The sequence below is a fragment of the Streptomyces sp. NPDC107550 genome, assembly GCF_055639095.1.
In genome coordinates this window covers 168900-226570 of sequence record NZ_JBVKBC010000003.1, presented here as the reverse complement: position 1 = coordinate 226570, position 57671 = coordinate 168900, and the positions used below count along the sequence as shown (strand labels likewise).

The 57671-nt window shown below is 72.8% G+C and carries 48 protein-coding genes (2 of these 48 cut by a window edge); 19 read left to right on the top strand and 29 right to left on the bottom strand.

Annotation, left to right across the window (positions count from 1 at the left end; translation table 11 throughout):
* From ACZ7LY_RS06075 to ACZ7LY_RS06065, 3 genes are all read right to left on the bottom strand, one after another.
* A protein-coding gene (locus ACZ7LY_RS06075; protein ID WP_471623313.1) for a WhiB family transcriptional regulator crosses the window boundary here: on the bottom strand, positions 1-33 show its 5' portion. The gene continues 336 nt to the left of window position 1, outside the view; the window shows 33 of its 369 coding nt (coding positions 1-33); the start codon lies at positions 31-33; its stop codon lies beyond the left edge, outside the window.
* A gap of 187 nt (positions 34-220) precedes the next feature.
* Entirely contained in the window at positions 221-544 is a 324-nt protein-coding gene (locus ACZ7LY_RS06070) for a hypothetical protein (protein ID WP_471623312.1), read from the bottom strand.
* 163 nt (positions 545-707) lie between these two features.
* Entirely contained in the window at positions 708-2924 is a 2217-nt protein-coding gene (locus ACZ7LY_RS06065) for an ATP-dependent DNA helicase UvrD2 (protein WP_471623311.1), read from the bottom strand.
* Positions 2925-3161: 237 nt separating this feature from the next.
* On the opposite strand from ACZ7LY_RS06065, the gene ACZ7LY_RS06060 reads away from it, so the two are divergent.
* Entirely contained in the window at positions 3162-3404 is a 243-nt protein-coding gene (locus tag ACZ7LY_RS06060) for a mycoredoxin (protein WP_471623310.1), read from the top strand.
* Positions 3405-3488: 84 nt separating this feature from the next.
* Here ACZ7LY_RS06060 and nudC read toward each other — a convergent pair whose 3' ends face one another.
* The 5 genes from nudC to ACZ7LY_RS06035 all read right to left on the bottom strand — a co-directional run bounded on the left by nudC (position 3489) and on the right by ACZ7LY_RS06035 (position 13570).
* The gene (nudC, locus tag ACZ7LY_RS06055) at positions 3489-4448 is read right to left on the bottom strand and encodes an NAD(+) diphosphatase (RefSeq protein WP_471623309.1); all 960 of its coding nucleotides are present in this window, start codon (positions 4446-4448) and stop codon (positions 3489-3491) included.
* Positions 4449-4534: 86 nt separating this feature from the next.
* Positions 4535-5947: a dipeptidase gene (locus tag ACZ7LY_RS06050; protein WP_471623308.1), complete on the bottom strand. Its 1413-nt coding sequence runs from the start codon at positions 5945-5947 to the stop codon at positions 4535-4537.
* A gap of 10 nt (positions 5948-5957) precedes the next feature.
* Positions 5958-9557 (bottom strand): ATP-dependent DNA helicase, encoded by a 3600-nt coding sequence (locus tag ACZ7LY_RS06045; protein WP_471623307.1) that lies wholly within the window; start codon positions 9555-9557, stop codon positions 5958-5960.
* 81 nt (positions 9558-9638) lie between these two features.
* Positions 9639-12926 carry an ATP-dependent helicase gene (locus tag ACZ7LY_RS06040; protein ID WP_471623306.1) on the bottom strand — a complete coding sequence of 1096 codons (3288 nt, stop codon included), beginning with the start codon at positions 12924-12926 and terminating at the stop codon, positions 9639-9641.
* A 278-nt stretch (positions 12927-13204) separates the two neighbouring features.
* Positions 13205-13570, bottom strand: coding sequence for an MGMT family protein (locus ACZ7LY_RS06035; protein WP_471623305.1), 366 nt, complete (start codon positions 13568-13570; stop codon positions 13205-13207).
* Between the two features lie 164 nt (positions 13571-13734).
* Here ACZ7LY_RS06035 and ACZ7LY_RS06030 point away from each other — a divergent pair, with 164 nt between their 5' ends.
* The 3 genes from ACZ7LY_RS06030 to ACZ7LY_RS06020 all read left to right on the top strand — a co-directional run bounded on the left by ACZ7LY_RS06030 (position 13735) and on the right by ACZ7LY_RS06020 (position 18572).
* Positions 13735-16536, top strand: a complete 2802-nt coding sequence (locus ACZ7LY_RS06030) for a lysylphosphatidylglycerol synthase transmembrane domain-containing protein (RefSeq protein ID WP_471623304.1) — start codon at positions 13735-13737, stop codon at positions 16534-16536.
* A gap of 116 nt (positions 16537-16652) precedes the next feature.
* A complete protein-coding gene (locus ACZ7LY_RS06025; RefSeq protein WP_471623303.1) occupies positions 16653-18194 on the top strand; it encodes an alpha/beta hydrolase in 1542 nt (513 codons plus the stop codon).
* A 159-nt stretch (positions 18195-18353) separates the two neighbouring features.
* Positions 18354-18572, top strand: a complete 219-nt coding sequence (locus ACZ7LY_RS06020) for a hypothetical protein (RefSeq protein WP_471623302.1) — start codon at positions 18354-18356, stop codon at positions 18570-18572.
* A gap of 160 nt (positions 18573-18732) precedes the next feature.
* On the opposite strand, the gene moeZ is transcribed toward ACZ7LY_RS06020, so the two are convergent.
* The 8 genes from moeZ to ACZ7LY_RS05980 form a co-directional block, all read right to left on the bottom strand.
* The gene (gene moeZ / locus ACZ7LY_RS06015) at positions 18733-19911 is read right to left on the bottom strand and encodes an adenylyltransferase/sulfurtransferase MoeZ (protein ID WP_471623301.1); all 1179 of its coding nucleotides are present in this window, start codon (positions 19909-19911) and stop codon (positions 18733-18735) included.
* A 72-nt stretch (positions 19912-19983) separates the two neighbouring features.
* The gene (locus ACZ7LY_RS06010) at positions 19984-20733 is read right to left on the bottom strand and encodes a spherulation-specific family 4 protein (protein WP_471623300.1); all 750 of its coding nucleotides are present in this window, start codon (positions 20731-20733) and stop codon (positions 19984-19986) included.
* Positions 20721-21689 (bottom strand): NAD-dependent epimerase/dehydratase family protein, encoded by a 969-nt coding sequence (locus tag ACZ7LY_RS06005; protein ID WP_471623299.1) that lies wholly within the window; start codon positions 21687-21689, stop codon positions 20721-20723. Before ACZ7LY_RS06005 ends, ACZ7LY_RS06010 begins: the two co-directional genes overlap by 13 nt.
* Before the next feature lie 206 nt (positions 21690-21895).
* Positions 21896-22414, bottom strand: a complete 519-nt coding sequence (locus tag ACZ7LY_RS06000; protein ID WP_471623298.1) for a hypothetical protein — start codon at positions 22412-22414, stop codon at positions 21896-21898.
* Complete coding sequence (locus ACZ7LY_RS05995; RefSeq protein WP_471623297.1) at positions 22411-24378, bottom strand: hypothetical protein; 1968 nt, start codon at positions 24376-24378, stop codon at positions 22411-22413. The genes ACZ7LY_RS06000 and ACZ7LY_RS05995 overlap by 4 nt, the downstream gene beginning before the upstream one ends.
* Positions 24375-26816: a DUF3492 domain-containing protein gene (locus ACZ7LY_RS05990; RefSeq protein WP_471623503.1), complete on the bottom strand. Its 2442-nt coding sequence runs from the start codon at positions 26814-26816 to the stop codon at positions 24375-24377. Before ACZ7LY_RS05990 ends, ACZ7LY_RS05995 begins: the two co-directional genes overlap by 4 nt.
* Positions 26817-27016: 200 nt before the next feature.
* A complete protein-coding gene (locus tag ACZ7LY_RS05985; RefSeq protein WP_471623296.1) occupies positions 27017-28405 on the bottom strand; it encodes a DUF3152 domain-containing protein in 1389 nt (462 codons plus the stop codon).
* Positions 28406-28539: 134 nt separating this feature from the next.
* Entirely contained in the window at positions 28540-29667 is a 1128-nt protein-coding gene (locus tag ACZ7LY_RS05980) for an alpha/beta fold hydrolase (protein WP_471623295.1), read from the bottom strand.
* Between the two features lie 288 nt (positions 29668-29955).
* On the opposite strand from ACZ7LY_RS05980, the gene ACZ7LY_RS05975 reads away from it, so the two are divergent.
* The 4 genes from ACZ7LY_RS05975 (at position 29956) to ACZ7LY_RS05960 (ending at position 31998) form a co-directional block, all read left to right on the top strand.
* Entirely contained in the window at positions 29956-30180 is a 225-nt protein-coding gene (locus tag ACZ7LY_RS05975; RefSeq protein ID WP_471623294.1) for a hypothetical protein, read from the top strand.
* A gap of 223 nt (positions 30181-30403) precedes the next feature.
* Positions 30404-31045, top strand: a complete 642-nt coding sequence (locus ACZ7LY_RS05970) for a TetR/AcrR family transcriptional regulator (protein ID WP_471623293.1) — start codon at positions 30404-30406, stop codon at positions 31043-31045.
* A 214-nt stretch (positions 31046-31259) separates the two neighbouring features.
* Complete coding sequence (locus ACZ7LY_RS05965; protein WP_471623292.1) at positions 31260-31487, top strand: DUF3107 domain-containing protein; 228 nt, start codon at positions 31260-31262, stop codon at positions 31485-31487.
* 238 nt (positions 31488-31725) lie between these two features.
* The gene (locus ACZ7LY_RS05960; protein ID WP_471623291.1) at positions 31726-31998 is read left to right on the top strand and encodes a hypothetical protein; all 273 of its coding nucleotides are present in this window, start codon (positions 31726-31728) and stop codon (positions 31996-31998) included.
* Between the two features lie 196 nt (positions 31999-32194).
* Here the strand turns inward: ACZ7LY_RS05960 and ACZ7LY_RS05955 are convergent, their stop codons facing one another.
* Entirely contained in the window at positions 32195-32941 is a 747-nt protein-coding gene (locus ACZ7LY_RS05955) for a ferritin-like fold-containing protein (protein ID WP_471623290.1), read from the bottom strand.
* Positions 32942-33470: 529 nt separating this feature from the next.
* On the opposite strand from ACZ7LY_RS05955, the gene ACZ7LY_RS05950 reads away from it, so the two are divergent.
* A complete protein-coding gene (locus tag ACZ7LY_RS05950; RefSeq protein ID WP_471623502.1) occupies positions 33471-35954 on the top strand; it encodes a DEAD/DEAH box helicase in 2484 nt (827 codons plus the stop codon).
* A gap of 120 nt (positions 35955-36074) precedes the next feature.
* On the top strand, positions 36075-36971 hold the full coding sequence (locus ACZ7LY_RS05945; protein ID WP_471623289.1) for an alpha/beta fold hydrolase: 897 nt from the start codon (positions 36075-36077) through the stop codon (positions 36969-36971).
* Here ACZ7LY_RS05945 and ACZ7LY_RS05940 read toward each other — a convergent pair.
* Complete coding sequence (locus ACZ7LY_RS05940; RefSeq protein WP_471623288.1) at positions 36968-37882, bottom strand: NYN domain-containing protein; 915 nt, start codon at positions 37880-37882, stop codon at positions 36968-36970. The genes ACZ7LY_RS05945 and ACZ7LY_RS05940 overlap by 4 nt on opposite strands.
* A gap of 283 nt (positions 37883-38165) precedes the next feature.
* Between ACZ7LY_RS05940 and ACZ7LY_RS05935 the strand changes: the two genes are divergently transcribed.
* Positions 38166-38318, top strand: a complete 153-nt coding sequence (locus ACZ7LY_RS05935) for a hypothetical protein (RefSeq protein ID WP_255978309.1) — start codon at positions 38166-38168, stop codon at positions 38316-38318.
* Between the two features lie 122 nt (positions 38319-38440).
* On the opposite strand, the gene ACZ7LY_RS05930 is transcribed toward ACZ7LY_RS05935, so the two are convergent.
* From ACZ7LY_RS05930 to ACZ7LY_RS05920, 3 genes are all read right to left on the bottom strand, one after another.
* Entirely contained in the window at positions 38441-39046 is a 606-nt protein-coding gene (locus tag ACZ7LY_RS05930) for a MarC family protein (RefSeq protein WP_471623287.1), read from the bottom strand.
* 807 nt (positions 39047-39853) lie between these two features.
* The gene (locus tag ACZ7LY_RS05925) at positions 39854-40723 is read right to left on the bottom strand and encodes a PHP domain-containing protein (protein WP_471623286.1); all 870 of its coding nucleotides are present in this window, start codon (positions 40721-40723) and stop codon (positions 39854-39856) included.
* A gap of 194 nt (positions 40724-40917) precedes the next feature.
* A complete protein-coding gene (locus tag ACZ7LY_RS05920) occupies positions 40918-41556 on the bottom strand; it encodes a DUF6758 family protein (RefSeq protein ID WP_471623285.1) in 639 nt (212 codons plus the stop codon).
* 171 nt (positions 41557-41727) lie between these two features.
* Here ACZ7LY_RS05920 and ACZ7LY_RS05915 point away from each other — a divergent pair, with 171 nt between their 5' ends.
* Complete coding sequence (locus ACZ7LY_RS05915; protein ID WP_471623284.1) at positions 41728-42984, top strand: MFS transporter; 1257 nt, start codon at positions 41728-41730, stop codon at positions 42982-42984.
* 77 nt (positions 42985-43061) lie between these two features.
* Here ACZ7LY_RS05915 and ACZ7LY_RS05910 read toward each other — a convergent pair whose 3' ends face one another.
* A complete protein-coding gene (locus tag ACZ7LY_RS05910) occupies positions 43062-43652 on the bottom strand; it encodes a suppressor of fused domain protein (protein WP_471623283.1) in 591 nt (196 codons plus the stop codon).
* Between the two features lie 491 nt (positions 43653-44143).
* On the opposite strand from ACZ7LY_RS05910, the gene ACZ7LY_RS05905 reads away from it, so the two are divergent.
* A complete protein-coding gene (locus tag ACZ7LY_RS05905) occupies positions 44144-45274 on the top strand; it encodes a magnesium and cobalt transport protein CorA (RefSeq protein WP_471623282.1) in 1131 nt (376 codons plus the stop codon).
* Positions 45275-45342: 68 nt separating this feature from the next.
* Complete coding sequence (locus ACZ7LY_RS05900; RefSeq protein ID WP_471623281.1) at positions 45343-45861, top strand: hypothetical protein; 519 nt, start codon at positions 45343-45345, stop codon at positions 45859-45861.
* An 80-nt stretch (positions 45862-45941) separates the two neighbouring features.
* On the opposite strand, the gene ACZ7LY_RS05895 is transcribed toward ACZ7LY_RS05900, so the two are convergent.
* Positions 45942-46694, bottom strand: a complete 753-nt coding sequence (locus tag ACZ7LY_RS05895; RefSeq protein ID WP_471623280.1) for a hypothetical protein — start codon at positions 46692-46694, stop codon at positions 45942-45944.
* Between the two features lie 185 nt (positions 46695-46879).
* On the opposite strand from ACZ7LY_RS05895, the gene ACZ7LY_RS05890 reads away from it, so the two are divergent.
* The 3 genes from ACZ7LY_RS05890 to ACZ7LY_RS05880 are packed head-to-tail and all read left to right on the top strand — an operon-like array spanning position 46880 to position 49924.
* The gene (locus ACZ7LY_RS05890; protein ID WP_471623279.1) at positions 46880-48184 is read left to right on the top strand and encodes a magnesium transporter MgtE N-terminal domain-containing protein; all 1305 of its coding nucleotides are present in this window, start codon (positions 46880-46882) and stop codon (positions 48182-48184) included.
* Positions 48174-48746 carry a DUF1003 domain-containing protein gene (locus ACZ7LY_RS05885; RefSeq protein ID WP_471623278.1) on the top strand — a complete coding sequence of 191 codons (573 nt, stop codon included), beginning with the start codon at positions 48174-48176 and terminating at the stop codon, positions 48744-48746. Before ACZ7LY_RS05890 ends, ACZ7LY_RS05885 begins: the two co-directional genes overlap by 11 nt.
* 44 nt (positions 48747-48790) lie before the next feature.
* Positions 48791-49924, top strand: a complete 1134-nt coding sequence (locus tag ACZ7LY_RS05880) for an Mrp/NBP35 family ATP-binding protein (RefSeq protein ID WP_471623277.1) — start codon at positions 48791-48793, stop codon at positions 49922-49924.
* A gap of 333 nt (positions 49925-50257) precedes the next feature.
* Here ACZ7LY_RS05880 and ACZ7LY_RS05875 read toward each other — a convergent pair whose 3' ends face one another.
* The 5 genes from ACZ7LY_RS05875 to sigE form a co-directional block, all read right to left on the bottom strand.
* On the bottom strand, positions 50258-50923 hold the full coding sequence (locus tag ACZ7LY_RS05875; protein ID WP_471623276.1) for a hypothetical protein: 666 nt from the start codon (positions 50921-50923) through the stop codon (positions 50258-50260).
* Positions 50924-51077: 154 nt separating this feature from the next.
* Positions 51078-51548, bottom strand: coding sequence for a sec-independent translocase (locus tag ACZ7LY_RS05870; protein ID WP_471623275.1), 471 nt, complete (start codon positions 51546-51548; stop codon positions 51078-51080).
* Between the two features lie 166 nt (positions 51549-51714).
* A complete protein-coding gene (locus ACZ7LY_RS05865) occupies positions 51715-53466 on the bottom strand; it encodes a S1C family serine protease (protein WP_471623274.1) in 1752 nt (583 codons plus the stop codon).
* A gap of 125 nt (positions 53467-53591) precedes the next feature.
* The gene (locus tag ACZ7LY_RS05860; protein WP_471623273.1) at positions 53592-54551 is read right to left on the bottom strand and encodes an anti-sigma factor; all 960 of its coding nucleotides are present in this window, start codon (positions 54549-54551) and stop codon (positions 53592-53594) included.
* The gene (sigE, locus tag ACZ7LY_RS05855; RefSeq protein WP_471623272.1) at positions 54548-55327 is read right to left on the bottom strand and encodes an RNA polymerase sigma factor SigE; all 780 of its coding nucleotides are present in this window, start codon (positions 55325-55327) and stop codon (positions 54548-54550) included. Before sigE ends, ACZ7LY_RS05860 begins: the two co-directional genes overlap by 4 nt.
* A gap of 93 nt (positions 55328-55420) precedes the next feature.
* Here sigE and ACZ7LY_RS05850 point away from each other — a divergent pair, with 93 nt between their 5' ends.
* Positions 55421-56119 carry an O-methyltransferase gene (locus ACZ7LY_RS05850; RefSeq protein WP_471623501.1) on the top strand — a complete coding sequence of 233 codons (699 nt, stop codon included), beginning with the start codon at positions 55421-55423 and terminating at the stop codon, positions 56117-56119.
* A gap of 320 nt (positions 56120-56439) precedes the next feature.
* Here the strand turns inward: ACZ7LY_RS05850 and ACZ7LY_RS05845 are convergent, their stop codons facing one another.
* Positions 56440-56607: a DUF3117 domain-containing protein gene (locus tag ACZ7LY_RS05845; protein WP_003966491.1), complete on the bottom strand. Its 168-nt coding sequence runs from the start codon at positions 56605-56607 to the stop codon at positions 56440-56442.
* A 346-nt stretch (positions 56608-56953) separates the two neighbouring features.
* On the opposite strand from ACZ7LY_RS05845, the gene chcB reads away from it, so the two are divergent.
* Positions 56954-57671 carry the 5' portion of a 2-cyclohexenylcarbonyl CoA isomerase gene (gene chcB, locus ACZ7LY_RS05840; RefSeq protein WP_471623271.1) on the top strand. The gene runs 86 nt beyond the window's last position, so only the first 718 of its 804 coding nucleotides appear in the window; it begins with the start codon at positions 56954-56956; its stop codon lies off the right edge, out of view.

Sequence of the window (57671 nt, the reverse complement as noted above, 5' to 3'; positions counted from 1 at the left end):
CGGTACGGACGGGGCGTGCGCTTCGAGTTGCACGGTGTGTTCTTCCTCGTCTGGTCGTTCCGGCCGGTGGGCCGGGTGGCGGTGGTACCGGGTTCTTTTCTTGTCCCGAGGCCCCTTCGGTCTGGTTCCTCGGAAGACGGCTCGGTCTTCCGGGAAAACAGAAGGGCCGCGGATCCCGGGTGGGGTTCCGCGGCCCTGAAGGCGCCGGTCTGATCATGGATCAGACTGGATCGCTCCAGGGTTCGAGCCCACGGAAGGCCCACATCGTGTGGTGCTGCGTCGTCTGCTTCCGGATTCCGGCACCGGCCGCCGCGGAGGCATAGGCCGTGGCCTGTGCCGTCGCTACTGCTTCCAGTGCCTTGGTCGGTCGCTCATTGCCCTCACGCACGGGAAGCGCGTCGAAGGACAGGAGGGCAGCCGGACGGATGGCGCTGACGCCAGACAGACCGGTGCCCGGGTTCGAGAAGCCGAGCAGGCAGGTGGAGACGACCGAGCGATCGGTCATTTTCACGGTGCTGACGGAGCTGGTGTTGATGCTGATCACTGGAATCGCCTCCTCTCGGCGTCTAAGGGACCGGCGCGGGCCGGTCCGACGGCTTTCAAGTACAACACGGAACCAGGACCTTCGAGAAGGCCGCTGCTTTCGTGCTTTAGAACCTATGGGGATTGCCGGGCCCGGCGCAAACTATTTTTTCGACGAGTTCGTGTCAGTGCCCGCCATCGTCGTCCGTGCTCTCCTCGCCCACCATCTGACCTGCGCAAATGGCGAGCACATCGGAGCCGAAGGCGCGAAATTTCCGTCGTCCGACACCCGGGACACGGGACAGCTCCACCTCGTCGTCGGGCGCGGACTCGGCGATGGCGATCAAGGTCTTGTCGGTGAAGACGCAGAACGCGGGCTGGCCGAGCGCGGCCGCGGTGCGGGCCCGCCATGCGAGGAGCCGCTCGTACAGTCCCTCGTCCATGTCGGAGGGGCAGTCCTCGCAGCGCATCAGCTTCATCTCGCCCGCTTCGAGGGTGTGCCCGCACACGCGGCAGCGGGCGACCTTGCGGTCGACTCTGCGCCGGGCGCCCTCCAGCGGCTCTCTGCGCGCCGCGCGGGTCCCGTGCTCGACGCCGGCGGCGCCGCCGCGCGCTCCCCGCCCCGCGACCCCGGTGGAGCCGGGCCGCAGTCCGTCGAGGAAGCGGCTCGGCCGACGCGTGGGACGGCCGCCCGGTGAGCGGGACAGCGCCCAGGACACCGACAGGTGCAGGCGGGCGCGGGTCACGCCGACGTACAGCAGCCGGCGCTCCTCCTCGATCTGCTCGTCGGTCTTGGCGTAGGTGATCGGCATCATGCCCTCGGCGACGCCGACCAGGAACACGGCGTCCCACTCCAGGCCCTTGGCGGCGTGCAGCGAGGCGAGGGTGACGCCCTGGACGGTCGGGGCGTGCTGGGCGGCGGCCCGCTCGTCCAGCTCCGTCATGAAGTCGGTGAGGGTGGCGTCCGCGTGGACCCGCGCGAAGTCCTCCGCGAGCCGGGCCAGCGCGGCGAGCGACTCCCAGCGCTCGCGGACGGCGCCCGAGCCCGCGGGCGGTTCGCTGGACCAGCCCTCGCCGGAGAGCACGGCTCTGACCTGTGAAGGAAGGTCCACGGCCTCGTCGAGTCCCGCGTCGTTGCCCCCGAAGCGGGCGGCGGCGCGCAGGGCGTGGCCCGCCTTGCGGACCTCGGGCCGCTCGAAGAACCGCTCGGCTCCGCGCAACTGGTAGGGCACTCCCGCGTCGGCGAGGGCCTGCTCGTAGATCTCGGACTGGCTGTTGGTGCGGAACAGGACGGCGATCTCGCCGGCGGCGACCCCGGAGTCGATCAGCTCCCGGATGCGGCGGGCGGCGCCCTCGGCCTCGGCGGGCTCGTCGGGGTACTCGCAGTACAGCGGCTCGGGGCCGGCCTCACGCTGCGAGATCAGCTCCAGGCGGTGCTCGGCGGCCCGCCCGCTGGCGCGCGCGAGGACGCCGTTGGCGAGGTGGACGACCTGGGGCGTGGAGCGGTAGTCGCGGACGAGCTTGACGACGGTGGCGCCGGGGTGGCGGGTGCGGAAGTTGAGCAGGTGGTCGGGGGTGGCTCCGGTGAAGGAGTAGATGGTCTGGCTGGCGTCGCCGACCACGCACAGGCTGTCCCGGTCGCCGAGCCAGAGGTCGAGCAGGCGCTGCTGGAGGGGGCTGACGTCCTGGTACTCGTCGACGACGAAGTGCTGGTACTGCGCGCGGATCTGCTCGGCGATGTCGGCGCGGTCCTGGAGGATGCCGACCGTCAGCAGCAGCACGTCCTCGAAGTCGATGACGGAGCGGTCCCGCTTGAGCGTCTCGTAGTCGGCGTAGATCTGGGCGATCTCGCCGGGGTGACGCGGGGTCTCGCGGCCCGCCTTGTGGGCCGCCGCCGCGTAGTCGCCGGGGACGGTCTGGGTGACCTTGGACCACTCGATCTCGGCGGTGACGTCACGCAGCTCGCCGCGGTCGAGACGGATCCGGGAGGCCGCTGCGGCGTCCGCGACGAGCTGGAGCTTGCGGTCGACGAGCCTCGGCAGCTCGCCACCGACCGCCTTGGGCCAGAAGAACTGGAGCTGGCGCAGGGCCGCTGAGTGGAAGGTACGGGCCTGCACTCCCCCGGCGCCGAGCTGGCGCAGCCGGCCCCGCATCTCGCCCGCGGCGCGGTTGGTGAAGGTGACGGCGAGCACCGTGTTCGGCTGGAGTATCCCGGCGCGGACGCCGTACGCGATGCGATGGGTGATCGCGCGCGTCTTGCCGGTGCCTGCGCCCGCGAGCACACACACCGGACCGTGCAGGGCCGTCGCCACAGCGCGCTGCTCGGGGTCGAGGCCCTCGAGCACCGCGTCCGGCGAGTCCGGGACCTGTGGGAACAGGGTGGAGTGCGTTGCTGCTGTCACCCCGCCATGCTGCCAGGTCGCCGGGGGCGGGTGCGCCGGGTTGTCCACAGGGTGCGGGTGCCAGTCGTATTTATCCGCGTGACGTGCGGGAAAGCGCGTGACGTACGGGGGCCGTCGCCGTCCCGGGTACGTGCGGGAACGGTCGCCCTCCCGCCTGCGTGCGGGAATGGCCGCCGTCTCGCGTACGTTCGTCTGAATGCGAACACGCATCCCCAGCCATGAAGGAGCGCGAGGAACATGCCGGGCACTGTGACGATGTACAGCACCACGTGGTGCGGCTACTGCCAGCGGCTGAAGAAGCAGATGGACCGCGAGGGCATCGCGTACACGGAGATCAACATCGAGCACGACCCGGAGTCCGCCGCGTTCGTGGAGAAGGCGAACGACGGCAACCAGACGGTCCCCACGGTCCTCTTCGACGACGGTTCGACGCTGACCAACCCCTCGCTGGCGCAGGTCAAGCAGAAGATCGGCGCCTGACCCGCCCCGCCCCCTCGTTCAGAAGCCCGCTGCCGTGCGCATACGCGCGTGGCAGCGGGCTTCTGTGCGTCTACCGGCGGGCACTCACAGCGCGTCGCTGGGCTTCGGCAGCGGCTTGCCGTACCAGAGTTCGATCAGCCGGGCCGCGATCGAGATCCCGTAAGGAGGCATGACCTCGCCGGAGTCGAACGCGGCCCGCAGGTCGTCGCGGGAGAACCAGCGGGCCTCGTGGATCTCGTCGCCGTCCACGTTGATCTCGGTGGAGGTGGCCTGGGCCATGAAGCCGAGCATGAGGCTGGAGGGGAACGGCCAGGGCTGGCTGGCGACGTACTGGACGTCCCCGACGATCACGCCGGCCTCCTCCCGGACCTCGCGCCGCACGGACTGCTCGATGGACTCGCCGGGCTCGACGAAGCCGGCGAGCGTCGAGAAGCGGCCCTCGGGCCAGTGCACCTGGCGGCCGAGCAGGATGCGGTCCTGGTCGTCCGTGACGGCCATGATGACGGCCGGGTCGGTGCGCGGGTAGTGCTCGGCCCCGCAGGCCGGGCAGCGGCGGATGTGACCCGCGGCGGCGATGACGGTGCGTTCGCCGCAGCGGGAGCAGAAGCGGTGCAGTCGCTGCCAGTTCTCCAGGGCGACGGCGTGCACCATGAGGCCGGCGTCCCGGGGCGAGAGCAGGAGGCCCGCCTCGCGCAGTCCGGCCGGGCGCGCGGACTGGTCCATGCGCCCGGGCAGGGTGTCCTTCTGGAGCGCGAAGTAGCTCACGCCGTCGTCGTCGGTGCCCAGGAAGTAGCGGTGGGCCTCGGTGAGGGGCGCCTCGAAGGACGGCGTCATCACGAGTTCCGTCGCGCCGTCCGGTGTCTCGTCGACGAGCACCTGACCGCCGGAGACCACGAAGACCCGGGTCGTGGGGTGGCTCCACGCGGCGGCGAGCCATGCCTCGTCGAGGCGGTGGTGCGCGGCGCGGTCGATGCCGCTCGGCGCGGCGAGCGACAGGGGCCGGTCGGCGGCCAGTTCGGCGGTGCGGTCGGTCCAGGTGGTCACGGGTGCTTCCAACTCCCCCGGTGGAATGGGTGGTTCGGCAGGCGGTTCGGCGGGACGCGCGACAGGACGCGTGCGGGGTGGCTCGTTCAGGCGTCGTCCGCCCAGTTGTCCGCGAGATCGCCCCACAGGTGTGCGGCCGTCTCGACGCCCTTCATCAGCAGGTCGAGCTCCACCTTCTCGTTGGGGGCGTGCCAGCCGTCGGAGGGCACCGAGATGCCGAGGAACAGGACGGGCGCCTCCAGGACGTCCTGGAGGTCGGCGGCGGGCCCGGAGCCTCCCTCGCGCGTGAAGCGGATCTTCTGCTCGAAGGCGCGCCCCATGGCTCGTACGACGGACTGCAGCGCGGGGTGGTCCAGCGGGGTCAGACAGGGGCGGGTCGCGGCGCCGAAGGTGATCGTGTGGCTGATGCCGGCCGGCAGTTGTTCGGCGACCCAGGCGGTGACGGCCTTCTCCACGTGGTCGGGGTCCTGCCCTGCGACCAGGCGGAAGGAGAGCTTCAGCATGGCGGAGGACGGGACGATCGTCTTGCCGCCGGGGCCCTGGTAGCCGCCGCCGATGCCGTTGACCTCGGCGGTGGGGCGGGCCCAGATGCGCTCCAGGGTGGTGTGACCGGACTCACCGTAGGTGGCGTGCGACTTGGCGGTGCGCAGCCACTGCTCCTCGTCGAAGGGAAGCTCCGCGAAGAGTTCGCGCTCGCGGTCGGTCAGCTCGACGATGCCGTCGTAGAAGCCGGGGACGGCCACGCGCGCGTGCTCGTCGTGGAGCGCGGCGACGAGGCGGGCGGCGGCGGTCGCCGGGTTGGGCACGGCGCCGCCGAACGAGCCGGAGTGGATGTCCTGGTCCGGCCCGCGCAGCTCGATCTCGCAGTCGGCGAGGCCGCGCATGCCGGTGCAGACGGTCGGGGTGTCCTCGGACCACATGCCGGTGTCGGAGACGATCACCGCGTCGGCGGCGAGCCGGTCCTTGCGCTCCTCGATGAGCGCCCGGAAGTGCGGGGAGCCGGACTCCTCCTCGCCCTCGACGAGCAGCTTGAGGTGGACCGCGGGGGCGGTGCGGCCGGTCGCGGCGAGGTGGGCGCGCACGCCGAGTGTGTGGAAGAACACCTGCCCCTTGTCGTCGGCGGCCCCGCGCGCGTGGAGGCGGTTGCCGATGACGACGGGCTCGAAGGGCTCGGTGTCCCAGCCGTCCTCGCGGGCGGCGGGCTGGACGTCGTGGTGGCCGTAGACGAGCACGGTGGGCGCCTGCGGGTCGTCCGAGGGCCACTCGGCGAACACGGCGGGGGCGCCGGGCGTCTCCCACACCTCCGTGGTCACGAAGCCCGTCTCGGCCAGTTTCGCGGCGAGCCAGTCGGCGCTGCGGCGCACGTCCGGTGCGTGGTCGGGCTGGGCGGAGACGGAGGGGATCCGCAGCCACGCGGCGAGGTCGTCGAGGAACGCTTCTCGGTGGTCCTCGATGTACGCACGGACGGTGCTGACGGCGCTGTCAACGGGCTTGCTCATGTCCACGAGCCTAGTCCCCCGCAGGAGTGCGCTCGTCCGTCGGCTCCGCCGCCGCCTCGTCCGCCTCCCGCGGCTCCCCGCTCAGCAGCCGCTCCAGCTCGGCCCGCCCGGGCAGCCGCCGCGGCCGCGCCGTCTCACCAGTGCGTACGTACAGGAAGGCGGCGCTCACCTTCTCCAGCGGCACGCCCTGCTGCTCGGCCCAGGCCAGCCGGTAGACGGCGAGCTGGAGCGGGTCCGCGGTCTTCAGATGCCCGGTCTTCCAGTCGACGATCTCGTACGTGGCGTCGTCGCCGTCGCCCTCCTTGTAGACGGCGTCGATCCGGCCGCGTACGACACGGCCCGCGATGGCCAGCTGGAACGGCAGCTCCACGCGGTGGGGTGTGCGGTGGGCGTAAGGAGTGCGCTCGAAGGCTTCCTTGAGGACTTCCAGGTCGCGGGCGTCGGCGATCTCCGCGTCGCTGCCGGGCAGGTCCTCGGGGTCGTGCAGGGGCAGGCGCAGTTCTTCGAAGCGGGACTCGACCCAGGCGTGGAAACGGGTGCCCTGGCGGGCCGCCGGCTGGGGCGGGCGGGGCATGGGCCGGGCGAGGTCCTGGGCGAAGCCGTCCGGGTCGGCGGCCATGCGCAGCAGTTGCGACGCGGTCAGCGAGTGCGGCACGGGGACCTCGCGGACGGCGGCGCGGGCGCGCAGCAGTTCACCGGCGAGGGCGTCGAGGTCGCGGTCCCAGGAGTCGATCGTGCGGGACTCCTCCGGAGTGAGGAACATCTCGGGGGCGGGCGCGGGGTGCGGGACGGCCGGGGCGTGCGGCGCGGACTCGGGCACGCGCGCGTGGGCGTGCGTTTCCGCCGGGTGCGGGGTGGCCTCCGGCACGCGCGCGTGGGGGGCCGGGGTCGGGTGAGGGACCGTCGGGCGCTCGGTGGGGAGGCTCTCCCAGTCGGCGGCGCCGGCCTCCTCGTACGGGGGCTCGTCGTCGTAGGGCGGCTCGTCCAGGAGGTCGTCGGCGGGCGGGGGCGGCCAGTCCGGGTCCTCGAAGGGCGGTTCGTCGGGGGTCGCGGGGTGGCTCTCGGTGTGGGCGCGGCTCTCGGTGTGCGCGGAGCCGCCCGCGTGCTCCCTGATGCGGTCCAGGTGGGCGAGGACGGTGTCGGCTGCGGCGCGGCGGCGGGCGAGGGAGGTCTCGTCGAGCGGCAGCGGCCACGCCTGCTCGGCGGCGGACTCCTGGAGGGCGGGGTTCTCGGCGTCCTCCGCCGGCTCGTCGGCCCATGCCTCGATCTCGCCGTGGCCCGCGACGCAGTGGTCGTACAGCGCCTGGAGGAAGTCGGAGGGGCCGCGCTTCTTCTTCTGCGAGGGGCCCCACCAGTGCCCGGAGCCGAGCAGCAGGGAGCGCGGGCGTGTGAACGTCACGTATCCGAGGCGCAGTTCCTCGGTGTGCTGGTGGTCCTTCATGTCGGCGTGGAACGCCTTGATGCCCTTGGCGTCCCAGGTCTCGACGTCGGGCAGGGTGGCGGCGTCGCCGCGCAGCGCGTGCGGCAGCACCTTGCCCTGGGCGGTCCACTTCTCGCGGCCCTGGGTGCTCGGGAACGTGCCGGCGACGAGGCCGGGGACGGCGACGACGTCCCACTCCAGTCCCTTGGACTTGTGCGCGGTGAGCACCTTCACGGTGTTCTCGCCGCCGGGCAGCGCGTTGTCGAGGCCCTTCTCGTACTGGGCGGCGGTGCGCAGGAAGCCGAGGAAGGCGAGCAGGGTGGCGGAGCCGTCGTCGGCGGCGAAGGAGGCCGCTGTGTCGAGGAAGTTGGACAGGGTCTCGCGGCGCCGGGCGGCCAGGGCGTGCGGCGACGCGGACAGTTCGACCTCCAGGCCGGTGACGGCGAGGACGCGGTGCAGGACGTCCATGAGGGGGTCGGACAGGGAGCGGCGCAGTTCGCGCAGTTCGGTGGCGAGGCGGGCGAAGCGCACGCGCGCGTCCGGCGAGAACGGCAGCCCGTCGTCGTCCCCGTCGGCCTGCGCGGAGGTCTCCAGGAACGTGTCGAGCGCGTCGGCGAGCGATATCACCTCGGCCGGATCGACCCCCTCCACGGCTTCGGCGAGACGCCGGTCGGGGTCGTCGTCGCCCCCGCGCGCGTGGGAGACGAGCAGGCGGGCGCGGCGGCCCAGCAGGGCGAGGTCGCGCGGGCCGATGCGCCAGCGCGGGCCGGTGAGCAGGCGGACCAGCGAGGCGTTGGCGCCGGGGTCCTGGAGCACTTCACAGACGGCGACCAGGTCGGCGACCTCCGGCAGATGCAGCAGCCCGGACAGGCCGACCACTTCGACGGGGATGTCGCGGGCGACGAGCGCGCCCTGGATCTGGGCGAAGTCGGCGGCGGTGCGGCACAGCACGGCGATCTCGCCGGGCGGGGTGCCGGTGGCGACCAGATGGGCGATCGAGCCGGCGAGCCAGTCGATCTCCTCGGCGTGGGTGGGCAGCAGCGCGCAGCGCACGACGCCGTCGCGCTCCGCGCCGGGGGCCGGGCGCAGTGCCTCCACGCCCGCGTGCATGGCGCGCAGCGGCTCCGCCAGCCCGTTGGCCAGGTCGAGGAGGCGGCCGCCGCTGCGGCGGTTCTCGCTGAGGGCGAAGCGGGTGGCGGGGCTGCCGTCGGCGTGGGCGAAGTGCTGGGGGAAGTCGTCGAGGTTGGCGACGGAGGCGCCGCGCCAGCCGTAGATGGCCTGGCAGGGGTCGCCGACCGCGGTGACGGCGTGGCCGGTGCCGCCGCCGAACAGGCCGGCGAGCAGGATGCGCTGGGCGACGGAGGTGTCCTGGTACTCGTCGAGCAGGACGACGCGGAACTCGTCCCGCATGATCTCGCCGACTTCGGGGCGGGTGTCGGCGAGGGTGGCGGACAGGGCGATCTGGTCGCCGAAGTCGAGGACGTCGCGCGCCCGCTTGGCGTCGCGGTAGCGGGTCACCAGCTCCGCGAGTTCGATCCGGGCGGCGGCGGCCTCGGGGACCTTGCGCAGGTCGGCGTTGCTGAGTCTGACGCCGTCGAGCGCGCGCAGCAGTTCGTGGTCGTGGGCGCGCAGCCGCTGCGGCGGCACGAGGTGCTCGGCCAGCTCTCCGTCAAGGGTGAGGAGGTCGCTGACGAGGTCGGCGAAGGAGCGGGTGAGGGCGGGGTAGGGGCCCGGCGCCTCGCGCAGCACGCGCGCGGCGAGCTGGAAGCGGGTGGCGTCGGCGAGCAGCCGGGTCGAGGGCTCCAGGCCGATGCGCAGCCCGTGGTCGGTCAGCAGGCGGCCCGCGAACGCGTGGTAGGTCGAGATGACGGGCTCGCCAGGCGGGTTGTCCGGGTCGAGGGTGTCGGGGTCGGTGACGCCGGCCTTGATCAGCGCCTTGCGGACGCGCTCGGCCAGCTCACCGGCCGCCTTGTTGGTGAAGGTGAGGCCGAGGACCTGCTCGGGTGCGACCTGGCCGGTGCCGACCAGCCAGACCACGCGCGCGGCCATCACCGTCGTCTTGCCGGAGCCGGCTCCGGCCACGATCACCTGCGGGGCGGGCGGCGCGGTGATGCAGGCCGTCTGCTCCGGGGTGAACGGGATGCCGAGCAGCTCTTTGAGCTGCTCGGGGTCGGTGAGGCGTGTGGTCACCTCACCGAGGCTAACCGGCACCACTGACAGCGCCCGCCCGTCCGGCCCCGAAGGCGGCCGGCGCCGCTCCCGCGAGCGGCGTCACTCCACCACGTGGCGCCCCTCGGCCCGTGCGCTGCACGAGGCGCGGAAGGCGCAGTGCGTGCAGTGTTGCCCGGTGGTCGGCGCGAACCGTTCGTCGAGCACCTTCCCCGCGGCCGTGGCGAGCAGGTCCCCGACCCACTCCCCCTCCAGCGGCGGCTGCGCCTGCACCCGGGGCAGGGTCTCACCGCCGTCCTTCTTCGGGGCGCCCTGGCGGAGCTGGACGAGTTCGGCGCCGCCGGGGTGGGGGCGGGCGCCGTCGAAGACGTCGTCGACGGCGCCTTCGCGGACGGCGAGCTGGTAGACGGCGAGCTGCGGATGGCGGTCGACCTCGGCGGCGCTGGGCGCCTGTTTGCCGGTCTTGAAGTCGACCACGTAGGCGCGGCCTTCGGTGTCGGCCTCGACGCGGTCCATGGAGCCGCGGATGCGGACCTCGTACGAGCCTGCTTCGAGGGTGACGTCGAAGCCGTGCTCGCTGGCGACGGGGGTGCGGCCGGAGCGGTCCATGACGTGCCACTGGAGGAAGCGTTCGACCGCCACGCGCGCGTGCTCCTTCTCCTGCTGCGACTTCCAGGGCGCGTCGAAGGCGAGCGCGTCCCACACGGAGTCGAGGCGTTCCATGAGGACGTCGAGGTCGGCGGGGGTGCGTCCGGAGGCGACCTCGTCGGCGAGGACATGGACGACGTTGCCGAAGCCCTGGGCGGCGGTGGCGGGGGCGTCGGCCTTGACCTCGCGGCCGAGGAACCATTGCAGGGCGCAGGTGTTGGCGAGCTGGTCGAGGGCGCTGCCGGAGAGCACGACGGGCTGGTCGCGGTCGCGCAGGGGGACCTTGCTCTCGGTGGGCTCGTACATGCCCCACCAGCGGTAGGGGTGCGCGGCGGGTACGAGGGGCCGGCCGTCGTCGTCGCTGAGCGCGGCGAGGCGGGCGAGGCGCCGGGCGGCGGCTTCCCGCAGGGCGTCGGAGGCGCGGGGGTCGACGGTGGTGGCGCGGAGTTCGGCGACGAGGGCGGCGACGGCCAGCGGTCTGCGGGGGCGGCCGGTGACGTCCTGGGGTTCGACGCCCAGCTCGGTGAGGAAGCGGGAGGGCTGGTCGCCGTCGTCGGCGGGCGCCTTCACCGCGGTGACGACGAGCCGCTCGCGCGCGCGTGTGGCGGCCACGTAGAACAGGCGCCGCTCCTCGGCCAGCAGGGCGCCGGGGGTGAGGGGTTCGGCGAGTCCGTCGCGGCCGATGCGGTCGGCCTCCAGGAGGGAGCCGCGGCGCCGCAGATCGGGCCAGAGCCCCTCCTGGACGCTCGCCACGACGACGAGCCGCCACTCCAGGCCCTTGGAGCGGTGGGCGGTCATCAGGCGTACGGCGTCGGGCCGCACGGTGCGGCCGGCGAGGGTGTCGGCGGCGATGTCCTGCGCGTCCAGCTCCTCCAGGAAGTTGCGGGCGCCACTGCCGCCGATGCGCTCCTCCGCGCGCGCGGCGACGGCGAACAGGGCGCACACGGCGTCCAGGTCCCGGTCGGCGTTGCGGCCGGCGGCGCCGCCGCGGCGGGCGGCGCGCTCCAGCCGCTGCGGCCAGGGCGTGCCGTTCCACAGCTCCCACAGGGCCTCTTCGGCGGTGCCGCCCTCGGCGAGTGTGGCGCGGGCGGCGGCGAGCAGCGCCCCGAGGCGTTGCGCTCCGCGCGCGTAGGCGGGGTCGTGCAGCGCCAGCCGCTCCGGCTCGGCGACGGCGCGGGCGAGGAGGTCGTCGGAGGGCGGCGGCACCGGGTTGCCCGCCGCGCGCTCCTCCTCCCGCAGGGCGCGCCCCAGGCGGCGCAGATCGGCGGCGTCCATCCCGGCGAGTGGGGAGGCGAGCAGGTCGAGGGCGGTCTCGGTGTCGAGCCAGCAGGTGTCGTCGGCGGTCTCCGCGGGGCCGTACGAGACCGCTTTGAGGGCCGTCAGCAGGGGCGCGACCGCCGGTTCGTGGCGCAGGGGCAGGTCGTCGCCGTCGATGTCGAGCGGGACGCCCGCCGCGGTGAGGGCGCGGCGCATGGCGGGGATGCTGCGGGAGCCGGCGCGGACGAGGACGGCCATGTCGCTCCAGGGGAGGCCGTCCTCCAGGTGGGCGCGGCGCAGGATGTCCGCGATGTTGTCCAGCTCCGTCCCGCTGGTCGGGTAGGTGTAGACCTCGGTACGGCCGCCTTCGCGCGCGGGGGCGAGCTGCCGGTGGGCACGGACCTTGTCGGCGGGCAGCCGGGTGAGGGGCATGCGCTGGGTGACGCGCCGGGTGGCTTCCAGGAGGGCGGCGCCGGAGCGGCGGGACGTGGTGAGGACCTCGACGGGCGCGGGCGTGCCGTCCGCGCGCGGGAAGTCGGCGGGAAAGTCGAGGATGCCGTTGACGTCGGCGCCGCGGAACGCGTAGATCGACTGGTCCGGGTCACCGAAGGCGACGAGGGTGCGTCCGCCGCCCGCGAGGGCGTGCAGGAGCCGCACCTGGGCGGGGTCGGTGTCCTGGTACTCGTCGACGAAGACGGCGTCGTAGCGGGCGGCCAGCTCCTCGGCGACGCCCTGGCTGCGGGCCAGCAGGACGGCCCGGTGCACGAGTTCGGCGTAGTCGAGGACGCCGCGCATGTCGAGCACGTCCAGGTACTCGGCGAGGAAGGTCGCGGCGGCGCTCCAGTCGGGGCGCCCGATACGGCGCGCGAAGGCGTGCAGGGCGGCGGGCGCGAGGCCCAGCTCACGGCTGCGGGCGAGGACGGCGCGGACCTCGTCGGCGAACCCGCGCGTGGTGAGGCAGGCGCGCAGTTCGTCGGGCCAGCGGACATGGGCGAGCCCGGCCTGCTCCAGGTCGATGTGCCCGGCGAGCATCTCGCGCACGGTGACGTCCTGCTCGGGACCTGACAGCAGGCGCAGCGGTTCGGCGAACAGGTCGGCGTCCTGGTGGGCGCGGACGAGCGCGTAGCAGAACGAGTGGAACGTGGTGGCCTGCGGGGAGCGGGCCGCCCCTATGCGCAGCGCCATCCGGTCGCGCAGTTCGACGGCGGCCTTGCGGCTGAAGGTGAGCACGAGGATGCGCTCGGGGGCCGTGCCGTGGTCGATGCGCGCGGCGACGGATTCCACCAGCGTGGTCGTCTTGCCCGTGCCCGGTCCGGCGAGCACCAGCAGCGGTCCGTGACCATGGTCAACCACCGCCCGCTGCCGTGCGTCCAGACGAGGGGGGTCCAGCGGCGCCGGCGGGGTACGTACCAGCCGGTACGCGCCGGGGACCCCCTGTCGTACCTGAGGGTGCGACAGGTGCCTGGTGGACGAAGTGGGGCTCACGTGGATCGCTGGTCCTGGTGGGTGTGCTGGTGGTCGGAGCGCCGTCCGTGCGGGACGGCGGCTGAGGGGTGAAGGAGGTGGCCGTCATCGGCGGTGCCGTCGACGCTACGCCGTCGAGTGTGGCGGAAGCGGGGCTTCCGTCGCGTCTCCCGTGTGTCCCCCGGCACGGATGTGCCCGTTCTCACGAACGCTCGGGGACGGCCCGTGGTGCCCCTCCCGCCCCGGTTCCCCCGTACGGGCCACCAGCCGCCCGCCCACGCGCGCGATGGCCGAAGCTGTCACGTGTGAGCTTCCGTACGCGGCCGGCCGTCCCAGCGCGCGCGTCTCATGTCCAGGCGCGGCACATGGCCCTCGGCGGCCCGGGACGCCTCGCGCAGCGGCGTGCCCTCGTCGCGGTAGTGGCCGAGCGCGCGCAGTTCGTGGCCGGGCAGGAGCTGCCCGTCGGCCCGCACCACACGCCACCACGGCACGGCACTTCCGTACAGCGCCATCACGCGGCCCACCTGGCGCGGTCCGCCCTCCTCAAGCCACTCGGCGACGTCGCCGTAGGTCATGACGCGGCCGGGCGGGATCAGCTCGGCGACCTCCAGGACCCGCTCCGCGTACTCGGGCAGCTCGTGCGCCGGCCCGCTCTCCTCGCTCATCCGTCCCATCCTGCCGCACGCCACCGACAACGCGGGCGGAGACGGCGGATGCCCTGTGGAGAGAGACACAAGAAGGCGCTTGCCGACGACTTCCTGCATCACGAATGCACCCTGATGCCCCTCTACGGCGACGGGACATGCCACCATCGTGCGGGCGGTGACTGGTGATACGAGATCGACACGAGACGACGGAGCAGCAGAGCGTGCACCCCGACGACGCGGAGGGCACTTCTGTGACACCGGCGCGCCCTGAGGAGGCGGACGGCACGTCCGCGGACAAGGAAGCCAAGCCGGCCCGCCACGAGGAGCCGCTGCACGACCCGGACTGCGTGGACGCGCACGCGCACGCGGAGCAGGTCGACGGCGACGAACCGCTGCTCCCCGCGCGCGTGCATCGCCCGTCCGACCTGATGCGCCTCCTGGTGGGGGTGCTGGCGGTCGTCGTACTGCTAGCCATCGCCGCCTTCGCGCACGGCACGACGTCGGGCTTCGCGCAGGACATCAACAAGGGCACGGGGCAGGCCCCCGACCTGCTGAGCAAGTTCGCGGGGCTGGCCTCCAGCATCGCCATCCTGCTGGTGCCGGTCGCGTTCGCCATCGAGCGGCTCATCAAGCGCGACGGGCTGCGGATCGCGGACGGCGTGCTCGCCGCCGTGCTCGCGCACGGGGTGACGCTCGCCACCGACCTGTGGGTCGCCAAGGCCGCGCCGCAGTCCATCCAGGACGCGCTGACCAAGGTGTCGCCCGGTGACATCCACGCGCTCACCGATCCTGTGCACGGCTATCTGGCGCCCGTGATCGCCTATATGACGGCTGTCGGGATGTCCCGGCGACCACGCTGGCGTGTCGTGCTGTGGGTGGTGCTGCTGCTCGACGCGTTCGCCATGCTGGTCACCGGCTACACGACACCGTTCTCGATCATCCTGACGATCCTCATCGGCTGGACCGTCGCCTACGGCACGCTGTATGCGGTCGGCTCGCCGAACGTGCGGCCCACCGGGCAGACCCTCCTGGCCGGCCTGCGGCACGTCGGCTTCCACCCGGTCAGCGCCTCCCGCGAGGAGGCACACGAGGGCACCACGGAGAACGGCGACCGTGGCCGGCGCTACTTCGTCACCCTGGAGGACGGCCCTCCGCTCGACGTCACCGTCGTCGACCGCGAGCAGCAGGCGCAGGGGTTCTTCTACCGCGTATGGCGCCGTCTGACACTGCGCGGCATCACCCAGCGGCGCAGCCTGCAGTCGCTGCGCCAGGCCCTCGAGCAGGAGGCGCTGCTCGCCTACGCGGCGATCTCCGCCGGGGCGAACGCGCCGAAGCTCATCGCCACCTCCGAACTGGGACCCGACGCGGTCATCCTCGTCTACGAGCACATCGGCGGCCGTTCCCTGGACGCGGTGCCGGACGAGGAGATCACCGACGAGCTGCTGCGCGACACCTGGCACCAGGTGCGCGCCCTCCAGTCGCGCCGGATCGCGCACCGGCGCCTCGCGGGCGACGCGCTTCTGGTGGATCGTTCCGGCACGGTGTTCCTCACCGATCTGCGCGGCGGCGAGATCGCGGCCGGGGATCTGTTGCTGCGCATGGACATCGCGCAGATGCTCACCACGCTGGGCCTGCGCGTGGGCGCGGAGCGGTCCGTGGCCTCCGCGGTGGGCGTCCTCGGCCCCGACGCGGTCGCGGACTGTCTGCCGATGCTCCAGCCGATCGCCCTCACCCGCACCACCAGGGCCACGCTGCGCAGGCTGGGGCGGGAGCGCGCCCAGCGCGAGCGCGAGGCCGTCCTGGAGGCGTCCGGCCGGGCCAAACAGGCCCGCCTGGAGGAAGCCGCCGAAGCCGCGGACGTGACGCCCGCGCGCGCGGACAAGAAGGCGGAGAAGAAGAGCGAGAAGAAGTCCGAGAAGGCCGAGCGGCAGGCCGAGAAACGGGCCATGGACGAGGCGCTGGAAGAGGCCCGCGAGGAGGACCTGCTCACCCAGATCCGCCACCAGGTGCTGCGCATCCGCCCCCAGGCGCCGGTCGAGCCGGCCCGTCTGGAGCGCATCCGGCCACGCACCCTGATCAGCTTCATCGCCGGTGCGATCGGCGCGTACTTCCTGCTGTCGCAGCTCACGCACATCGACTTCGGGCAGATCGTCGGCGAGGCGGAGTGGGGCTGGGTCGGCCTCGCGGTCGTCTTCTCCGCGCTCAGTTACGTGGCCGCGGCGATGAGCCTGTTGGGCTTCGTGCCGGAACGCGTGCCCTTCATGCGGACCGTCGCCGCCCAGGTCGCCGGTTCGTTCGTCAAGATCGTGGCGCCCGCCGCCGTCGGCGGTGTCGCGCTGAACACCCGCTTCCTGCAACGCGCCGGGGTCCGCCCCGGGCTCGCCGTGGCCAGTGTCGGCGCCTCGCAGTTGTTCGGCATGTGCAGCCACATCCTGCTGCTGCTCACGTTCGGCTACCTCACGGGGACGGAGAAGACGCCGTCGCTGTCGCCGTCCCGGACCGTCATCGCGGGTCTGCTGACGGTGGCGGTCCTCGCTCTTGTGGTGACGTCGATCCCGTTCCTGCGGAAATTCGTCGTCACGCGCGTGCGGTCACTTTTCGCCGGTGTCGTGCCGCGCATGCTCGACGTGCTCCAGCGCCCCCGCAAGCTCGTCACCGGCATCGGCGGCATGCTGCTGCTGACCGCCTGCTTCGTGATGTGCCTGGACGCGTCGATCCGCGCCTTCGGCGACGACACGACGAGCCTGAGCCTGGCCAGCGTCGCGGTCGTCTTCCTCGCGGGCAACGCGCTCGGCTCCGCGGCCCCCACCCCCGGCGGTGTGGGCGCGGTCGAGGCGACGCTGACGGTCGGTCTGATCGCGGTCGGGCTGCCCAAGGAGGTCGCCGCCCCGGCCGTGCTGCTGTACCGCCTGCTCACCCTGTGGCTGCCGGTGCTGCCCGGCTGGCTGTTCTTCAACCACCTCACGCGCAAGGGCGCCCTTTAGGGCCTGTCCTTCGGATCATGCCGGGGTCGCGGGCCCCTGAACGCCCTTCAGTGTGTCCTCACCCGCACAGCCCGCAGCCCGAGCGCCGCGCATCCGGGGCCCGCAGGATGGGAGGCATGCTCATGCCGCCCCGCGCCGCCGCCCTGGCCGTCACCGCCGCACTGCTGTCCGCCTCGCTCTCCGCATGCGGTGAAGAGGCCCGGGACGACACCGATCTGCCGTCCCAGAAGCTCGCGTGGAAGGACTGTCCGGCGCCCGCGGATTCCGAGGGCGGGGGCGCCGCGCCCTCCCCTCTGCCCGGCGGCGCGGACTGGCAGTGCGCCACCATGAAGGCGCCCCGGAACTGGAGCGACCCCAAGGGCCCCACGATCGACCTCGCGCTGATCCGCGCGCGTGCCGACGGGCCGCCCGCCAAGCGCGTCGGCTCGCTCGTCTTCAACTTCGGCGGCCCCGGCGGCTCGGGCGTCACCACGCTGCCCGCTTTCGCCGGCACGTACGCGAAGCTGCGCGCCCGCTACGACCTCGTCAGCTTCGACCCGCGCGGGGTGGGCCGCAGCGCCGGTGTCACCTGCGAGAGCGACAAACAGCTCGACGACTACTTCCAGCAGGACGCGATCCCCGACACCACCGACGAGCAGCACGAACTCCTCGACAACATCAGGACGTTCAACAGGGCCTGCGCCAAGAACTCCGGGCCGATGCTCCCCCACGTACGCACCACGGACGCGGCCCGCGACATGGACCTCATGCGGCAGGTGCTCGGCGACGACAAGCTGCACTACTTCGGCATCTCCTATGGGACCGAACTGGGCGGCGTCTACGCGCATCTGTTCCCCAAGAAGCTCGGCCGGGCCGTGTTCGACGGCGTCGTCGATCCCACGCAGGGCTCGGAACAGGGCGCTCTCGGCCAGGCCAAGGGGTTCCAGCTCGCGCTCGACAACTACGCGAAGGACTGCACGTCCAAGGCAGAGGACTGCCCGGTCGGCGACACGCCCCAAGAGGTCGAGCAGAAGATCGCCAAGCTGCTCAAGGAACTGCGGGAGAAGCCGATCCCGGGCGTCTTCCCCCGCGACCTCACCCAGACCGCCGCCACCAACGGCATCGCCCAGTCCCTGTACTCGAAGGACTTCTGGGAGTACCTGACCGAAGGGCTCCAGGCGGCCTACGACGGCGACGGCAAGATCCTCATGCTGCTGTCCGACTCGATGAACGGCCGCAACGAGGACGGCAGCTACAGCAATATGCAGGCCGCCAACATCGCCATCAACTGCGCCGACGACAAGGCCCGCCCCACGCCGAAGGACGTCGAGGCGAAGCTGCCCGAGTTCCGTGCCGCCTCTCCCCTGTTCGGCGACTATCTGGCCTGGGGCATGCTCAGTTGCACGGACTGGGCCGTGGACGGCGCCGCCGCTCACCCGGACGTCTCCGCCCCCGGCGCGCCCCCGATCCTCGTCGTCGGCAACACCGGAGACCCGGCGACACCGTACGAGGGCGCGCGGAAGATGGTCGACGCGCTGGGCAAGGGGGTCGGTGTCGAGCTGACGTACAAGGGGCAGGGGCACGGCGCCTACGACAGCGGCAACCGGTGCGTGGTCGGGGCCGTAAACCGATATCTCCTCGACGGCAAGACCCCGGAAGAGGGAACGGTTTGTTCGTGATCGCCGAGTTGTCCACAGGCTCGGGCGGTTGCCAGTGACCGCTCCTACGATGGCCTGACCGCCTCACGAGACGAGGCGGCCGAGGGGGGATGTGCCGTGAGGACAAAGACTGCGCGGGCGCGGACAGGCGCACGCACACGGAAGTTCAGGCTGCGCTGCGTGGGTGTCGCGTACGGGAGCGAACTGGGCGGCGTCCACGCCCACTTGGCCCCTGAGAAGGGGGGCCGGCTGATCCTGGACGCGGCCGCCGGCCCCGAGGGGCACGGTGCGTACGGCTCGGGCGGCTCGGGCGGCTCGTGCGGCTCGGGCGTGGGCTTCGCGGTGGACGCCCCTCTACTGGAGGGTCGAATACCGTGCGACGACACGGTGTGCGCCTGACCTGCGGGGCGCGGGAGACTCCACAAGGGCCCGACATGCCGGACGGGCCCCGCGCGCTCGGCGCGAGGCCCGTCCGAAACCGTCAGCTCAGGCACCGACCGAGGGCCGTGCCGGGCGGCCCGCTCGGGGCGAGGGGCCGCGTGGGGGCGGTCCAGTGGATCTAGTAGACCGGCTTGTCGGGCTCGATCTGGTTGACCCAGCCGATGACGCCGCCGCCGACGTGCACGGCGTCCGAGAAGCCGGCGGACTTCAGCACGGCGAGGACTTCCGCACTGCGGACACCCGTCTTGCAATGCAAGACGATCTTCTTGTTCTGCGGAAGCCCCTCAAGGGCGGTGCCCATGAGGAACTCGTTCTTGGGGATCAGCTTGGCGCCCGGGATGGAGACGATCTCGTACTCGTTCGGCTCGCGGACGTCGATGATCTCGATGCTCTCACCGTCGTCGATCCACTCCTTGAGCTGCTTGGGAGTGATCGTCGAGCCGGCGGCCGCCTCCTGAGCCTCCTCGGACACGACGCCGCAGAAGGCCTCGTAGTCGATCAGCTCGGTGACGGTCGGGTTCTCGCCGCAGACCGCGCAGTCGGGGTCCTTGCGGACCTTGACCTGGCGGTACTGCATCTCCAGGGCGTCGTAGATCATCAGGCGGCCGACGAGCGGCTCACCGATGCCGGCGAGCAGCTTGATCGCCTCGTTGACCTGGATGGAGCCGATGGAGGCGCACAGCACACCGAGGACGCCGCCCTCGGCGCAGGAGGGCACCATGCCCGGCGGCGGGGGCTCCGGGTACAGGCAGCGGTAGCACGGCCCGTGCTCGGACCAGAACACCGAGGCCTGGCCGTCGAAGCGGTAGATGGAACCCCACACGTAGGGCTTGTTGAGCAGCACGCACGCGTCGTTGACGAGGTAGCGCGTGGCGAAGTTATCGGTGCCGTCGACGATCAGGTCGTACTGGCTGAAGATGTCCATCACGTTGTCGGCTTCGAGCCGCTCTTCGTGCAGGACGACGTTCACGTACGGGTTGATGCCGAGGACCGAGTCCTTCGCGGACTCCGCCTTGGAACGGCCGATGTCGGCCTGGCTGTGGATGATCTGGCGCTGCAGGTTCGACTCGTCGACCTCGTCGAACTCCACGATGCCCAGCGTGCCGACGCCCGCTGCGGCCAGGTACATCAGGGCCGGGGACCCGAGGCCGCCTGCGCCCACACAGAGCACCTTGGCGTTCTTCAGCCGCTTCTGCCCGTCCATCCCGACATCCGGGATGATCAGGTGGCGGGAGTACCTGCGGACCTCGTCGACGGTGAGCTCAGGAGCTGGCTCGACCAGGGGTGGCAGCGACACGGAGACCTCATTAATGCAGCTGGTCGGTATCTACGTACGGATGTTCCGTCTGTAACACTGCCACGCCCTTCTTCATTCCGAGACACCCGGTCCGATGCGCGAGACGATCTCGTCCCAGTACCCGGGCATGGCCTCCCAGGGGGCTCCGGCGCCGTCGCGGTCCGTGCGGTCGGTGAAGTAGATCGTGCCCGCGCCCTGCCAGCGCGCGATGCGCAGCGCCTCCTCCAGGTGCCCGCCGGGCATGCCGTGGACGAAGTGGCAGAACTTCTCGGGCGGGTAGTCGGCGGTCCACTCGGCCACCTGCGACCAGCGGTAGTCGCTCCAGGGTCCGCAGAACGTGACGAGCTGGTCGGCGGATTCGGCGTACCCCGGGTAGGGGTGGGTGCCGTGGCCGAGGACGAGGTGGGCGCCGTGGACGAGGGCGCGCAGGGTGGTGGCGGTCCGCCGGACCTCGGGGAGCACGGCGCGCTCGGTGGGGCAGCGGTCGAGGAAGAAGCCGTCGACCTGGTACCAGTCGAGGAAGCGGTGCGCGTCGGAGACGAGTTCGCCGAACGAGCGGGCGCCGTAGGTCATGTCGAGGTGGCCGAGGACGCGCACGCCCGCGTTCCGCAGCCGGCCCGCGGCTTCGAGGCAGTGCGGGTCGGGCCGGGCGCCGGGGCCGCCGGCGACGTTGAGGACGACCCAGTGCAAGGGGGTGGTGGGACGGGTGAGTTCGGCCCATTCGGTGGGGGCCACGAGGGGGTGCGCGAAGCCGGGGATGCCGAAGCCGAGTCGTACGTCGGTGCTCGACAGGCCGGTCGCGGTGGGGGTCAGATACGGCATGCCGCCTCCATCCAGATGTCGGCGAGGGATTCTTCGAGGTTGATGCGGGGGCGCCAGCCGAGCCGGTCGCGGGCGGTGCGCACGTCGGCCTGCTGCCAGCTCCCGCATCCGTCGGGGTACGGGTACGCGGCGGGCGCGGGGTGCATCCCGTGGTCGGACTCGGAGCGCGGGTGCCCGATGGTCGGCCGCAGGGGGACGGCCGGCGCGTCGAGTTCGTGGAGGGCGCCGCCGAATCCGGCGACGCGGGCGAGGACGGACGCGGCGTCGCGCAGGCGGACGGCGCGCCCCGAGCCGATGTTGATGACGCCCTGCGCGGCGGAGAGCGAGGCGGCGTGCACGGCGCGGGCGACGTCGCGTACGTCGATGAAGTCGCGCTGCGCGCCGAGGCCGCCGAGCTTGAGTTCGCCGTCGCCGGACTGCATGGCGCGCCGCATGGCCTCGGCGAGCCGCCCGAGCGGGGAGCCGGCGGGTGTGCCGGGTCCGGCGGGCGAGAAGACGCGCAGGACGACCGCGTCGAGGCCGGAGCCGAGGACGAGTTCGGTGGCGGCGAGCTTACTGACGCCGTACGGGCCGCCGGGGCGGGGCACCGCGTCCTCGGCGGTGGACGAGCCGGGCTGGGAGGGGCCGTACTCGGCGCCGCAGCCGATCTGGACGAGGCGGGCGCCGCAGCCGCTGCGGCGCAGGGCCTCGCAGACGGTGGCGACGGCGACGGTGTTGTGCCGGGTGAGTTCGCGGGCGCCGCCGCGGGTGGCGCCCGCGCAGTTGATGACCACCCCGGGGTGCACGGCGTCGAGGAACCGGGTGAGCGCGCCCGGGCTGCCGGTGGCGAGGTCGAAGCGGACGTCGGCGTCGTCACCGCGGCCGAGGGCGGTGAGCTGGACGGCGGGGTCGGCCAGGAGACGGTCGGCGACGAAGCGGCCGAGGTATCCGTTGGCCCCGATCAGCAGAACCCTCATCGGGCACCTCCCCGGGTCCGCGTTCCGCGTGCCGTGCGCGCGGGGCACCGGTCATGGTTTCCGCGCTGCCCGTGAGGTCCGGAGTATCCGGCGTATCCGGTGCCTCCGGGAGGAGGGGTGGTCATCTGGCGTTCTCCTTAGGGGTGTTGCCGTGGGTCGTTCATCGGTTCCGCGGTGTCGGCCCCGCGGGAGAGGGGTGGTACGGGTCATGCGGTGGCGGGCGCGTGCGGCGCGTGGCCCGCCGGGCGGCCCGGGAGAGTGCGGGGTGCGGCCGGCGGCCTGCGGCGCGGGAGCGTCACGGTCACCGTGGCGCCGCGGCGCGGGTTCCCGGCGGGGGCGGTGCCGGGGGCCGGGGCGCGCGGGGGCGTGGTCGTGCTCGCGGGCGCGGTTTCCGGGCCGGCGGGATGGGTGGTCTCGGGCCCGGGTGCGGGGTCGGCGGTCGCTGCTGCGGGGTCGGCGGCGGGGGCTGCCGGGAGGGCGGTCTCCGCTGAGGGCGCGGGTGCGGAGTCGGCGGCCGGGACTGTCCGGTGGGCTGTCGCCGCCCCGGGGTCGGCGCCCGAGGCGTCCGGGTGGGCGGTCACCGCCGTGGGCACGGGCGCGGTTGCCGGGGGCGCCGGTTGGGCGGCGGGCGCGGGCCCGGTTGCCGGGGGCGTCGGGTGGGCGGGGAGCGTGATCGTCGTCGTGGGGGTGCGCCGGGCTGCGGGGATGGGGCGGGGGCGTGTCACGGGGTGCCTCCGGCCGGGGCGTCGGGGCACGCGTGGGCGGAGGCACGCGTGAGGGTGCGCACCGCGTGGACCAGCAGGGCGAGGGCGGCCGCCGCGCACACCGTGGCCGGGACGATCCCCGCGCCGGCCGCGTCCACGGCTGTCTCGACCGGGACGCCCACGGCGGCGCAGCCGGGCAGGCGGGCGGCGAAGACCCCGGCGAGGGCCAGGGCTTCGGCGGCGGCGGCGATCCCGAGCACGACGTTCGGGGCGTGGCCGCGGCCGTGGGCGGTGAGCAGTCGGGCGAGGAACAGGAGGACACCGAGGGAGACGGCGCTCGCGTAGTGCGCGTCCCGGCCGAGCAGGAACCCGGCCAGGGCGAGCAGCCCGGACAGCGCCAGGGCGAACAGGGCGACGGAGCCGAGGAGCAGGGGCCGGGCCGACGCGGCGAACTCGGCGAGGCCCCGGCTCGTGGCGAGGCGGCGGCGCGTTCCGGACCGGAAGATCCCGGCGCACCACGTCGCGGGCGCCACGGCGAGATAGAGGCCGAGGAGCGGGGCGGTGGAAGGGGCCCACGCCCCGTCGGGGCCACCGCCGAGGGCGGCGTCGAGGAGCCCGTCACCGAGGACGGCGTAGCCGAGCAGCCACCAGACCCGGACGCGGGTCGCGGGGGTGACGGAACCCTCGGGGGCGTGCAGCGGGCCCCGGCGCAGGGTGGCGTGCAGGGCGGCGGCGAGACAGCAGGTGCCGACGACGGCGACAGAGAGGTGCGTGAACCGTGTGGTGGCGTCCAGTGCGAGGAGGAGCAGTGCGCAGACAGCGCCGGGCAGCAGGGCGAGCACCGCCCACGCGCCACGCGGGCCGCCGGTGGGCGGGGCGGGGGTGAGAGGGGCGAGGGTGTCCTGTTCGCCGTCGCGGGGGACGCGGGCGTACATCTCTTCGGCGAGGGCGAAGACGTCCTTGTGCCGGTAGCGGGCGGCGGTGCGATCGGTCACGCCGTGGGCTTCGAGGCCGGCGGCGATCTCCAGCGGGTCGACGGCACGTTCGCACAGCTCGCGGTGGCGGTGCATCAGGACCTTCACCGGGTCCGCGCCGGTACGGCGGTGCGGGGTGCGAGGCTTGGCGGGGGCGGGAACAGAGGCCGGGGCAGGAGTGGAGGCCGGGGCAGGAGTGGAGGCTGAGGCCGCCGCGTCCGGCTGCCAGGAGACCGACTCCCCCGGGCCCAGCGGCCCGGAGCCCGGTTCTACGGAGTCCGCCTTCGCGGAAGCGTGCTGCGCCGAGCCCGGCTGCCCGGGGCCCGGCTGCGCGGGGTCCGGCTGCGCGGGGTCCGGCTTCGCGGAGTTCGGCTTCGCGGAGTTCGGCGTCCCGGGGTCCGGCTTCGCGGGCGGGGCCGCTGCCTCGGGCGCGTGGAGTTCGACCTGGGTGGAGAGAGACGCCGGTCGGGGCGCTGATTCGGACGCCGACCCGGACACCGGTCGGGCCGCTGATTCGGACGCCGGCCTGGAGGCGGGCTCGGACGCCGGTCCGGGCGCAGCTTCGGACGCTGACTCGGAGGTCGCTCCGGACGCAGGCCCGGAGCCCGGGTTGGACGCAGGCCCGGAGCCTGGGCCGGAGGCGGGCTCGGAACTCAGGTCGGAGGCGGGCTCACAGGCAGGTCCGGAGTCAGGCTCACAGGCAGGCCCGAAATCGCGCTCACTGACGGGTCCAGAGTCAGGCTCACAGGCAAGCCCGGACACGACCTCACTTCCCGGCTCGGAGTCGCCGGAGTCGGCGGAGTCGGCCGGGGCGGCGGCGTGCTTCTCGGTGCTGCCGGACGCCGCCCCCGTGCCGGACAGCGCGGGCAGTTCGTCGAGCAGGGCCGTGTGGAGGGCCTGCGCGGAGTCGGCTCCCCAGGCCCCGGCGCCGACCGGCACCCTCGGGATGTCCGTGCCGACGCCGCCCTCGGGCGTGCGCCCGGAGCCGGTCGTGCCGTCGTGGCGGTTCATGCGTCTGCCTCCCCTCGACCCGGGGTCGCTCCGGCCAGTTCGCCGGGTCCTCCGTGCTTTTCGTCGCCGTGCCGGGCGTCGGCATCGGCGTCCGACGTCCGGCCGGGCGTCCGCGTATCGGCAGCACGGCCGGTGAGCCAGGCTCCGCCCCGGGCACCGCCGGAGGCCGACGCCGTCCACCGTCCGGGCACGTACGCCTCCAGGGGGTGGGCGAAGGGCACGGGCTCCCCCGCGTCGTCCACGGCCTCCCGGCGTACCGGACAGCGAGAGACGATCTCCAGGTAAATGCTGTGAAATGCCATGATGTTCTGTTCGACGGTGAAGAGTTCGAGGGCGCGGGCACGGGCGGCGGCGCCGAGCCGTTCACGGCGGGCGGAGTCGCGCAGGAGCGCGAGGCATGCTTCGGCGAGCGCCTTGGGATTGCGCGGCGGTACGACGAGGCCGGTGCCGCCGATGACCTCGACGACGGCGCCGACGTCCGTGGAGACGGTCGCGCGCCCGCAGAACATCGCTTCGACGAGACTGATCGGGAAGCCCTCGACGACGCTGGACAGGACGACGACGCTGCCCGAGCCGTAGACCTCGGCGAGGTCGGGGGCCTCAGGGCCGCCGAGTTCCTCGAAGGAGACGGGGTTCTCGCCGATGGCGTGGATGCCCTCGGCCTCGTCGGGGAACAACTGGGCGGCGAGGGCCTTGCAGTGCCCGAGATAGACCTCGGCCTCCTGGTCGCAGGCGAGCGGCGCCCCGCCCAAGCCCTGCCCCTGGCCCGCCCCCGGAACCACGCCGGACCACGTGCCACCCCCGTTGACGCCCGGGACAACCCCCGCGCCCCCCACACAGGCACCGGCACCGGAACTGGCACCGAAGCCTGCACCGGTGACCGCCACCCCGCCCCCGGCCACCGAACCGCCGACACCACCCCCACCAGCCACACCGAACCCACCAGCACCACCGGCTCCCGTACCACCGAGCCCACCAAACCCAACGACCCCACCGGCACCGCCACCGATCCCGGCCCCCCCGAAACCCGCCCCCGCATCGCCCCCGGCGCTCACACCCCCGCCGCTCTCCCCGAAGCCACCGGCACCACCGGCACCCGCGAGGCCGCCGAAACCACCGACACCCCCGGCACCCCCGGCACCCCCGAGCCCACCGGCACCACCAACGCCCCCGAAGCCCGCCCCAAGACGGCCGCCCGCCCCAAGACGACCACCAGCGACGCCCGTCGGCATCGCGCCCACGATCCGCAGCCGGGCCTTCGGTTCCTCCTTGCGGATCTCGGCGAAGGCGTGCAGCAGGGAGATCAGGTCCTTGGAAGGATCGATACGCCCGACCCAGACCAGCGTGTCCGGGTCGCCCGGCTCCTCGCGCTCCCCGACCTCGGCGAAGCGGGACGCGTCCATCCCGGGGTGGACGGTGCGCAGCTTGGCGCGGTCGGCGCCGCACCGTCCCTGCCAGCGGCGGGCGTGCGCGTTGCCCGGGGTGATGACCGCGGCCTGCCGGTAGATCTCGGCGGCCAGGCGGCCGTGGAAGGCGGCGAGGAGGGCGCGGACCGGGGCGCTGAGTTCGGCGTCGCCCGCCGCGATGTAGCGGGCCCGGAGCTGGACCCCGTACTCCGTGACGAGCAGGGGGACGCCGAAGAACCGCTTGGCGATCAGGCCGGGCAGCGCCGCCGCGCCGCCGGACGTCGCGTGGCACAGGTCGACGGAGGCGAGGCCGCCGCCGTCCGGGGCGCCGGAGCGGTCCTCGTACCAGTCGAGGGAGAGGGGGCGCAGGGTGCGCTCGACGTGCCCGGCGAAGGTGAGCAGGTCAGGGACGCGGGCGGCGCGGGCAGCCCGCAGGGCGCCGGGGGCCCGGCAGGCGCGCTCCAGGATGCTCACGGCGGCCTCGGAACGCAGCGCGGGCCCCAACCCGCCGACGTCCCGGGCCAGCTCCGCGAGCCCGTAGAGCGCGTTGGCGAAACGGTCCGCCTGCTCGGCGGAGCCGTCCCCGGAGCCACCGGAATCGCCCCCGAAGACGGCACGGGAGGCGAACCCGGAAACGCCACGCGCCCCGGAGGTCCGCCCCGACCCCGCGCCCATACCCGCGCCCGCGCCCCCATCTGCCCCGGCCGCGCCACCGGCCCCGCACACCACGGCCTCGACCAGTTCCCGGTACAGGGCGGTGAACCGGCGGCGGCCGCGCCGGCCGAGCGTCCCGCCGTCGCCGCCGGGCCCGCCCGGGCCGGTCGTGGCGCCGGACCACAGGGGCGCGGTCCGCACCTGGACGACGTGCGGCGGCAGTTCGAGCCGGCCCGCGTCCTCCTGCTCCTGGCTGCGGCTGAGCGCGTAGATGTCGAACTCGTGCTGCTTGAGCCCGCGCACGAGCCGGTCGCACCAGAGTCTGGCCTCACCGCTCACATACGGATAACCACCCTCGGTAAGCAGTCCGATGCGCACGCGCACACCCCCGATCTCCCTTGTGGGGAGCCGCCGTTGGCTCGGCGGCTCGCAGCGGGACGAACGTATGCGGACATGCCGGTGGCGCGACGGACGGTTGTCCATCGCGCCACCAAAAGGGGTGAACGGCCGTAACTTTCCCGCGCGTGTGACGTTCTGTCGCGCTAAGGGACCGATCCACTACGCATTGCTACGGAGCGTCAACCCCTGGGATACGCCCAGGGGTTCGGTTTGCACGTGATTCCCTCGAAGGTGAGGAACTTCGTCTGCTGCTGCATGACGGGCGCGAGCGCGCCGGCGCGTGAGCAGGTCACGTGGTTGAAGCCGAGCCGGTGGCCGACCTCGTGGTTGATGAGCATCTGCCGGTACGGGTGGATGGCCTTGCCGTGCAGGACGTCGTCGTACGTCTTCGAACCCTGCGCCCACCGATAGGCGTTGATCATGACGCGGTCGGTGGCGGCGGAGTCGCACGACACGTTGTCCTGGGTCGTGTCGAGGCCGGAGCGCGCGCACCACTTCGCCGTCGTCACCGGGCTCGCCAGCGTGATCACGAAGTCCGGCTTGCCGCTGGAGATCCGCTCGAACGTGCGGGCGTTGTCGTGCGCCCAGCTCCGCTTGTCGTTGAGGGTCTTCTGCACGGCCTCCGCGAACAGCGGCCCGTCGAGGCCGAGCCCCTTCTCCACGTCCACGCGGTAGCGGAACTTGTGCCCGCTGCCCGGCGCCTTGTCGAAGCCGGGCATGGTCCGGAAGTCGCCCGTGGCGGCCATGTCGGCTGCCAGCGGGTACTTCCTGGCCATCTTCTGCTCGTACGTCGACAGGGCGGCCTGCGCGGTGCGCGAAGGGGTCGGGCGCCCGTCGGAACGCGAGGTCGAGTCGCCGTTGGCACGGGGGCCCTCGCCGCCGCGCGCGGTCGTCCTGGAGCCGGACGAGCCGCCGTCCGCGACCTGCCCGGCGACGACGACCGCGAGCACGGTGGTCACGGCGGCCGCCGCGACGCCGGTGTACAGCAGCCCCTTGCCGCGCTTCTCGCGCCCGGTACCGCCGGCGCCGTCCGCGTCGGGGCCGTCGTCCCGCGCCGCGCCGGACCCGGACCCGGGCTCGGGCGTACGGGAGGGCTCCTCGGGTTCCCCGCCGGCCGCGGGAGCGCTGTACGGGCCCGAGCCGCCCGGGGGCGTGCCCGGACCGTCGAACGCGTCGACGTACTCCTGGCGCGGGGTGCCCCGGCGCGACCCGGGCACGAACGTCTGCCCGGCGCCCCGGCCCGCTTCCGGTGCGGCGGCGCCACGGCGCGCACCGCTCGCGGAGCCCGTACGGGACTGCCCCTCGGCGCCCGCCGCCCCGGCGCGCCCGGCGCCGGAATCGCCCGGCGCCGCCGAGGACCCGGACGACGAGATCGGCGCGGAGGTCGCGGAGGGCGCGGAGGGCGCACCCCAGCCGCCGCCGGGTTCCCGCTGCTCAGGGTGTCCCCCGCGTACCTCTCCACCGGCGCGGGACGCAGGCACGTCCTGCTTACCGACGCCGCCGGGGCCACCCGCTCCGCCGGTCCGGCGGTCGGGCCTGGGCGTCTCCGCCTCGGGCCGGTCGGCCACGGGCGGCCTGCGCCTGCGCCCGGTACCGGGCGCGAGGCGTGGCGGGCGCGGCGCCGCGGGGGGCGCTACAGGTATGGCGGCGGTGTCGCCGTTGTCTGCCGGCTCTTGGCGGCTATGCCGTCCCACTGGCCGCCTCAGCTCCCCGGTGTCGTGCTGTTCGTATGCGTACTGTCCCCCAGGGCGCTTTCGCCCGCGCCCGCGTCCTCGGCTCTCCCTCTTGGCGCTCTTCGCGTCTCTTCCGGTCCCGCCGGACCTGTCGCTTCCGGCTCGTGAGGCTCCGCCGCCTCTGCCGGCTTCAACGTCCCGGTGTCCGCGAGGAGTTCCCGGACGGCCGTGGCGACCGTCTCCGGGTATTCCATCATCGCCACGTGCCCGGCGTCGGGCAGGGTGAGCATCCGCGACCCACGGAACGCCCGCGCCGCGCGCGCCGCCATCCGGTACGAGACGAGGAGATCGCGGCCGCCGTAGACGAGGAGCGTCGGCGCGAGCACCCGCTCGGCCTGCCGCCACAGCCCGTACTGCCCGCCGAGGGTGTACGCGTCGACGACACCGCGCGCGGAGCGGGCCATGGCGTCCCAGAAGTAGGGCAGTTTCAGGCGCCGCTCCATCTCGTCGACCGCCGCCTGGAACCCCTCGGGGGTGACGCGCGCGGGGTCGCCGTAGCAGAGTCCCATGACGCCGCGGACGCGCTGCTCCGCGGTCCACTCCCGCGTCAGGCGCGTGAACAGCGTGACGACTCCGGGGACGGCGAGCAGGCCCGTCGGCAGGGCGGTGCGCTGGACGCGCAGCTCCGGCAGGGCGGGCGACACCAGCGTCAACGTACGTACGAGGTCGGGCCGGACGGCGGCGACGCGGGTGGCGACGGCGCCACCGAGCGAGTTCCCGAAGAGGTGGACCGGGCCGCGGCCCTGGGCGTCGAGGTAACGGATGCCCGCGCGCGCGTGGCCGGTCACCGAGTAGTTGCCGTCGTCGGGCGGCGGGGAGTCGCCGAAGCCGGGCAGGTCGACGGCCTCGCCGTCGACCACGTCCTCCAGGAGCGGCATCAGGGCCGACCAGTTCTGCGAGGAGCCGCCGAGTCCGTGCACGTACAGCGCGGGCGGCAGCCCCTCGCGCGTGCCGGGCCGCGAACGGACCGTCAGCGTCAGCCCCGGCAGGGCGACCGAGCGCAACCGCTCCCCCTCCGCGGCCCGGACGGCGGCGCCGGGCTCCGGCGGCGCGGCGGCGAGGGGCATGGGCACGCGCGGCGGCTCGGTCGAAGGCATGCGGATATGTTACGAGACGATCACGCACCGATTTGTGTGTTCGCTGTCACAGATTGCACGCAGCTCTGCCCAAAGCTCGCTTATCCCCCACGTGACATGCGCCTCCCGTCCCTCGATGCGGTCAAGACCGCCGCCAGACCCGCCGCGTCGCCCCCACTGCACGCGCGCTCACCCCCGTTCGTATCGCTACGCGCGCGTAGCGATCACATAGCGCACCGCGCGGGTGTCTCCTACGCTCGAAACAGGGCACCCGCCCCTGCGGACATCAGCTGAGGAAGGGAGCCATTGATGACGGTCGACCCGAGCGATCCGACCACTTTCGAGGAGCCGGAGGGCGGCCCGGCGGAGTTCGCCGTGGAGGCCCCGGAGGCGGACGCGGCCGAGCAGCGCACGGATCTCGCGCCCGCCGAGGACGAGGTCCCGCCGCCGGACGCCGACCCGGACAGCGCGAACGAGGCGGATCGCGCCGAGCAGGCCCGCGTGGTCGCCTTGGACGAGGACGACTACCGCTGACGCGCAGGACCGCCCGTCGGGGGACTAAGGCCGCCCCTTGTGGGACGTAGGCCGCCCTTGATGGGACGTTATGCACTGGTTCGCGGCCGTCAGCCGTGCTACGCGCGGCTTTCACCGTGGACCGGTCCGTGAAATTCTGCGCTCGCACCGCGCACATCTTGGTTACTCAAAAGTACGATGACCGCGCGGCGCACACCGCACACGGACGATTTTGGGAGGCGGCGTGACAGCCATCGAGCAGACTGAGGCAGCGCGCCCCAAGGGCACTCGCCTGCCGCGCCGTGCCCGACGCAATCAGCTTCTGGGCGCGGCGCAGGAAGTGTTTGTCGCGCAGGGGTACCACGCGGCGGCGATGGACGACATCGCCGAGCGCGCCGGGGTGAGCAAGCCGGTCCTGTACCAGCACTTCCCGGGCAAGCTGGAGCTGTATCTGGCGCTGCTCGACCAGCACTGCGAGTCGCTGCTCCAGTCGGTGCGCACGGCCCTGGCCTCCACCACGGACAACAAGCAGCGCGTCGCGGCGACCATGGACGCGTACTTCGCCTATGTGCAGGACGAGGGCGGCGCGTTCCGCCTGGTCTTCGAGTCGGACCTGACGAACGAGCCGGCGGTGCGCGAGCGCGTGGACCGGGTCAGCCTGCAGTGCGCCGAGGCGATCTCCGACGTGATCGCCGGGGACACCGGCCTGTCGAAGGACGAGTCGATGCTGCTGGCCGTGGGCCTCGGCGGCGTCTCCCAGGTCGTGGCGCGCTACTGGCTGTCCAGCGCGAGCCCGGTGGAGCGCGACAAGGCGGTCGAACTGCTGACGTCGCTGGCCTGGCGCGGCATCGCCGGCTTCCCGCTGCACGGCGTCGACCAGCACTGAGGCCACGCCCGCCGCGGCGCCCGGCAAGGAGAGCGCCTCGGTCGCCCCGGCGCCCGCCGGGGAAGGCCGACCGCACGTCCGACTTTTGTTCCCGTACCGCTGTTCGCTCTTGGCGTGCAGCCGGGACGGCAGGAGCTTGACCTCTCCGGGCTAATCTTTGCGAGGTACGGCGCGGTCGTCCGCGCACATCACGCATCGTCGGAGGGACAAGACCGTGGAGGTCAAGATCGGCGTGCTGCACACGCCCCGCGAGATCGTTCTGGAGAGCGGTCAGTCCGCCGAAGAGGTCGAGGGCGCGGTGTCCGAAGCGCTGTCCGGCAAGGCGCAGCTCCTCTCTCTGACGGACGAGAAGGGCCGCAAGGTCCTCGTTCCCGCCGAGCGTCTCGCGTACGTGGAGATCGGCGAGCCGGCGGTGCGCAAGGTGGGCTTCGGCCCGCTCTAGAGCGCCCGCGCCACCCGCTCCCCGACCCGGGGACGGATGCGGCGCAGACATGATGCGGGGCCCGGTGGCAGTGTGCCGCCGGGCCCCGCGTGCGTCCGGTGCCCGCCCGCGTACGCACCTCGCGCGCGCCCGCGCGAGGTGCGGCGAATGCGTATGAGGAGGGTTGCGTTCCGGCCCCCAGGGGTACATCGGCTACGACCGATTTGCACTCACTGGCCGCGCGGGAGGGACCCTCACCATGCTTCTCGAAGCGCTCGGCTCCGCACTGCTCGGCCTCGCCATCGCACTGGGGGCGGACCGCCGTCTGCCGCACCGTCTTCCGTCGCGCACGCTCGTGCTGCCGACGGGGGTCGCGGGCGGCCTGTTCGGCGCGTTCGTCACCCACACCGCGCTGGGCCCCGGGCATGTCATCGCCACGCTCGTCGGCGCCGTCGTGATGGCGGCGGCCCTGTTGTCGCTGCTGCTCCGGCCGACGCGTGGCAGAGCCCGCCATCTGACCCCGTACGCGTGATCCCGCCCGGGAGACGCCGTACGCCTCGTGCGCCTGATTCCGTACCCCTACGTGAGATAGAACGCCTCACCGCCCGTCCGGCGGTGAGGCGTTCTTCTCACGTCAGCAGCACCTGCGTACGGCGTCCGCGTACATGCTCGTACGTGCTCGTCGTACGTGCTTGTACGTCACAGCCGCGCGCGGTGCGGACAGTCCGTCAGGCCGCGAGGCCCAGGGCCGCCATGCGCTTGGTGTGCGCCTCCGTGATGCGCGAGAACATCCGGCCGACCTCCGCGAGGTCGAAGCCGTCGGCCACGCCCCCGACCAGCATCGTCGACAGCGCGTCCCGGTCCGCGACCACGCGCTGGGACTGCGACAGGGCCTCGCCCATCAGGCGTCGCGCCCACAGCGCGAGCCGGCCGCCCACGCGCGGGTCCGCGTCGATGGCGGCGCGCACCTTCTCCACGGCGAACGTGGCGTGCCCGGTGTCGTCGAGCACCGCCAGCACCAGCGAGCGGGTGTCGGAGTCGAGGCGGGCGGCGACCTCGCGGTAGAAGTCGGAGGCGATCGAGTCACCGACGTACGCCTTGACGAGCCCCTCAAGCCAGTCCGAGGGCGCGGTCTGGCGGTGGAAGCCGTCGAGCGCGGCGACGAAGGGGTCCATGGCCTCGGTCGGCTCGGCACCGATCGCCGAGAGCCGGTCCCGCAGCTGCTCGAAGTGGTGGAACTCGGCGGACGCCATCTTGGCCAGCTCCGCCTTGTCGGCCAGCGTCGGCGCCAGCTTCGCGTCCTCCGCGAGCCGCTCGAACGCCGCCAGCTCCCCGTACGCCAGCGCGCCCAGCAGGTCGATGACGGCGGCGCGGTAGTTCGGGTCCGCGGCCGCGGTCGCCCAGTCCTGGGCGGCGATACCGGTCGGGGCGGGGGTCTGCTCGGCGGACGGCGTGGCGTTGTCAGGCGTCTCCATGAAGCGCACAATAGCCCGCTCGCCGCCGCCCGGAACTCCCTGGTCATGGAGTGTGACAACGGCTACGTGAGCAAATCGGCCGTCGCACATGCGGGTTTCCGGGGTATGGTGGTAAGGAGCCCGCCGAGTGCAGGCCAGGCGCAAGCCTCGGCCCTCGCGCGTACCTGCGACGGGCCTCACGCATGAGGATGCCCGGTCGGTGGCCCGATCGGCTCCGACCCGACAGCCCTCCGGGTCGTACGTCACACGGCGTACAGATCGAGGAGGGGCCCTCAGCGGCACGAGCGCTCGAGCGTCGGCAGTGGTCCCGCGCCACCCGGTCCCCCCGCACCCGCGGATCGAGACCGGCGTACCAACGGCACGGCACTGGCACGGTCCAGACCCCCGCGTTCGCCTCGCGCCGCACCCTCACAGAAGAGGCAACACCCTGACTACGCAGACTTCTACATTCCGTCAGCTCGGCATCCTGCCCGAGACCGCCGAAGCCCTTGAGGCCGTCGGCATCGTGACTCCCTTCCCCATCCAGGAGATGACCCTCCCCGTCGCCCTCTCCGGCACGGACGTCATCGGCCAGGCCAAGACCGGCACGGGCAAGACCCTCGGCTTCGGTCTGCCGCTCCTGGAGCGTGTCACCGTCCCCGCGGACGTCGAGGCGGGCCGGGCCACGCCCGACAAGCTGACCGACGCCCCGCAGGCCCTCGTCGTCGTCCCGACGCGCGAGCTGTGCACCCAGGTGACCAACGACCTGCTGACCGCCGGCAAGGTGCGCAATGTGCGCGTCCTCGCCATATATGGCGGCCGTGCCTACGAGCCCCAGGTAGAGGCCCTCAAGAAGGGCGTCGACGTCATCGTCGGCACCCCTGGCCGCCTGCTGGACCTGGCCGGGCAGAAGAAGCTCGACCTCTCGCACGTGAAGTGCCTGGTCCTCGACGAGGCCGACGAGATGCTCGACCTGGGCTTCCTGCCCGACGTCGAGAAGATCATCAACATGCTGCCGGTGCGCCGCCAGACGATGCTGTTCTCGGCGACCATGCCGGGCGCCGTCATCGGTCTCGCCCGCCGCTACATGTCGCAGCCCACGCACATCCGCGCCACCTCGCCGGACGACGAGGGCGCCACCGTGCGCAACACCGCGCAGCACGTGTACCGCGCGCACAACATGGACAAGCCCGAGATGGTCGCGCGCATCCTGCAGTCCGAGGGACGCGGGCTTGCGATGATCTTCTGCCGCACGAAGCGGACGGCGGCCGACATCGCGGACCAGCTCAAGCAGCGCGGTTTCGCCTCCGGCGCGGTCCACGGCGACCTCGGCCAGGGCGCGCGCGAGCAGGCGCTGCGCGCGTTCCGCAACGGCAAGGTCGACGTGCTCGTGTGCACCGACGTCGCCGCGCGCGGTATCGATGTCGAGGGCGTCACGCACGTCATCAACTACCAGACCCCCGAGGACGAGAAGACCTATCTGCACCGCATCGGCCGCACCGGCCGCGCGGGCCGCAAGGGCATCGCGATCACGCTGGTCGACTGGGACGACATCCCCCGCTGGCAGTTGATCAACAAGGCGCTCGACCTGAAGTTCAACGACCCGGTGGAGACGTACTCCTCGTCGCCGCACCTGTACGAGGAGCTGAACATCCCGGCCGGCACCAAGGGTGTCCTGCCGCGTTCGGAGCGCATCCGTGCCGGTCTCGACGCCGAGGAGCTCGAGGACCTGGGCGAGACCGGCGGCCGTGGCGCGTCCCCGCGGGGCGGCCGTGGCGGTCGGGATCGTGACCGCGACCGTGACCGGGGTGGCCGTGGCGGCCGTGACCGTGAGCGCGAGCAGGTCCAGGAGCAGGAGCGCGAGCGCGGGCCCCGCAAGCCGCGCCGCCGTCGCCGTACGCGCGCCGGTGAGCCGGTCGCCGCGGACGCCGTCGCCACCGCGCCCGCCACCGTCGAGGCTCCGGCCGCGCCGGTGACGCCCGTCGCCGAGGACGACAGCGCGCCGCGCACCCCGCGCCGCCGTCGCCGCACGCGCAACGGGTCGGCGCCCGAGGCCGTCGTCGAGGCTCCGCAGCAGGTGACCGAGGCGGCGCCCGCCCCGGCCGCCGAGCAGGCGCCCGCCGCCGAGGCCCCGGCCCGCACCCGTCGCCGTACGCGGTCCAAGGCCGAGGCCGTCGTCGAGGCCGTGGAGTCGGTCGTGCCGGTCGCGGAGATCGCTTCGACGGCGCCCGTCGAGGCCGCTATCGCCGAGGCCAAGGCCCAGGCGGACCAGGCCGACGAGGCCAAGCCCGCGCGCCGCAGCCGCAAGAAGGCGGAGGCCGTGGTGGACACCGCCGAAGCGGCCGACGCCAAGCCCGTACGCCGTACGCGGAAGAAGGCCGAGCCCGTCGCGGACGCGGCCCCCGCCGAAGCCGCCGAGGCCAAGCCCGCGCGCCGCACGCGCAAGAAGGCGGAGCCGGTGGCGGACGCCGCCGTCGAGGCCGTCGAGGCGAAGCCGGCCACGCGCAGCCGCAAGAAGGCGGAGGCCGTGGTGGACACCGCCGAGGCCGCCGACGCCAAGCCCGTACGCCGTACGCGGAAGAAGGCCGAGCCCGTCACCGAGACGGCCCCCGCCGAGACCGCCGAGGCCGAGGCCAAGCCCGCGCGCCGCACGCGCAAGAAGGCGGAGGCCGCGGTCGACACCGCCGAAGCGGCCGACGCCAAGCCCGTACGCCGTACGCGGAAGAAGGCCGAGACCGTCGCCGAGACCGCCGCAGAGGCCGTCGAGGCGGAGGCCAAGCCCGCCACGCGCACACGTACGCGCAAGAAGGCCGAAGCCGCCGTCGACACCGCCGAGGCCGCGGACGCCAAGCCCGCGCGCCGGACCCGCAAGAAGGCGGAGCCGGTCGCGGACGAGGGTGCCGCCGAGGCGAAGCCCGCCACGCGCACGCGCAAGAAGGCCGTCGCCGCGGCTCCCGAGGGCGTCGAGGGCGAGGCCAAGAAGCCCGTACGCCGTACGCGGAAGAAGGCCGTGGCCGAGGCTCCGGAAGCCTGATCCGGCGCACGCGCGCGTAGAGCGAAGGCCCGGTCCCCCCAGCGGGGGCCGGGCCTTCGCCGTACGCCGCCCGCGGGCCCTCGGCGGACCGTTGTCACACCCGCCGCGTAATCTCGGCTCATGAGCAGGCCGTCCACGTTCACGCCGCCGCCCGGCACCCGCGCCCACCTCCTGCGCACCGCCCGTGGTGACTTCGCCGCGATCACCGGGGAGCCGGAGTCAGGTCCGGTGCGCGGCACCGCGCTGCTGCTTCCGGGGTTCACCGGCAGCAAGGAGGACTTCATCGCGCTGCACGCCCCGCTGGCCGCAGCCGGATACCGGACGGTCGCGGTCGACGGGCGCGGCCAGTACGAGAGCGACGGGCCCCGGGACGACGAATCGGCGTACGCGCAGCGGGAGTTGGCGCGGGACGTGCTCGCGCAGGCCGCCGCGCTCGACGTGGGGCCCGTGCATCTGCTGGGGCACTCGCTGGGCGGGCTCGTCGCGCGGGCGGCGGTGCTGGCCGACCCGGCGCCGTTCGCCACGCTGACGCTGATGGCGTCGGGCCCTGCGGCGGTGACCGAGCCGCAGCGGCAGCGCGTGAAGCTGCTCCAGGACGCGCTGGCCGCGCTGGACATGGGGCAGGTCTGGGAGGCGATCCAGGCCCTTGACGCGCCGGAGGACGCGGCCGATGTGCGCGGCGACAGCGAGGAGCTGCGGCTGCGCTGGCTGCGGAACAGCCCGGCTCAGCTCACGGCGACCGGGCGTCAGTTGTGCGAGGAGCCGGACCGGGTGGACGAGCTGGCGACCGTCGCACCGCCGGTCCACGTGGTGTCCGGGGAGCGGGACGACACCTGGCCCGTGCCGCTGCTGGACGAGATGGCCGAGCGGCTCGGCGCGGCCCGCACCGTGATCACCGGCGCCGAGCACTCACCCAACACGGACCGCCCGCTGGAGACGGCGGCGGCGCTCGCCGCGTTCTGGGACCGCCACCCCGCGACCGCCGGCGGCCCGAAGACGGAAGGGGAGGCGCGCTAGAACCACGTCTGCACCTGGCCCCAGAAGCCGTCCCGCAGCGCCCGCCGCAGGTCGGCGTGGCCGCGCAGGGAGTACGCGAGGACGCGCTCGGCCTCCACGAGGAGGTCCTGGTCGACGGGCCCGGGCAGATAGGGGTGGCCGGGCAGGAGTTCCGCGAGGGCGTCCCGGCCGCGCTCCCCGAGCCACTGCGCCGCGATCTGCGCGCCCACGAAGCGGACCTGCTCGCGGGTCGGCCGGGGCGTGTCGGCGCTCTCGTACGTGGGTGCGGTGCGGCGGGTGACGTAGGGGCGGACGAAGTCGAGGTCGAAGGTGCGCTGGCTGTCGACCTCCCAGAGCAGCGGTTCGGCCTGGTTGCGGACGCCTTCGGGGGCCTCGATGCCCCAGAGGTGGACGCGGGCGCCGTAGCCCTGGGCGGCCTCGACGGCGGAGACGAGGTCCTCGTCGCCGCCGAGCAGGGCGGCGTCACTGATCGCGCGGTGCCGGGCCAGGGACTCCAGGTCGCTGCGGATGAGGGAGTCGACGCCTTTCTGCTGGTTGTTGGCGTTGAGGTTGCCGAGGCGGACCTTGACGTCGGGGAGGGCGGCGATGGCCTGCTGCTCGGGGGTGTGGATGCGGCGCCGGGCACCGTCGTACCAGTAGACGCGCAGCAGGCGGCTGTCCGCGAAGATCGTGCGGGCCCGGTCGATCAGCGCGTCGATGACGCCCTCGGCGTCGAGGTCGAAGGCGCGGCGGTCCTCACTGCCCGCGACGAGCCGGCCGGCGGCGGCGTAGAGATAGCCCGCGTCCACGAAGATCGCGTGCGTCGACGGAGTCTTGGCGACCTCGGCGAGCATCCGCCTGAGCAGGTCGTTCGTGGCGTCGATGCGGTCCGCGACGGCGCGATCGAGGCGGTCCGGGTCTGGAGTGTTCATCACCGGCCATTGTCCGGGGCGTCACGGGGCGTGCACAACCGCGTGTGCGGAGGGTAGGCGGACGGCTGCTCTACCTGTCAGTAATTAGATACTCGAAAAATTTCCTTAGCGTAGGGAATGTTTGCAGCGGGCAACTCGTTGACCCCTATAGAACGCGCGGCACAGGAGCCACGCAATCCACTCTTAACGGGCAGGCAACCGCCTGGCCGTACGGCGGGAGAAGACTCTTCACCCGCACCAGTAGTTCTCCAGCAGGAGGATCACCAGACGAAGGGAGAAGCCCTTGCGCTTCGAGATCATGCGACTCGACGACGTCGACGGCACCGCCGTGGACTCCACCGTCGTGGACGCCGCCTCCGTCAACCGGATCGTTCAGCAGGCGGCGGCCATCGGGCAGCGCCTCTACATCCGCCCGGCCGAGTCCACCGCCTCGTAAGGCGCGACGGCTCACCCCACTTCGAAGCCCCCGTACGCGGACCGCGTACGGGGGCTTCGCGCGTGCGCACGCCAGGACGGGCCGAGCCGGGCCGGGCGGGCCGGTGCGGGTCGTCGCGCGGGTCAGCTTCCCTGGATGACCTGGGTGACGCCGTTGATGATCTGCTGCACGGCGATGGCGGAGAGCATCATGCCCGCGAGCCGGGTCACGAGGACGACACCGCCGTCCTTGATGATGCGGATGATCACGAGCGAGTAGCGCATGACCAGCCACAGCACGACGTGTATGGCGATGATCGCCGACCAGACGGAGATCTGGGTCGTGACCGAACCGGCCTTCTGGACCGCCAGGATGACGGAGACGATCGCGCCGGGGCCGGCGAGCAGCGGCATGCCGAGCGGGACGAGCGCGACGTTGACGTCCTTGGTCTGCTTCGGCTCGTCGGTCTTGCCGGTGAGCAGGTCGAGCGCGATGAGCAGGAGCAGCAGACCGCCCGCGATCATCAGCGCGGGGACGGAGACATGCAGGTAGTCGAGGATCTGATGGCCCAGCACGCCGAAGACGGCGATGACGCCGAAGGCCACGCAGACAGCCTGGAACGCCATGCGCTTCTGGACCTTGGCGGGGCGGCCGGCGGTGAGGGCGAGGAAGATCGGGGTGATTCCCGGCGGGTCCATGATCACAAAAAGCGTGAGAAAGAGGGACCCGAAGACAGCAGCGTCGAACACGGTAGGTCTTGCCTTGCGGAAGTAGGGGTGAGCGGGGGATGGGGTGGGGCGGTCGCCCTGGGCGGGGTGACCGCCCCGGGTGGGGTGACCGCCCTGGGCGGGGTGGTGGGCGCCCCGGGCGGGGCGGGTCGGGGTCGGGCCGGGCTTGCGCGGGGCCGGGGCGAGGGGCGCCGGGGACTGGCCCCGGCTGGAGAGCCGCCCGAGCTGAACTGTCCCGGACCAGGGCCGCCCCGGACGGGACCGACCCGCGCCGGGGACCGCCCCGTACGAGGGCCGACACGCAGCGGCGGGGCCTTCGGCCAGGGGCCGGCCGCGCTGTTCGTGGCGGCGCTGCCACCTGCTCGGGCACCTTCGCTCCGGGGCGGGCCGGGGGCGACGCGTGTCACGCGCCCTCCGGCACCCGGCACCCGGCACCCGGCCGGAACGGAACCTGCGGGCCGAAGCGGAGTCAGGCTCAGAGCGACCCCGCACGGAACGGACCCATCCCTGGACGGAACCCGGCCAGAACAGTCCCTTCTCCGCACGGAACCCGGCCAGAACAGTCCCTTCTCCGCACGGAACCCGGTCAGAACGGAGCCCGGCCGAACCGGAACCCTCTCTGAACGGGACCGGCCAGTCCGGAACCCGATCCGAACGGAACCCGCCCGAAACGAACCCAGTCAGACCGGACCCCGATCAGAACGGAACCTCCGCCCGAGACGAACCCGGTCAGACCGGAACCGACTCAGAGCAGAACCCGCTCAGAACAGACCCCAGCCAGAACAGCCCCAGTTCAAAAACGACCCTCGGCCCTCGGCGCCCCAGGGATCACACGGTTCCGCCCGCGCCCGGCACGGGAAACGCCCCGGCCGCCCGGCGCGTGATCTCCCCGTAGATCTCCGGGTCGGTGCTGAACGCGCCGAGGGCGACCGTCTTACGGCTGCCGTGGTAGTCGGAGGAGCCGGTGACAAGGAGCCCGAGGTCGGCGGCGAGGCCGCGCAGGCGGTCGCGGGCGGCGGCGTCGTGGTCCATGTGGTCGACCTCGATGCCGTCGAGCCCGGCCGAGGCCAGCTCCGCGATCGTGGCCTCCGGCACGGTCTGCCCGCGCTTGGCGGCGGCCGGATGCGCGAACACCGTGACCCCGCCCGCGGCCTTGACCAGCCGGATCGCCTCGAACGGGTCCGTCTCGTGCTTCTCCACGTAGGCGCGCCCGTCGTTGGCGAGCCACTGCTCGGTGAACGCGTCGGAGACGGTACGCACGACACCCAGTTCGACCAGCGCCGACGCGATGTGCGGGCGGCCGACCGAACCGTCCCCCGCGATCCGGGCGACCTGCTCCCAGGTGACGGGCACGCCCAGCTCGTTCAGCCGGGCGATCATCGCCTTGGCGCGCGGCACGCGGTCGTCGCGGACGAGTTCACGCTCGGCCAGCAGCGCCGGCTCCTCCGGGTCGAACAGGTACGCCAGCATGTGCATGCTCACGCCGTCGATCCGGGTGGAGAGTTCGGCGCCGGGGACGAGGGTCAGGCCGGTGTCGAGTGCGGCGAGCGCGGCGCGGGCCTCGGCGTGGCCGCGGGTGGTGTCGTGGTCGGTGAGCGCCACGACGTCCAGTCCGGCGGCCGCCGCGTTGCGCACCAGCTCGGCGGGGGTGTCCGTGCCGTCCGACGCGGTGGAGTGGGTGTGCAGGTCGATGCGCACGGCTGCGTACTCCAGGCTCGTTCGGCGGACGTCTCGGCGGACGTATGGGGACGCTCAAGGATAACGGGGATTTCCCCCTCCCCCGTCACCACCGAACCAGCCCCCGACCCCTTACGCCGAAGCCGCCATCCTCACGGACCGAAGCCGTCACCCGCACCGGTCGGAGCCGCCCGCACCGGAGAATCCGCGACCGCTCACTGAAGAATCCGCGGCGACAGCGCCCCGCACGGCAGCAGGTCCACTTCCGCGCCCGCGTCCCGCAGATCCGTCAGGACCAGCTCGTCGTACATGAGCAGGCCGGTCTGCTCGGGCCAGACGATGGCCCACAGCCACAGCCCGCACGCCTCCCCCGCGAAGACCGCGCGATCCTCGGGGGTGCCGTCGACGTGCCACAGGGGGGTCGGGCGGCCGGCGGCGAGAAGTTTGGCGCCGGGCGGGCCGCTGACATCCATGCGGGGCCCCGGGTCGGGGCCGTCGATGCCCGCGTACCGGGCGCCGAGGCCGACGCCCAGCTCCTCGGCGACGAGGACCATCTCGCCGATGCCGCCGAGCGGGGCCGGGCCCGAGCAGGCGACGGCGGTGGCGCGGCCCCCGGTGCGGTCGTCGCCCGCGTCGGCCACGCCCGTGAACAGCCAGCCGACGGGCAGCGGCCACGGCATCCACACGGGGACCCGCGCGCGGTGCACGACGACACCGAGCGCCTCGACGCTGGGCGGGATCACGGGCTGCAACGGGTGGACGCCGCCATGGACATCGCACTGCCAGGAGTCGGCGAAGAGGCCGGGAGCCCTGACCCGGCCACCACACTTCGGGCAACTGGGTTCGCCCCTCATGAGGCCCACGGTCCTCCCCGTCCCGCGCCGCGTCAAGGACGATCACCCGTCCGGAGTCGGCCCGGCGCGGCCCTTCCGACCAGCACAGATAGATGCACCTTGCATTAATTAGTCGCCCTAACTTAATATGTGCATACGGCAACGAACAGGCCGCCGGAAGGAGCAGCAGGCATGAGCCACAGCAGCACAGGAGGTCCCGCAGAAGGGGACACGTTCGACGCGGGTGCCGGCAGCATCCTGCGTCAGCCGAAGGCGGTCTGGGCGACCGCCGGGGCATCCGTCGTCGCCTTCATGGGCATCGGCCTCGTCGACCCGATCCTGCCCTCCATCGCCAAGGGGCTCCAGGCGACGCCCAGCCAGGTCTCCCTGCTCTTCACGTCGTACTTCCTGATCACCGCGATCGCCATGCTCGTCACCGGGTTCGTCTCCAGCCGCATCGGCGGCAAGAAGACGCTGCTCGCCGGGCTCGCACTCGTCGTCGTCTTCGCCGCGCTCGCCGGCACCTCGGGCTCGGTCGGCCAGCTCGTCGGCTTCCGCGCCGGGTGGGGTCTTGGCAACGCGCTGTTCGTCTCGACCGCCCTCGCCGTCATCGTCGGCGCCGCCGCCGGTGGCTCCGCCGCCGCGATCCTGCTCTACGAGTCCGCGCTCGGCCTGGGCATGGCGTGCGGACCGCTGGTGGGCGCCCTGCTCGGCAACGCGAGCTGGCGCTACCCGTTCTTCGGCACCGCGTTCCTGATGGCCGTCGGCTTCCTGTGCATCACGGTGTTCCTCAAGGAGCAGCCGAAGCCGGCGCGCAAGACGTCCCTGCTCGACCCGGTCAAGGCGCTCGGCCACGGCGGGCTCGCCTCGGCCGCGATCTCGGCGTTCTTCTACAACTACACGTTCTTCACCGTGCTGGCCTTCACGCCGTTCGTGCTCAACATGACCCCGTACAAGTCGGGTGGCGTGTTCTTCGCCTGGGGCGTGCTGCTCGCGCTGTTCTCGGTGATCGTGGCGCCGCGCATGCAGGCCAGGTTCGGCTCGCTCAAGGTGCTCGGCGGCTCGCTCGTCCTGCTCGCCGTCGACGTGCTCGTCCTCGGCTACGGCAGCCACACCGCCGCCATCGTCTGCACGATCCTGTCCGGCGCCTTCATCGGCGTGAACAACACCGTCTACACGGAGCTGGCCCTCGGCGTCTCCGACGCGCCGCGCCCGGTCGCGTCCGCCGGCTACAACTTCGTACGGTGGTTCGCCGCGGCGGCGGCCCCCTACTTCGCGCCGAAGATCGAGGAGTGGAGCGACATCCACATCCCGTTCGTCGTCGCGGCCGTCACCGCGGTGATCGGCGCGGTCGTGGTGTGGGTGCGGCGGAACGCGCTCACCCACGAGGCCGAGGAGCTGGAGCCGCGACACGCCAGCGAGGACAGCGTGTCGGTGTTCGCCAACTGACCCCCGCCGGGCCCCGGCCCGGTCGGCCGGGGTTCAGTCCGCTCCGGTCCCGACCAGCCGATTGAGTCCGGCCCGGTTCAGTCCAGGGCGACGGACCTGCGCAGCGGATCGCGCAGGTCCGTTCCGCTGTTCAGCCACTTCTCCTGGAGCGCGGCGGCGCCGTGCACCCGCTTCCAGGCCGCCTCGTTGCCCGTCATCGGCAGCAGCGGCAGGAACCGTACGGGATCCATCGGCTCGCCCAGTTCCTGGTCCTCGACCAGGCCGCCCGGCTCGGCCACGAGGACCGAGGTGAAGGGGGCGCCCGGCCACAGCGGCTCGCCCACGTCCAGGGACGCGCCGGGTGCCACGACGACGCCCTCGACCTGCGGCGACGCGGCCAGCACGGCGAGCGGGCGGAGCACCTTGTCGGTGTCGGCGAGACCGGCGCGGACGCTGAGCACCAGCTCGGCGCGCGGGCCCTTCACGGGGTCGGCGAGCGCGGCCGTCGGGTCGGTCATCGGGGACGCGGACATGCCGAGCGTGGCGTACCGGACGAGGCCCTGCGCCGCGTCGGGGAAGCGCAGCACCTCGATCCGGTCGGTGCCGAGGAACGTGACCGCCGCGCGCGCGTCCGGCTCGCCCAGCGCGCCGCGCAGCCGGGACTCCACCGCCGCAAGAACTTCTGCCATCCCGCGAGCATAGGACTCGCATGCAACGGGTAAAGAAGGGGCTCGCTTCTTCAGTGGGCTGATAGTCTTGGCCGCTGGTCGGGATGGTGCGCGTGCGCACCCGCCGGGCGTCCTCTGAGACCCCGTGGAACCGACCCTCACACGTCCCCCACGGGGGACCGGCCGGAGGAGGTGGGGCTGTCATGGATCGAAGTCGACCGTGCAGTACCACCCGTTCTTCCGGCCGATAGGCCCTTACGTCGCTTCCTCAGTCCGCAGCCTCGCGTCGGCTGCGATCCGGGCTGTCCGCGTGCCGGAAGAGCGCTTCGTTTCCGCCTGATCTGTGCGATCTCCGCGATCTGAATCAGTAAGCGAAGCCGTAGCGGCGTCGGTGCGGTGCTCCCCGCTTTGTGGACGTGCAGCATGTCCCGGTTCCCGGTTGGCCAGGACGTCCCCATTCCGGGTAGTTCCACCCGCCGCGGCGCGGCTCCCGCCCGCGAAGGAGCCTGCCCATGTCGATGATCCGCGACCTGCGAGCCGCCGTACGCCCCTCGCTGCGCAAGAGCGTGGCGCCCTACGGCAACGAGGCCCGCACCTCGTACGACCCCACCCGCTCCCCCTCGGCGGCCTCGGCCGTCGTCGACTGCGCGGTCTACCGCGACGGCGCCCGCGTCGAGTCGCCCGAGTGCCTGACGCCGCGTGAGGCCCGGCACCGCGTGCGCCGCGACGGCGGGTTCGCCTGGATCGGGCTGCACGAGCCGACCGAGGCCGAGTTCGCGGGCATCGCCGCCGAGTTCGGGCTGCACCCGCTCGCCGTCGAGGACGCCGTCCACGCCCACCAGCGGCCCAAGCTGGAGCGGTACGACGACACCCTCTTCGCCGTCTTCAAGACCATCCACTACGTGGAGCACGACGAGCTGACCGCGACCAGCGAGATCGTCGAGAGCGGCGAAGTCATGTGCTTCACCGGCCGGGACTTCTTCATCACCGTCCGGCACGGCGGCCAGGGCTCGCTGCGCGCGCTGCGCCACCGCCTCCAGGACGACCCGGAGCTGCTGTCCAAGGGCCCGAGCGCCGTGCTGCACGCCATCGCCGACCACGTCGTCGACGGCTATCTCGCCGTCGCGGACGCGATGCAGGACGACATCGACGAGGTCGAGACGGACGTCTTCTCGCAGACCGGCAAGGGCGCGCCGCGCGGCGCCGACGCGGGCCGCATCTACCAGCTCAAGCGCGAGGTGCTGGAGTTCAAGCGGGCCGTCGCCCCGCTGCGCCGGCCGCTGGCGCTGCTCAGCGAGCGGCCGATGCGGCTGATCGACCCCGACATCCAGAAGTACTTCCGTGACGTCGCCGACCACCTGGAGCGCGTGCAGGAGCAGGTCATCGGGTTCGACGAACTCCTCAACTCCATCCTCCAGGCCAATCTCGCGCAGGCGTCCGTCGCGCAGAACGAGGACATGCGCAAGATCACCTCGTGGGCGGCGATCGTGGCCGTGCCGACGATGGTGTGCGGCGTGTACGGCATGAACTTCGACCACATGCCCGAGCTGCACTGGCGGTTCGGCTACCCCATGGTCCTGGCGCTGATCGGCGCGGTCTGCTTCGGCATCCACCGCACCCTCAAGCGCAACGGCTGGCTGTGAGCCGCGGGCCCTTTCTTCTGGTCAGCCCGCGCTCCCGGCAGCGCCAGGGCAGGCCCTAGGCTCCTCGTATGACGACTGCTGAACTGCTGGACGCCGCCCTGGTCGAGGAGGCCACCAAGAAGTCCGGGCTGATCTGGGTGCGCGGGGCGAGCGGCACCGAGCGCGCGCTGTGGCACGTGTGGCACGAGGGTGCCGCGCATGTCGTCGGCGACGGGCCCGGGGAGCAGCCGCTGCCCGATCTGGTCGACGGCACCGAGGCCGTGGTCACCGTCCGCAGCAAGGACAAGAGCGGCCGGCTCGTCGGCTGGCGGGCCCGCGTCGAGGAACTGGCCGTCGACTCCGAGGCGTGGGAGGCGGCGGTCGCCGACCTCAAGGGCAAGCGGCTGAACGCGCCGGACGCCGAGACCATGCCCGAGCGCTGGGCGCGCGAGTGCCGGGTGCTGCGCCTGGAACCGGTCGCGGGCCCCGCCGTACCCGCGCCGGAGGGCTCGCTCGCCGCGCCGCCCCTTCCCACCTCGGCCACCACCCGCGACGCCGTCCCCGCGGCTCTGCCGAAGCTGCTCGGCCGCCGCAAGCGACGCACCTGAGCGGGCCCCAAGACGCGAGTCCACCTCCGGCACCCCGCCCCAGGACGTGGGCCCACCCCCGGCACCGCACCTGAGCGGACTCAGGACGTGGGCAGGGCCCGGCCGTAGTCGACCGTGTCGGCGGGGCCGGGCTCCGTGAGGTCGAAGCTGCGGCCCCACTCCGTCATCCGCAGGGTGCCCGCGCCGCCCGCCCGCTCCAGGCGCAGCGGGTAGGGGCGGCCCTCCAGGGACACGTCGAGCGTGCCGCCCGCGCCCTTGCCGCCGCTCAGCTCGATCGTGCGGACGCCGCCGCGGGTGCCGCGCTCGCCCTTGTCGAGCGTGCCGTGCAGGGTGAGCAGGCCGTCCAGCAGGACGTTCTTGTCGGTGAAGGTGGACAGCCTGTCGTACGCGGGATCACCCTTGGGCACCTTCACGTACTTGCCGTCGAGCTTCTGGGCCGCGGCCCCGCCCCCGTGCGCGCCCTTCCCGTCGTCGGAGTGCGTCCAGAACGCGGCGTCGGCCTTCAGATACAGGTGCTCCGCGACGCGCAGAAGCTGGAACGTGCCGTTGCCCGTGGTCACCGAGCCGCTGCCGCCGTCACCCTTGAGCCGCATGTCGAGCTTGTACGTACGGCCGCCGCTGACGACGCTGCCCGCGACGTGCACGGTGTCCGCGCCGCGCGCCGCCTTGAGCGTACGGCTCTGGATGACCTTCGGGTCCAGCTTGCCGACGCCGTTCGTGCCGGCGTCCGGGTCCTCCCCGCCGCAGGCCGTCGCACCGGCCGCAAGTACCGTGATCAGCGCACCGGCCACAAGCGTCCTGCGGGCGGGTCGGGCCAGGCGAAGTGCGGTCACGTGCGGGACTACCTCTCGTACGACAGGTGCGGTATCGGGCGCGGCGGCAGGGGCAGCGTACCGCTGTGATCCGGGGTTACCCGTGGGGGTCAGGCGCAAAGGCGGGCCGGACGGCGAGCGGCTAGCCTGATCACCGGATTGCACGTATTCACGGATGGACGAGACGAAAGGGAGGCGTGAGACCCATGGCCAAGGGCGCTCCCCGGATCTTCGTCTCGCACCTGGCCGGCATCGCGGTCTTCGACCCGAACGGCGATCAGGTCGGACGCGTACGGGACCTGGTGGCGATGCTGCGGGCCGGCAGGCGCCCCCCGCGGCTGCTCGGGATCGTCGTCGAACTGTCGACGCGGCGCCGTATCTTCCTGCCGATGACCCGCGTCACCGGCATCGAGTCCGGCCAGCTCATCACGACGGGCGTGCTGAACGTGCGCCGGTTCGAACAGCGGCCCACCGAGCGGCTGGTCCTCGGCGAGATGCTGGACCGGCGGGTGCGGCTCGTGGAGAGCGGCGAGCAGGTCACCGTCCTCGACGTGTCCGTGCAGCAGTTGCCGGCGCGCCGCGAGTGGGAGATCGACCGGCTGTTCGTCCGCAAGGGCAAGGGCGGCGCGTTCCGGCGCAACAAGGGCGAGACACTGACCGTCGACTGGTCGGCCGTCGACGGGTTCTCCCTGGAGGAACACGGGCAGGGCGCCGAGAGCCTGCTCGCCACGTTCGAGCAGTTGCGCCCCGCCGACCTGGCCAACGTGCTGCACCACCTCTCCCCCAAGCGCCGCACCGAGGTCGCCGCCGCGCTCACCAACGAGCGGCTGGCCGACGTCTTGGAGGAGCTGCCCGAGGACGACCAGATCGAGATCCTCGGCAAGCTGAAGGAGGAGCGCGCCGCCGACGTCCTGGAGGAGATGGACCCGGACGACGCCGCCGACCTGCTGGGCGAGCTGCCCGAGGACGACAAGGAGCGCCTGCTCGACCTCATGAAGCCGAGCGAGGCGGCCGACGTACGGCGTCTGATGGCGTACGAGGACCGCACGGCGGGCGGCCTGATGACGACCGAGCCGATCGTGCTGCGGCCCGACTCGACGGTCGCCGACGCCCTCGCGCGCGTCCGCAACCCGGACCTCTCCCCCGCGCTCGCCGCGCAGGTGTACGTGTGCCGCCCGCCGGACGAGACGCCGACCGGCAAGTACCTGGGCACGATCCACTTTCAGCGGCTGCTGCGCGACCCGCCGTACACGATGGTCAGCTCGATCCTCGACGACGACCTCCAGGCGCTCAGCCCGGAGGCCGAACTGCCGGAGATCGCCGGATTCTTCGCCACGTACGACATGGTGGCCGCGCCCGTCGTCGACGAGAGCGGGTCGCTGCTCGGCGCGGTGACCGTGGACGACGTACTGGACCACATGCTGCCCGACGACTGGCGTGAGCAGGAGTTCCATCCCCACTCGCTCGGCTTCGCCGGGACCGGGCAGGGGGAGGTGAACCATGCCGGCTGAGGAGCCGCACCGCCCGGACGCGCAGCGCCGCCAGCGCATCCGGCTCGACCAGCCGCGCCCGCCGCGCCGCCGGCTGCTGCCGGAGTACGACCCCGAGGCGTTCGGACGGCTCTCGGAGCGCATCGCCCGCTTCCTGGGGACCGGGCGGTTCATCGTCTGGATGACGGTGATCATCATCGCGTGGGTCGCGTGGAACGTGTTCGCGCCCGATCACCTGCGGTTCGACCAGTACCCGTTCATCTTCCTGACGCTGATGCTGTCGCTCCAGGCCTCGTACGCGGCCCCGCTGATCCTGCTCGCGCAGAACCGGCAGGACGACCGCGACCGCGTCAACCTCGAACAGGACCGCAAGCAGAACGAGCGGTCGATCGCCGACACCGAGTACCTCAGCCGGGAGGTCGCGGCGCTGCGGATCGGGCTCGGCGAGGTCGCCACCCGCGACTGGATCCGCTCCGAGCTGCAAGACCTCGTCAAGGAGCTGGAGGAGCAGCAGCGGGCGGTGGCCCGCACGGGGGCGTCCCCCGACGAGCACGACCACGGACGTGACGTAGACGACCGCTGACGGGGCTTTCCGCGCCCCGGTTACCGCGCCGTACTATCGGGCGTATGGCTACGGAAGACGCGGTGCGCGAGGCACTGGCGACAGTGAACGACCCCGAGATCCAGCGACCCATCACCGAGCTGGGGATGGTCAAATCGGTGGACATCGGCGCGGACGGGGTCGTCGCGGTCACCGTGTACCTGACCGTCTCCGGCTGCCCGATGCGCTCCACCATCGAGAACAACGTGCGGGACGCCGTCGCCCGCGTCGAGGGCGTGACCCGGGTCGACGTCACCCTCGACGTGATGAGCGACGAGCAGCGCAAGGAGCTGGCGGCGGCGCTGCGCGGCGGCACGGCCGAGCGCGAGGTGCCCTTCGCCAAGCCCGGCTCCCTGACCCGTGTCTACGCGGTCGCCTCCGGCAAGGGCGGTGTCGGCAAGTCGTCCGTCACCGTGAACCTGGCCGCCGCGATGGCCGCCGACGGCCTCAAGGTCGGTGTCGTCGACGCCGACATCTACGGCCACTCCGTGCCGCGCATGCTGGGCGCCGACGGCAAGCCCACCCAGGTCGAGAACATGATCATGCCGCCGTCCGCGCACGGCGTGAAGGTCATCTCCATCGGCATGTTCACCCCGGGCAACGCGCCGGTGGTGTGGCGCGGCCCCATGCTGCACCGCGCGCTCCAGCAGTTCCTCGCGGACGTCTTCTGGGGCGACCTCGACGTCCTCCTCCTCGACCTGCCGCCGGGCACCGGTGACATCGCCATCTCCGTCGCGCAGCTCGTGCCCAACGCGGAGATCCTCGTCGTGACGACGCCTCAGCAGGCGGCGGCGGAGGTCGCCGAGCGGGCCGGGTCCATCGCCGTGCAGACCCACCAGAAGATCGTCGGCGTCGTCGAGAACATGTCGGGCCTGCCGTGCCCGCACTGCGACGAGATGGTCGACGTGTTCGGTACGGGGGGTGGGCAGGTCGTCGCGGACGGGCTGTCGCGGACGACGGGTACGCAGGTGCCGGTGCTCGGGGCGATCCCCATCGACGTGCGGTTGCGGGAGGGCGGGGACGAGGGGCGGCCCGTCGTGCTCAGTGACCCCGAGTCGCCGGCGGGGTCCGCGCTGCGGGCGATCGCCGGGAAGCTCGGGGGGCGCCAGCGGGGTCTTGCCGGCATGACCCTGGGAATCACCCCCCGCAACAAGTTCTGACGGTCCCTCTCCGGGCGGGCCTGCGCGTTGTTCGTCGTCCTCGACTCTCGTCGTGGCTGATCGCGCAGTTCCCCGCGCCCCTGAAGCATGCACTTCGTGCAGCTTCCCCAGGGGTGAGGTGGCGACGTAGTCGCCCCTCCAGGGGCGCGGGGAACTGCGCGAGAAGCCCCACGCACCCGCAGATGACCACGCACCGGTCGTGCCCCGAAGGGGCGCGGGGAACTGCGCGATCAGCCACCACCCACCCGCAGGTGGACGGACAAGCGCAAGGGGCTCGGGGGAACCCCCCGCAGGAAGACAGCGGGCCGTAAGCCGATTCCCGCCCGCGGAGCCTCACCCGTACTGCGTGATGTCCTTCACCCCACAAAACCCCAACCCATACGCACTCATCCCCCGCCCGTACGCCCCCAGATGAACCCCGGCCCCCGTACTGCCGGCCAACACCCACCCGTACTCGGACTCCCGATACCGGAACTCCCCCGGCACCCCGTCCACGGGCAACGTCAGCGACGCCCAGTCCGACGACCCCAGATCGTCCGCGAGGACCCACGCCGTCTCGGTCTGCTGCTCCAGCCAGTCGTCCCGCAGGGTGTGGTCCATCTGCGCGGGCCACGTGTGCGTGAGCAGCCCGACCCCGGCGAGCCAGGCCGCCGAGGACACCGACGTCGCCTCCAGCGTCCCCGTACCGTCCGCACTGCGCCGTACGGGATGGGCCGCGACCGTCACGACGACCGCGAACCGTTCCGCGGACTCGCCCTGGAGCGCACCCTCACCCCGCACGGACGGCACATCCCCGTGCCCGATGGACCCGTGCTCCACGGACCCGTCCGCCGAGGTGCCGACCTGCATCAGCCAGCGCGGCCCCGTGAACGCCTCGTCGAGGCCGTACCAGGTGAAGGGCGCCATCAGATACCCGTCGACCGCCTGCCGGGCCGCGGGCGCCGGACCGGCCCCCTCGGCGCCGGGTTCCTGCGCGCCCACCCGACTCGTCGTCTCCATGTACCCGGCCGCCTCCTCGCTCTCGTACGGACCGCAGCGGCCCGCCCCCCTCGGGCGTCCTCACGTCCGGTCCGCGCAACAACAAGGCAGGATGCCACACCGGGCCCGCCCGGCCCGGTTGCGAAGGGGGTGGTTCGGGAGCGGGAGGGGTCGCTCAGGTCGCGTCGATGTCGAACGGCGGCGGATCGCCCGCGCCCGGCTTCTCCGTCGTACGGGGGCTCTCGGGCCGCTTGGTCATGTCGACGCGCCCGCCGCCCGTACCGCTGGACGCGGCACTCGCCGTGCCGGACTCCTCCAGCTCACCGGCGCTGCGGACGACCTCGGTGACCTCGGCCATCTCCTTCTTGAGGTCGAACCCGTTGCGGATCTCCTTGAGCCCGAGTTCGTCGCTGTCGAGCTGCTTGCGGATGAACGCCTTGGGGTTCAGGTCCTCGAACTCGAAGTCCTTGAACTCCGGGCCCAGTTCCTTGCGGATGTCTTCCTTGGCGCTGTCCGAGAACTCGCGGATCTTGCGAATGGTGCGGGCGATGTCCTGGATGACCTGCGGCAACTTGTCAGGCCCGAACACGAGTATGGCCAGCACGATGAGTGTGGCGACCTCCGGTAGGCCAATGTCGTTGAACACCTTGCGCTCCTAGCGTGTCCTCGGCCCGCGGTCGGTCTTCAGCAGCAGGTCTTCGGCAGGGTCCGGCACCGAACCAGCTCTACGGTACCCGGCGACCCTGTCCGTCCGGTAGCCGCTGGGCGGCCTCCGGGATCACCGGGGGTGTCGAGCGGGCTACGCCCGCAGGTCAGTTGCCGTCGGCAGAGCCCAGAACGAGCGTCATCCGCCGCTCCTTTCCATCCCGTTCAACCGTGATGCGCAGTTTGTCGCCGGGGCGGTGGGCGCGGATCTTGACGATCAGCTCCTTGCCGGAGTGGACCCGTACGCCGTCCACCGCCGTGATCACATCGCTCGGCTCGATCCCCGCCTTGTCGCCGGGGCCGCCGGGGACGACGGCGGAACCGCCGCTGTTGCCCTTGGTGCCGACGTGGGCGCCGTCGCCCTTGTAGGCCATGTCGAGCGTGACGCCGATGACGGGGTGCGTGGCCTTCCCGGTGTTGATCAGCTCCTCGGCGACGCGCTTGGCCTGGTTGACCGGGATGGCGAAGCCCAGGCCGATCGAACCGGCCTGCCCGCCGTCCAGCTCCGAGCCGCTGTCCGGGGAGCGGATGGCGCTGTTGATCCCGATGACGCGGCCCGCGCTGTCGACGAGCGGCCCGCCCGAGTTGCCCGGGTTTATCGGGGCGTCCGTCTGCAACGCGTCGACGTAGCTCACATCGCTGCCGTCGCCCTTCTCGCCGCCCGCCGTGATGGGCCGCTCCTTGGCGCTGATGATCCCGGAGGTCACCGTGTTGGCCAGGTCGAAGGGGGCGCCGATGGCGACGACGGGGTCGCCCACCCGCACGTTCTCCGAGTTGCCGAGCGGCAGCGGCCTCAGGCCGTCCACCCCGGACACCTTGATGACGGCCAGGTCGTAGCCGCTGTCGTGCCCGACGATCCGCGCGTCGGCGCTCTCCCCGCCGGCGAACGTGACCGATATCCGGCCCGCGCTCCCGGCCGGCTCCACGACGTGGTTGTTGGTGAGGATGTGACCCCGGGTGTCCAGCACGAACCCCGTGCCGGTGCCCTGCTCGCCGGAGCCCTGCGTGTGGATGGTGACGACACCGGGCAGCGTGCTCGCCGCGATCCCGGCCACGCTGTCCGGAGCGCGCCGCTGCGCCTGCGGGCCGGGCTGCGCCAGCTCGATCCGCGTGCCGCCGTTGCGCTCCAGGTACGAGCCGATGGCGCCGCCGATCCCGCCGGACGCCAGCGCGATCACGACGGCCCCGATCACCAGCCGCCTGCGCCGCCTCCCGCGCGTCCCGGCCTCCTGCGCCTCCCCGACGGGCCCCCGCCACGGGTCGTACTGCTGCCAGGCCCCACCCCCGCCGGGCATGTCGTACACCGGGCCTCCGGCGGGGACGGACGCGGACGGTACGGGCGTGCCCTGCGCCGGGGTTCCGGCGGGGACGAGCGCCGGAGGTACGGGGGTGCCGTGGGCCGAGCCTCCGGCGGGAACGAGCCCCGGAGGTACGGCCGTGCCGTGGGCTGGGGTGCCCTGGGAAGGGGTGCCGGGCGCTGCCTGGGGTGCCGGGGTGCCGGAGGGCGCCGGGTAGGGGCGCGCGGGCGGTACGGGGGCGCTCGCGGCGGGCGGCGCGGGGCTCACCGGGGCGGTCGGCGCGGCGGGGCCCATGGACGTGCCGTGCGCGGGTGTCCTGGTCGTCGCCGGGTGCTGGACGGGCGGCGCGGGCGCCCAGGGCCCGGGCTCGCCGTAGGGCGGCGTGCTGTACGGGTCGGGGTCGTGCAGCGGCTTCGGCCCGTCGTCCACCGGCCGGGGCTCGGGGGCGCCCCCGGCGTGCGGCGCGGGCAGATGCCAGTCCCCGTCCTCGGCGGCGGAGCCCCCCGCGCCCGGCCGGGGGCGGCTCCACCACTTCGCCTTCGTGGGCTTGCCCTCGTCCATGTGCCGCCGCTCTCCCCACGCCCGGCCCCCGGCACCGCGCCGGGGGCTGCCAGCCGCGCCGGGGTCGCTGCCCCGCGCGCGGTCACCCTGGATTCAACCAGTTCCCGGGCCGGGACGCAGGGGCCTCAGCGGACCGACGAGGGCCGGGATGAGGCGACGGCCGACCCCATGGGCAGCGCGGCGGGTTCCGCGTGTGCCGCGTCGAGCACGACCGCCGTGGCGGGCGTCGCGTACGGGTCCTCGCCGTCCGCGACGGGACGTATGAGAGGCGACATACGGGCCGCGCCGGACAGCAAGGGCGTGGCGAACGGATACGTGGCCCGGTCCACATGCCCGCCGCCGGGCAGCAGCGGCGCCCCGGACCTGGCCGGTGCGACCGGCGCCTCCAGTGACCCGCCGCGCTTGCCGAGCAGCGGCGCGAGGGAGCGGCGGCGCTGACCGTCCGAGGACGAAGTGGAGACGGCGGGCTGGGTGCGCAGCGGTGTCGCGTTGCTCCCGGTGCCGGTGCGGGCGTCCGCCGACAGCCCCGCGGGGGCGCCGACGGTGACGCCGCCGAGGGCGAAGGCCGCCAGCGACACCGCGCCGGCCGCGGCGAACGCGAAGCGGCGCCCACGCGATGCACGGTCGCTGTCGTGCCGCTCCGGACGGTTCACCTCGTGGATGCGGAAGCCGCGCTGCCCGCCGGGGAGCACGGCGGCATGCGCGCGCGAGCCCGCGTAGGCGAACGGGTCGGGTTCCACCCCGAAGACGCCCTGGCCGAAGGGCCGGGCGCCGCCGAGGGGGCCGCCGGAGCCGAAGCCCGGTCCGCCGAACCCGTCCCCGTCACTGCCGCCGGGCAGCCCCTGGAGGCGGGCGAGGAAACTCTCGGAGGGCGGCGGCGGGGCCGCCTGGGCGAAGACGTTCTTGAGGCTGCGCTGGTAGTCAGCCTCGGACTTGCATTTGGCACAGGTCGCCAGGTGCGCGAGGACGCGCTCGCGGGCGTCATGGTCCAGTTCACCGTCGACCAGGGCGGCCAGCCTGTCCCCCAGGTGCTCGTCGGCCGCGGTCTGCCGGCGGTCGGCAGGGTTGAGACGTGATCCACTCACGCGGGCGCGCCCCCTCCCCCTAGGACGGGGAACGCCCCGGTGCTCGCCAGCGTGCGCCGCTCCTTGCGGGCCTGGGGCGAGCGGTGCTGGAGCGCCTTGCGCAACTGGGAGCGGCCCCGGTGGATCCGGCTGCGGACCGTGCCGAGCTTGACGCCCAGCGTCGCGGCGATCTCCTCGTAGGACAGTCCCTCGATGTCGCACAGGACGACGGCGGCGCGGAACTCCGGCGCGAGGGTGTCCAGCGCCTGCTGGACGTCGGCGTCGAAGTGCGCGTCGTTGAACACCTGCTGCGGCGACGGCTCGCGGCTGGGCAGGCGCTCGGCGGCGTCGTCCCCGAGCGCGTCGAAGCGGATGCGCTGCTTGCGGCGGACCATGTCCAGGAACAGATTGGTCGTGATGCGGTGCAGCCAGCCCTCGAACGTGCCGGGGGTGTACGTCGACAGGGAGCGGAAGACCCGGACGAAGACCTCCTGCGTGAGATCCTCGGCGTCGTGCTGGTTTCCCGTCAGTCGGTAGGCCAGGCGGTAGACCCGGGCGCTGTGCGTGCTGACGATCTCCTCCCAGGTGGGCGGAGTCCACGCCTGAGATTCCGCGTCAGCGGCAAAGGTCGCGGTCTGCTGCGCGGAGTCAACGGTGCGGATTCGGTCAGCGGTGTCGGTCACGGATTTCGGCTCACCCGCCGACCTGAGAAGACGCCGCAGCACTCCTCCCCGATCCACAGGCGCAGCCGCACCTCCCCTGTCGGCTCTGGTGGTGTCCAGTGGAGCCCCTACCATAGCCACCTCGCCCGTTAGCTCCGGATAAGAGTTTTTACTGAGATTTGCCGGACGGCTCCCCGCCGCCCCTCTGTCCTCTAAACGCCCGGTCCCATCTGCGAGTTCCCGGCACCAACGGATAAAGTCACGCGCAGGCAACCACGGGGACAGGAGAGGGCCATTACCGGCAACCGGCAGACGAGCTGGGCGTTCGCCGACGCCTTTGTCGCCGAGGACGACGCCATCCGCTGGGCCCGGGACCGGGCCCGTGAGGCGGGGCTGCGTTCGGTGTCCCCCGGCGCGGGGGCGGCGCTGCGGCTGCTCGCTGCGACGGTGGAGGGCAAGGCGGTCGCCGAGATCGGGACGGGCACGGGGGTGTCCGGAATCCATCTGCTGCACGGCATGCGGCCCGACGGTGTCCTGACGACCGTCGATCCCGAGCCCGAGCGGCAGCAGTTCGCGCGGCAGGCGTTCCGCGCGGCCGGGTTCGCCAGCAACCGGGCCCGTTTCATCCCCGGGCGGGCGCTGGAGGTTCTGCCCCGGCTCGCCGACAGCGGGTACGACCTCGTCTTCTGTGACGGGGATCCGCTGGAGAGCCTGGACTATCTCGCTGAATCGTTGCGCCTGCTGCGGCCTGGGGGGCTTGTCTGCTTCGAGGGGGTTTTCGCGGAGGGGCGGACCGTGGATTCTGGGCCGCAGCCGGTTGAGGTGGTGCGGGTTCGGGAGCTTCTTCGGGCCGTGCGGGAGTCTTCTGAGCTGGTTTCTTCGTTGCTGCCTGTTGGGGACGGGTTGCTCTGCGCCGTCAAGCGGTGAGGTCCCTTTGTCTTGACGGGGTTCGTGGGTGGGCGGGGCTGTAGCCGACGCCTTGCGCAGTTCCCCGCGCCCCTGGGTGGTCGGTCACCTTTCGCCCGGTGGTGGGCTGGTCGCGCAGTTCCCCGCGCCCCTTCGGGGCACGACCGTGCGTTGTTTTCTGCGGGTGCGTGGGGCTTCTCGCGCAGTTCCCCGCGCCCCTGAAGCATGCACTTCGTGCAGCTTCCCCGGGGGGGTGTGTACCGGCGGATCAAGGGGTGCGGAAACGCCGACTGCCCCGGGTTTTTGGCCGGGGCAGTCGGAAAGGTATGGTCGCGTTCGCGTCAGCCGACGACCTTCTTCAGGGCGTCGCCGAGGGCGTCAGCCTCGTCCGGCGTCAGCTCTACTACGAGCCGACCGCCGCCTTCGAGCGGAACGCGCATGACGATGCCCCGCCCCTCCTTGGTCACCTCGAGCGGGCCGTCACCCGTTCGCGGCTTCATGGCCGCCATGCTCGTTCCCCTTCCTGAAACCAGCTCATCGTCATCAGCCGACGGCCCTCTGAACGGGCACAGATCACCGGCATCGAACACCTTGCTTCCAGGCCATTATCCCGCATCGCGGGACCCGATGACCAACATCGGTCGGCATCGCTTGCGCAACGCGCTTGAGCAAAACCACCCAATTCGGCGATGTGGCTGCGATACTGCGCCGCTCGCCCGCCCCCAGCCCACCCGTTTTGTTTGACGCAGGTCACACGCCGAGGGCGTTCCGATGGACGTGATCTCCGTCATGCTGAGCGTGGACGACCGGGAAACGCGGCAGAACCGCGGCACACGACCGCAGAGGAGGGCTCCCATGGCCGACACCGTGCTCCACGAGGTGAGCGACGGACTGGCGACGATCACGCTGAACCGCCCCGAGGCGATGAACGCGATGAACACCGAGGCCAAGGTCGCCCTCCGCGACGCGCTCCAGGCCGCCGAGGCGGACCCGGCGGTGCGCGCGGTGCTGCTGACGGCGGCCGGCGACCGCGCGTTCTGCGTGGGGCAGGACCTCAAGGAGCACATCGGTTCGCTGAAGGCGGACCAGGAGGCCGGCGAGGGCCGCACGATGAGCACGGTCCGCGAGCACTACAACCCGATCGTGCGCGCCCTGACCGGCATGGCGAAGCCCGTGGTCGCGGCGGTGAACGGGGTCGCGGCGGGCGCCGGCTTCGGCTTCGCGCTGTGCGCGGACTACCGGATCGCCGCCGACACCGCCTCGTTCAACACGTCGTTCGCCGGGGTCGCGCTGACCGCCGACTCGGGGGTGTCCTGGACACTGCCGCGCGTGATCGGCCCCGGCCGCGCCGCCGACCTGCTGCTTTTCCCGCGCACCCTGAAGGCGCAGGAGGCGTACGAGCTGGGCATCGTCAACCGCATCGTGCCCGCCGCCGACCTGGCCGACGAGGCGCGCAAGCTGGCCCGCGCCCTCGCCGAGGGCCCGACCGTGGCGTACGCGGCGATCAAGGAGTCGCTGGCGTTCGGCGCGGACCACTCGCTCGCCGAGGCCCTGGAGAAGGAGGAGGAACTCC

Bases quoted from the DNA above. Each gene is read 5' to 3' on its own strand.
- ACZ7LY_RS06035 (WP_471623305.1), bottom strand. From the start codon at position 13,570: ATGAGCGAGGAGAGCGGGCCGGCGCACGAGCTGCCCGAGTACGCGGAG.
- ACZ7LY_RS05960 (WP_471623291.1), top strand. From the start codon at position 31,726: ATGCTTCTCGAAGCGCTCGGCTCCGCACTGCTCGGCCTCGCCATCGCA.
- ACZ7LY_RS05885 (WP_471623278.1), top strand. From the start codon at position 48,174: ATGCCGGCTGAGGAGCCGCACCGCCCGGACGCGCAGCGCCGCCAGCGC.
- ACZ7LY_RS05975 (WP_471623294.1), top strand. From the start codon at position 29,956: ATGACGGTCGACCCGAGCGATCCGACCACTTTCGAGGAGCCGGAGGGC.
- ACZ7LY_RS05950 (WP_471623502.1), top strand. From the start codon at position 33,471: ATGACCCTCCCCGTCGCCCTCTCCGGCACGGACGTCATCGGCCAGGCC.
- sigE (WP_471623272.1), bottom strand. From the start codon at position 55,327: ATGGTAGGGGCTCCACTGGACACCACCAGAGCCGACAGGGGAGGTGCG.
- ACZ7LY_RS05910 (WP_471623283.1), bottom strand. From the start codon at position 43,652: ATGGCAGAAGTTCTTGCGGCGGTGGAGTCCCGGCTGCGCGGCGCGCTG.
- ACZ7LY_RS05905 (WP_471623282.1), top strand. From the start codon at position 44,144: ATGTCGATGATCCGCGACCTGCGAGCCGCCGTACGCCCCTCGCTGCGC.
- ACZ7LY_RS05940 (WP_471623288.1), bottom strand. From the start codon at position 37,882: ATGAACACTCCAGACCCGGACCGCCTCGATCGCGCCGTCGCGGACCGC.
- ACZ7LY_RS06050 (WP_471623308.1), bottom strand. From the start codon at position 5,947: ATGAGCAAGCCCGTTGACAGCGCCGTCAGCACCGTCCGTGCGTACATC.
- ACZ7LY_RS05900 (WP_471623281.1), top strand. From the start codon at position 45,343: ATGACGACTGCTGAACTGCTGGACGCCGCCCTGGTCGAGGAGGCCACC.
- ACZ7LY_RS05865 (WP_471623274.1), bottom strand. From the start codon at position 53,466: ATGGACGAGGGCAAGCCCACGAAGGCGAAGTGGTGGAGCCGCCCCCGG.
- ACZ7LY_RS06060 (WP_471623310.1), top strand. From the start codon at position 3,162: ATGCCGGGCACTGTGACGATGTACAGCACCACGTGGTGCGGCTACTGC.
- ACZ7LY_RS05915 (WP_471623284.1), top strand. From the start codon at position 41,728: ATGAGCCACAGCAGCACAGGAGGTCCCGCAGAAGGGGACACGTTCGAC.
- ACZ7LY_RS05955 (WP_471623290.1), bottom strand. From the start codon at position 32,941: ATGGAGACGCCTGACAACGCCACGCCGTCCGCCGAGCAGACCCCCGCC.
- ACZ7LY_RS05845 (WP_003966491.1), bottom strand. From the start codon at position 56,607: ATGGCGGCCATGAAGCCGCGAACGGGTGACGGCCCGCTCGAGGTGACC.
- ACZ7LY_RS05890 (WP_471623279.1), top strand. From the start codon at position 46,880: ATGGCCAAGGGCGCTCCCCGGATCTTCGTCTCGCACCTGGCCGGCATC.
- ACZ7LY_RS05920 (WP_471623285.1), bottom strand. From the start codon at position 41,556: ATGAGGGGCGAACCCAGTTGCCCGAAGTGTGGTGGCCGGGTCAGGGCT.
- ACZ7LY_RS06025 (WP_471623303.1), top strand. From the start codon at position 16,653: ATGCTCATGCCGCCCCGCGCCGCCGCCCTGGCCGTCACCGCCGCACTG.
- ACZ7LY_RS05995 (WP_471623297.1), bottom strand. From the start codon at position 24,378: ATGAACCGCCACGACGGCACGACCGGCTCCGGGCGCACGCCCGAGGGC.
- ACZ7LY_RS05880 (WP_471623277.1), top strand. From the start codon at position 48,791: ATGGCTACGGAAGACGCGGTGCGCGAGGCACTGGCGACAGTGAACGAC.
- ACZ7LY_RS05945 (WP_471623289.1), top strand. From the start codon at position 36,075: ATGAGCAGGCCGTCCACGTTCACGCCGCCGCCCGGCACCCGCGCCCAC.
- ACZ7LY_RS06010 (WP_471623300.1), bottom strand. From the start codon at position 20,733: ATGCCGTATCTGACCCCCACCGCGACCGGCCTGTCGAGCACCGACGTA.
- ACZ7LY_RS06005 (WP_471623299.1), bottom strand. From the start codon at position 21,689: ATGAGGGTTCTGCTGATCGGGGCCAACGGATACCTCGGCCGCTTCGTC.
- ACZ7LY_RS05875 (WP_471623276.1), bottom strand. From the start codon at position 50,923: ATGGAGACGACGAGTCGGGTGGGCGCGCAGGAACCCGGCGCCGAGGGG.
- ACZ7LY_RS05980 (WP_471623295.1), bottom strand. From the start codon at position 29,667: ATGCCTTCGACCGAGCCGCCGCGCGTGCCCATGCCCCTCGCCGCCGCG.